This window comes from Streptomyces sp. NPDC048331 (genome assembly GCF_043201215.1).
Lineage (GTDB): Bacteria > Actinomycetota > Actinomycetes > Streptomycetales > Streptomycetaceae > Streptomyces.
Map to the genome: position 1 here is coordinate 398340 of NZ_JBICYT010000002.1, position 56372 is coordinate 454711.

At 71.9% G+C, this 56372-nt stretch carries 50 protein-coding genes and 4 pseudogenes (2 of these 54 cut by a window edge); 38 read left to right on the top strand and 16 right to left on the bottom strand.

Translation table 11 applies throughout. The features are described 5' to 3' along the window. Positions 1–73: the 5' portion of an NUDIX domain-containing protein gene (locus ACGFYY_RS05350; protein WP_393707315.1), read on the bottom strand. Its footprint begins 182 nt before the window's first position; only the first 73 of its 255 coding nucleotides appear in the window; it begins with the start codon at positions 71–73; its stop codon lies beyond the left edge, outside the window. A gap of 624 nt (positions 74–697) precedes the next feature. Here ACGFYY_RS05350 and ACGFYY_RS05355 point away from each other — a divergent pair. The 6 genes from ACGFYY_RS05355 (at position 698) to ACGFYY_RS05380 (ending at position 10397) form a co-directional block, all read left to right on the top strand. Continuing rightward, positions 698–2587, top strand: a complete 1890-nt coding sequence (locus ACGFYY_RS05355) for an ABC transporter ATP-binding protein (RefSeq protein ID WP_393707196.1) — start codon at positions 698–700, stop codon at positions 2585–2587. A gap of 127 nt (positions 2588–2714) precedes the next feature. Then, positions 2715–3632: a phosphotransferase enzyme family protein gene (locus tag ACGFYY_RS05360; RefSeq protein WP_393707197.1), complete on the top strand. Its 918-nt coding sequence runs from the start codon at positions 2715–2717 to the stop codon at positions 3630–3632. Beyond that, positions 3629–4399, top strand: a complete 771-nt coding sequence (locus ACGFYY_RS05365) for an MFS transporter (RefSeq protein ID WP_393707198.1) — start codon at positions 3629–3631, stop codon at positions 4397–4399. The genes ACGFYY_RS05360 and ACGFYY_RS05365 overlap by 4 nt, the downstream gene beginning before the upstream one ends. Positions 4400–5945: 1546 nt before the next feature. After that, positions 5946–7724 carry a hypothetical protein gene (locus ACGFYY_RS05370; RefSeq protein ID WP_393707199.1) on the top strand — a complete coding sequence of 593 codons (1779 nt, stop codon included), beginning with the start codon at positions 5946–5948 and terminating at the stop codon, positions 7722–7724. Continuing rightward, positions 7721–9898, top strand: a complete 2178-nt coding sequence (locus ACGFYY_RS05375; RefSeq protein WP_393707200.1) for a site-specific integrase — start codon at positions 7721–7723, stop codon at positions 9896–9898. Before ACGFYY_RS05370 ends, ACGFYY_RS05375 begins: the two co-directional genes overlap by 4 nt. A 1-nt stretch (position 9899) precedes the next feature. Then, entirely contained in the window at positions 9900–10397 is a 498-nt protein-coding gene (locus ACGFYY_RS05380) for a hypothetical protein (protein ID WP_393638780.1), read from the top strand. Here the strand turns inward: ACGFYY_RS05380 and ACGFYY_RS05385 are convergent. Next, a complete protein-coding gene (locus ACGFYY_RS05385; RefSeq protein WP_393707201.1) occupies positions 10379–10801 on the bottom strand; it encodes a hypothetical protein in 423 nt (140 codons plus the stop codon). The genes ACGFYY_RS05380 and ACGFYY_RS05385 overlap by 19 nt on opposite strands. 87 nt (positions 10802–10888) lie before the next feature. Here ACGFYY_RS05385 and ACGFYY_RS05390 point away from each other — a divergent pair, with 87 nt between their 5' ends. Both ACGFYY_RS05390 and ACGFYY_RS05395 read left to right on the top strand, forming a co-directional pair. Continuing rightward, positions 10889–11329 (top strand): heavy metal-responsive transcriptional regulator, encoded by a 441-nt coding sequence (locus ACGFYY_RS05390; RefSeq protein WP_393707202.1) that lies wholly within the window; start codon positions 10889–10891, stop codon positions 11327–11329. Positions 11330–11353: 24 nt separating this feature from the next. Then, positions 11354–11599 carry a DUF427 domain-containing protein gene (locus ACGFYY_RS05395; RefSeq protein WP_393707203.1) on the top strand — a complete coding sequence of 82 codons (246 nt, stop codon included), beginning with the start codon at positions 11354–11356 and terminating at the stop codon, positions 11597–11599. A 151-nt stretch (positions 11600–11750) separates the two neighbouring features. Here the strand turns inward: ACGFYY_RS05395 and ACGFYY_RS05400 are convergent, their stop codons facing one another. Next, positions 11751–12188 (bottom strand): PRC-barrel domain-containing protein, encoded by a 438-nt coding sequence (locus tag ACGFYY_RS05400; RefSeq protein ID WP_393707204.1) that lies wholly within the window; start codon positions 12186–12188, stop codon positions 11751–11753. Further along, positions 12185–12748 (bottom strand): PRC-barrel domain-containing protein, encoded by a 564-nt coding sequence (locus tag ACGFYY_RS05405; RefSeq protein ID WP_393707205.1) that lies wholly within the window; start codon positions 12746–12748, stop codon positions 12185–12187. The genes ACGFYY_RS05400 and ACGFYY_RS05405 overlap by 4 nt, the downstream gene beginning before the upstream one ends. Positions 12749–13009: 261 nt before the next feature. Between ACGFYY_RS05405 and ACGFYY_RS05410 the strand changes: the two are divergent. After that, positions 13010–14855: pseudogene (locus tag ACGFYY_RS05410) on the top strand (glycoside hydrolase family 15 protein). 36 nt (positions 14856–14891) lie between these two features. Here the strand turns inward: ACGFYY_RS05410 and ACGFYY_RS05415 are convergent. Together ACGFYY_RS05415 and ACGFYY_RS05420 are read right to left on the bottom strand one after the other, a co-directional pair. Continuing rightward, on the bottom strand, positions 14892–15785 hold the full coding sequence (locus ACGFYY_RS05415; protein ID WP_393707206.1) for a universal stress protein: 894 nt from the start codon (positions 15783–15785) through the stop codon (positions 14892–14894). A gap of 20 nt (positions 15786–15805) precedes the next feature. Continuing rightward, on the bottom strand, positions 15806–15976 hold the full coding sequence (locus ACGFYY_RS05420; protein ID WP_393707207.1) for a hypothetical protein: 171 nt from the start codon (positions 15974–15976) through the stop codon (positions 15806–15808). A 240-nt stretch (positions 15977–16216) separates the two neighbouring features. Between ACGFYY_RS05420 and ACGFYY_RS05425 the strand changes: the two genes are divergently transcribed. The 4 genes from ACGFYY_RS05425 to nhaA all read left to right on the top strand — a co-directional run bounded on the left by ACGFYY_RS05425 (position 16217) and on the right by nhaA (position 19697). Further along, the gene (locus ACGFYY_RS05425; RefSeq protein WP_393707208.1) at positions 16217–17158 is read left to right on the top strand and encodes a slipin family protein; all 942 of its coding nucleotides are present in this window, start codon (positions 16217–16219) and stop codon (positions 17156–17158) included. A 5-nt stretch (positions 17159–17163) separates the two neighbouring features. Then, positions 17164–17505, top strand: a complete 342-nt coding sequence (locus ACGFYY_RS05430) for a DUF3040 domain-containing protein (RefSeq protein ID WP_393707209.1) — start codon at positions 17164–17166, stop codon at positions 17503–17505. A 436-nt stretch (positions 17506–17941) separates the two neighbouring features. Next, positions 17942–18271: a DUF3040 domain-containing protein gene (locus tag ACGFYY_RS05435; protein ID WP_393707210.1), complete on the top strand. Its 330-nt coding sequence runs from the start codon at positions 17942–17944 to the stop codon at positions 18269–18271. 115 nt (positions 18272–18386) lie between these two features. Continuing rightward, positions 18387–19697 carry a Na+/H+ antiporter NhaA gene (gene nhaA / locus ACGFYY_RS05440; protein ID WP_393707211.1) on the top strand — a complete coding sequence of 437 codons (1311 nt, stop codon included), beginning with the start codon at positions 18387–18389 and terminating at the stop codon, positions 19695–19697. Between the two features lie 53 nt (positions 19698–19750). Here the strand turns inward: nhaA and ACGFYY_RS05445 are convergent, their stop codons facing one another. Beyond that, entirely contained in the window at positions 19751–20536 is a 786-nt protein-coding gene (locus tag ACGFYY_RS05445; protein ID WP_393707212.1) for a DUF2180 family protein, read from the bottom strand. A gap of 28 nt (positions 20537–20564) precedes the next feature. Beyond that, positions 20565–20768 (bottom strand): hypothetical protein, encoded by a 204-nt coding sequence (locus tag ACGFYY_RS05450; protein WP_393707213.1) that lies wholly within the window; start codon positions 20766–20768, stop codon positions 20565–20567. Positions 20769–21100: 332 nt separating this feature from the next. On the opposite strand from ACGFYY_RS05450, the gene ACGFYY_RS05455 reads away from it, so the two are divergent. Together ACGFYY_RS05455 and ACGFYY_RS05460 are read left to right on the top strand one after the other, a co-directional pair. After that, entirely contained in the window at positions 21101–21376 is a 276-nt protein-coding gene (locus tag ACGFYY_RS05455) for an isoamylase early set domain-containing protein (RefSeq protein WP_393707214.1), read from the top strand. A 98-nt stretch (positions 21377–21474) separates the two neighbouring features. Continuing rightward, the gene (locus tag ACGFYY_RS05460) at positions 21475–21831 is read left to right on the top strand and encodes a hypothetical protein (protein ID WP_393707215.1); all 357 of its coding nucleotides are present in this window, start codon (positions 21475–21477) and stop codon (positions 21829–21831) included. Between the two features lie 485 nt (positions 21832–22316). Here the strand turns inward: ACGFYY_RS05460 and ACGFYY_RS05465 are convergent, their stop codons facing one another. Next, on the bottom strand, positions 22317–22997 hold the full coding sequence (locus ACGFYY_RS05465) for a CDP-alcohol phosphatidyltransferase family protein (protein WP_393707216.1): 681 nt from the start codon (positions 22995–22997) through the stop codon (positions 22317–22319). Between the two features lie 181 nt (positions 22998–23178). On the opposite strand from ACGFYY_RS05465, the gene ACGFYY_RS05470 reads away from it, so the two are divergent. Beyond that, complete coding sequence (locus ACGFYY_RS05470) at positions 23179–23730, top strand: SRPBCC family protein (protein ID WP_393707217.1); 552 nt, start codon at positions 23179–23181, stop codon at positions 23728–23730. Between the two features lie 785 nt (positions 23731–24515). Here the strand turns inward: ACGFYY_RS05470 and ACGFYY_RS05475 are convergent. Further along, positions 24516–25580, bottom strand: a pseudogene (locus ACGFYY_RS05475) (DUF3179 domain-containing protein). A gap of 112 nt (positions 25581–25692) precedes the next feature. Here ACGFYY_RS05475 and ACGFYY_RS05480 point away from each other — a divergent pair. From ACGFYY_RS05480 to ACGFYY_RS05510, 7 genes are all read left to right on the top strand, one after another. Then, the gene (locus tag ACGFYY_RS05480) at positions 25693–26148 is read left to right on the top strand and encodes a MauE/DoxX family redox-associated membrane protein (protein WP_393707218.1); all 456 of its coding nucleotides are present in this window, start codon (positions 25693–25695) and stop codon (positions 26146–26148) included. Next, on the top strand, positions 26132–28021 hold the full coding sequence (locus tag ACGFYY_RS05485; RefSeq protein WP_393707219.1) for a radical SAM protein: 1890 nt from the start codon (positions 26132–26134) through the stop codon (positions 28019–28021). Before ACGFYY_RS05480 ends, ACGFYY_RS05485 begins: the two co-directional genes overlap by 17 nt. Positions 28022–28036: 15 nt before the next feature. After that, positions 28037–28828: a class I SAM-dependent methyltransferase gene (locus ACGFYY_RS05490; protein WP_393707220.1), complete on the top strand. Its 792-nt coding sequence runs from the start codon at positions 28037–28039 to the stop codon at positions 28826–28828. Between the two features lie 116 nt (positions 28829–28944). Continuing rightward, positions 28945–29427 (top strand): hypothetical protein, encoded by a 483-nt coding sequence (locus tag ACGFYY_RS05495; RefSeq protein WP_393707221.1) that lies wholly within the window; start codon positions 28945–28947, stop codon positions 29425–29427. Positions 29428–29441: 14 nt separating this feature from the next. Beyond that, complete coding sequence (locus tag ACGFYY_RS05500; RefSeq protein WP_393707222.1) at positions 29442–30332, top strand: Crp/Fnr family transcriptional regulator; 891 nt, start codon at positions 29442–29444, stop codon at positions 30330–30332. 99 nt (positions 30333–30431) lie between these two features. Next, a complete protein-coding gene (locus tag ACGFYY_RS05505; RefSeq protein WP_393707223.1) occupies positions 30432–31022 on the top strand; it encodes a redoxin domain-containing protein in 591 nt (196 codons plus the stop codon). A 6-nt stretch (positions 31023–31028) separates the two neighbouring features. After that, positions 31029–31922 carry a cytochrome c biogenesis CcdA family protein gene (locus ACGFYY_RS05510; RefSeq protein ID WP_393707224.1) on the top strand — a complete coding sequence of 298 codons (894 nt, stop codon included), beginning with the start codon at positions 31029–31031 and terminating at the stop codon, positions 31920–31922. A gap of 58 nt (positions 31923–31980) precedes the next feature. On the opposite strand, the pseudogene ACGFYY_RS05515 reads toward ACGFYY_RS05510, so the two are convergent. Further along, positions 31981–32514, bottom strand: a pseudogene (locus tag ACGFYY_RS05515) (flavoprotein); the annotation flags it as partial. 463 nt (positions 32515–32977) lie between these two features. Here ACGFYY_RS05515 and ACGFYY_RS05520 point away from each other — a divergent pair. The 7 genes and pseudogenes from ACGFYY_RS05520 to ACGFYY_RS05550 all read left to right on the top strand — a co-directional run. Further along, positions 32978–34288: an efflux RND transporter periplasmic adaptor subunit gene (locus ACGFYY_RS05520; RefSeq protein ID WP_393707225.1), complete on the top strand. Its 1311-nt coding sequence runs from the start codon at positions 32978–32980 to the stop codon at positions 34286–34288. Between the two features lie 68 nt (positions 34289–34356). After that, positions 34357–35091, top strand: a complete 735-nt coding sequence (locus tag ACGFYY_RS05525; RefSeq protein ID WP_393707226.1) for an ABC transporter ATP-binding protein — start codon at positions 34357–34359, stop codon at positions 35089–35091. Next, the gene (locus ACGFYY_RS05530) at positions 35088–36290 is read left to right on the top strand and encodes an ABC transporter permease (protein ID WP_393707227.1); all 1203 of its coding nucleotides are present in this window, start codon (positions 35088–35090) and stop codon (positions 36288–36290) included. Before ACGFYY_RS05525 ends, ACGFYY_RS05530 begins: the two co-directional genes overlap by 4 nt. Before the next feature lie 73 nt (positions 36291–36363). Further along, the gene (locus tag ACGFYY_RS05535; RefSeq protein ID WP_393707228.1) at positions 36364–36975 is read left to right on the top strand and encodes a DUF5666 domain-containing protein; all 612 of its coding nucleotides are present in this window, start codon (positions 36364–36366) and stop codon (positions 36973–36975) included. Further along, positions 36972–37700, top strand: coding sequence for a response regulator transcription factor (locus tag ACGFYY_RS05540; RefSeq protein WP_393707229.1), 729 nt, complete (start codon positions 36972–36974; stop codon positions 37698–37700). Before ACGFYY_RS05535 ends, ACGFYY_RS05540 begins: the two co-directional genes overlap by 4 nt. A gap of 82 nt (positions 37701–37782) precedes the next feature. Next, entirely contained in the window at positions 37783–39228 is a 1446-nt protein-coding gene (locus ACGFYY_RS05545; RefSeq protein WP_393707230.1) for a sensor histidine kinase, read from the top strand. Between the two features lie 743 nt (positions 39229–39971). After that, a pseudogene (locus ACGFYY_RS05550) lies at positions 39972–40382 on the top strand (DUF6207 family protein); the annotation flags it as partial. Positions 40383–40597: 215 nt separating this feature from the next. On the opposite strand, the gene ACGFYY_RS05555 reads toward ACGFYY_RS05550, so the two are convergent. Further along, positions 40598–41491: a DUF4437 domain-containing protein gene (locus tag ACGFYY_RS05555; RefSeq protein ID WP_393707231.1), complete on the bottom strand. Its 894-nt coding sequence runs from the start codon at positions 41489–41491 to the stop codon at positions 40598–40600. Positions 41492–41569: 78 nt separating this feature from the next. Here ACGFYY_RS05555 and ACGFYY_RS05560 point away from each other — a divergent pair, with 78 nt between their 5' ends. Next, complete coding sequence (locus tag ACGFYY_RS05560) at positions 41570–42139, top strand: TetR/AcrR family transcriptional regulator (protein ID WP_393707232.1); 570 nt, start codon at positions 41570–41572, stop codon at positions 42137–42139. A gap of 61 nt (positions 42140–42200) precedes the next feature. Here ACGFYY_RS05560 and ACGFYY_RS05565 read toward each other — a convergent pair whose 3' ends face one another. The 3 genes from ACGFYY_RS05565 to ACGFYY_RS05575 form a co-directional block, all read right to left on the bottom strand. Beyond that, on the bottom strand, positions 42201–43205 hold the full coding sequence (locus tag ACGFYY_RS05565; protein ID WP_393707233.1) for an alpha/beta hydrolase: 1005 nt from the start codon (positions 43203–43205) through the stop codon (positions 42201–42203). A 269-nt stretch (positions 43206–43474) separates the two neighbouring features. Beyond that, positions 43475–44161: a TetR/AcrR family transcriptional regulator gene (locus ACGFYY_RS05570; RefSeq protein ID WP_393707234.1), complete on the bottom strand. Its 687-nt coding sequence runs from the start codon at positions 44159–44161 to the stop codon at positions 43475–43477. A 103-nt stretch (positions 44162–44264) separates the two neighbouring features. Continuing rightward, positions 44265–45710 carry a dihydroorotase family protein gene (locus ACGFYY_RS05575; RefSeq protein ID WP_393707235.1) on the bottom strand — a complete coding sequence of 482 codons (1446 nt, stop codon included), beginning with the start codon at positions 45708–45710 and terminating at the stop codon, positions 44265–44267. A 197-nt stretch (positions 45711–45907) separates the two neighbouring features. Between ACGFYY_RS05575 and ACGFYY_RS05580 the strand changes: the two genes are divergently transcribed. The 3 genes from ACGFYY_RS05580 to ACGFYY_RS05590 are packed head-to-tail and all read left to right on the top strand — an operon-like array spanning position 45908 to position 49521. After that, positions 45908–47137, top strand: coding sequence for a CaiB/BaiF CoA transferase family protein (locus ACGFYY_RS05580; protein ID WP_393707236.1), 1230 nt, complete (start codon positions 45908–45910; stop codon positions 47135–47137). Positions 47138–47194: 57 nt separating this feature from the next. Next, complete coding sequence (locus ACGFYY_RS05585; protein ID WP_393707237.1) at positions 47195–48052, top strand: cyclase family protein; 858 nt, start codon at positions 47195–47197, stop codon at positions 48050–48052. Continuing rightward, complete coding sequence (locus ACGFYY_RS05590) at positions 48049–49521, top strand: MmgE/PrpD family protein (RefSeq protein WP_393707238.1); 1473 nt, start codon at positions 48049–48051, stop codon at positions 49519–49521. The genes ACGFYY_RS05585 and ACGFYY_RS05590 overlap by 4 nt, the downstream gene beginning before the upstream one ends. A gap of 30 nt (positions 49522–49551) precedes the next feature. Here the strand turns inward: ACGFYY_RS05590 and ACGFYY_RS05595 are convergent, their stop codons facing one another. Continuing rightward, complete coding sequence (locus tag ACGFYY_RS05595) at positions 49552–50460, bottom strand: HpcH/HpaI aldolase/citrate lyase family protein (RefSeq protein WP_393707239.1); 909 nt, start codon at positions 50458–50460, stop codon at positions 49552–49554. A gap of 362 nt (positions 50461–50822) precedes the next feature. Between ACGFYY_RS05595 and ACGFYY_RS05600 the strand changes: the two genes are divergently transcribed. The 4 genes from ACGFYY_RS05600 to ACGFYY_RS05615 all read left to right on the top strand — a co-directional run. Beyond that, positions 50823–52433 (top strand): hypothetical protein, encoded by a 1611-nt coding sequence (locus ACGFYY_RS05600; protein ID WP_393707240.1) that lies wholly within the window; start codon positions 50823–50825, stop codon positions 52431–52433. Positions 52434–52512: 79 nt separating this feature from the next. Beyond that, the gene (locus ACGFYY_RS05605) at positions 52513–53535 is read left to right on the top strand and encodes a WxL protein peptidoglycan domain-containing protein (protein ID WP_393707241.1); all 1023 of its coding nucleotides are present in this window, start codon (positions 52513–52515) and stop codon (positions 53533–53535) included. Continuing rightward, positions 53532–54605 (top strand): hypothetical protein, encoded by a 1074-nt coding sequence (locus ACGFYY_RS05610; RefSeq protein WP_393707242.1) that lies wholly within the window; start codon positions 53532–53534, stop codon positions 54603–54605. Before ACGFYY_RS05605 ends, ACGFYY_RS05610 begins: the two co-directional genes overlap by 4 nt. A gap of 1731 nt (positions 54606–56336) precedes the next feature. Then, on the top strand, positions 56337–56372 hold the 5' end (the start) of the coding sequence (locus ACGFYY_RS05615) for a hypothetical protein (protein WP_393707243.1). 306 nt of this gene lie beyond the right edge of the window; the window shows 36 of its 342 coding nt (coding positions 1–36); the start codon lies at positions 56337–56339; the stop codon falls past the right edge of the window.

The window sequence follows — 56372 nt, forward strand, 5'->3', positions numbered from 1 at the left end:
CCGAGAGGGGGACGACCAGCTCGGGGTCGATTCCGGTCTCCTCGGAGAGCTCCCGCAGGGCGGCTCCGAGCAGCGTGGTGTCGCTTCGAGATGCCCACCTGGCTGCAAAGTGATCCCGTACGAGCGGTGTTCGATCAGCAAGACCTCGCCGCCGTTCCGTACCAGCAGGGCTCCGACGGTCACGTGCATCGGGAAGGTTCGACGCGAGGCGAACCCTTGACCTTCGGTCAGGAGACGCAGCGACTCGGCCAGCTGTCCGGCCTCGTGAGGGTAGCGCTCCAGGTAGGCGGTGAGCACGCCCGCGATATCGGAATCAGTGATCGCCACAGCTACTCACCCCCATGTCGCCGCCAATGGGGATTCCGCCGAGACCGGCCGCTCGAAGGCGGCCAACGGGCACGTGCACAGTCTGCTCCACAGGGGTCCGTGGGGTACGAGAAGCCTCGAACTCTACAAGCGCGCCCTGCCCGAACGACCCCAACGCGCCCGCGCCCTTGCGGCGCCTGAAACCCTCGGCGATTCGGCCAACCCTCCTTAGTGGCACTGGCGTTGCGCGGTGCGGGTCGGTGTAGCTCCCACGATCCGACAGTCGCTCCATTCCGGGATTTCATGGCCGACCGAAACACGTGTGTTCGAAAAATCAGCGGCTGTCGTTGGAGCTTCCGACAGCGTCCGACCGGCGATCCAGGGGGACCCGATGACCACGTCCGAAGCACACAGCAAACCGGCTGGTGCTCCGCCTCCGCCGCCTCCGGCGGAGATCACTTACAGCGGGCAGTACTCCGTCAATCCGCTCGCCGAGGTCTCGTTCCGGAAGATGTGCGCCACGCTTCCGTCGGTCCTGGCCCGGATCGGCCGTCTGTCGTGGCAGACCGACCGGCAGGCCGTCCGGCTCTTGATCGGGTGCCAGGTCGTCACGGGCGTATCCGCCGCGGTGCTGCTGGCCGCCACGGCCCGCGCGATGGGTCCCGTACTCGGTGCCGGAAGTGCCGGTGACCGTCTTCACGGGGCATTGCCCGCGCTGCTCGTGGTCGCGCTCGCCGCCACGATGAACCGCGTCGCGGGGGCCGTGGCCACGTACGCCGGACGGCGGATCACCCCACTGCTTACCTCGGAGACCGACAGCGCCCTGGTCGAGGCAGTCTGCCGGGTCGAGGCCGCGGCCTACGCGGGAGACGGCTTCTCCGACCGGCAGGAGGCGGCCGAGATGGGGGTGGTCCGCACCCACGTAATGGTCACCGACGCCCAGCGCTTCATGTCCTCGCTGATCCGTCTGGTCACCGCCGGCAGCGTCCTGTCCCTGCTGAACGTCGTGATGCTGCCCCTGCTGCTCCTCGCTGTACTCCCGGCCGGTATCGGCGCCGTCCTGACCGCCCGCGTCGACTACGAGATCCACTACTCCAACATCTCCGACAGGAACGTGCGGGGAATGATGCGCTGGTGGGCCACCGCGTCCCAGTACGGCGACGAAGTCCGCGCCAACTCGATGACCGACTACCTCGTCTACTGGTACCGGGCCTTGTCCGACCGGTGCGACCAGCGGAACCTGGCCGCGGCTCCACGGACGCTGCGGATTTCCCTGCTCTCCGCGCTGGCCGGCGGCGTCTTCCTCCTCGCGACCTGGGGAGCGCTCGCCTGGCTCGCCGTGACCGGCCGGATCGAACCCGCCATCGCCGCCACGGCCGTCATCGCCGTCCAGACCGCGCTCGCCGCCCTTTCCCAGGTCGTCATCAACGGCGCCGCGATCTTCCACACCAGCCTGTACCTCACTGACATGCAGTCCTTCCTCGACGAGGCCGCCGCCCTTACTCCCCAGCGCGGACCGCGCGAGATCACCGGCCCAGTCGAACAGATCCGGCTCGAAGAGGTCTCCTACCAGTACCCGGGCAAGGACAAGCCCGCGGTCGACGGCGTCTCCCTCACCCTGGAGCGCGGCCAGATCCTCGCGATCGTCGGATCGAACGGCTCCGGGAAGTCGACCTTGACGCGCTTGATCACCGGGATCTACCTCAGCGACAAGGGCAGGGTCACCTGGAACGGTAGCGGCCTCGCCGACACCGACCCGGCCACCGTCTGGCGTCGCACCGGCCTGGTGCCGCAGGACTTCGCCAAGTGGCCCCTGCGAGTGCGCGAGAACATCACCCTCGGCCAGCCCCGCACCCACGACGACGGACCCGTGTGGGAGGCCATCGACGCGGTCGGCCTGCGCGAAGCCGTCGAAGAGCTCCCCCACGGCCTCGACAGCCTCCAGGCCCGCGACATCTGGGGAGGCGTCGAGTTCTCCGGCGGACAGTGGCAGCGCGAAGCCTGCGCCCGGGCCCTATACCGCAAGCCCGATCTGTTGATCTTGGATGAGCCGACATCTCAGATGGACCCGCGCGGTGAGCACCTGGTCTTCGAACGGATCAAGGCCATCGCCGCCGACCGGATCACCATCATGGTCACGCACCGCCTGGAGAACACCCAGATCGCGGACCACATCATCGTGCTGGAAGACGGCCGGATCTCCGAACAGGGCCGCTATGACGATCTTGTCCACGCCGGTGGGACCTTCGCTGAACTCCTCGCGCTCTCCCAGGACCGCTGACCGGCTTCACCTCGCCCAACATGGCCCCCGAGAACACCTGGAGAACCGTGGTCCCCCACCTCACCTCATCCGATGACCACATGCCCTGCAGTGCGGGGGCCTGCCGGCGGGGCAGGAGGTCCGCCGAATGAGGCAGCCAAAGCCGCTGCCAGCGGCGGTACGGGCCTGGGCGGAGCAGCGGACCGGCCCTGTCGTCTCCGTGCGGGACGCCTCCCACGGCTGGGACCGCTCCCGCGTATGGGAACTGGAGGGCTCGGACGGGGTCCACCGCTATCTGAAGATCTCGCCCTCGGTGAAGTTCTTCAGCCGCGAGAGCCGGGCCTACCGCCACATCGTCCCCGCCCTCGGGCACAGCCGAGCGCCGCAGCTCATCGACAGCCGCGCGCAGGATCTTGCCCTGCTGCTCACCGCGGTCCCCGGCGCCCCTGCCAAGGAGCTCGGCCTGGACGACGCCGGATGGCGCTCGGTACACCAGCAGGCCGGAGCGCTGTGTGCGCGCCTCCACGAAGCCGGCGAACTCCACCCGGCCGACCGGGTGGAGGCCGAAGCGTCCCTGGCAGCCGCCGCGGACGGGGCGGAGAAGTACTTGACCCGTGCCGGGGATCGGCTCACCGCGGCCGAGCAGCAGCTGGTCCGCGACCATGCCGCCCGGCTCCGCCGTATCGGACCGCTGCCGGTCTGCTATATCCATGGTGACAACCAGCCGAGGAACTGGATGGTCTCCGGATCCGGGTCTGGATTCGCGCTCCTGGACTTCGAGCGGACCCGGCCGGCCGCCCGCGTCCAAGACCTCGTCATCCTCACAGTCACCCACTGGGCGGATCACCCGGACCGCAAGACCGCGTTTCTCAGGGCGTACGGGCGTCGCCTCACCGATGCCGAGGAGCACGCACTGCGCTGTCTGACCGCGATGGACGCGGTCAACTGCCTGGTCTGGGGCCCAGACAACGAGGATGCCGAGGTCACCGCCAGGGGCCGGCGGACCTTGGACCGGCTGATGAGGGAGGCCGCGCCGCAACGGACGGATGGGGGCAGGCCTTCATGACGGCCTTCGCCCAGGCCGCGAAGCCCACCTCGTGGTCGAGGCCCGCCTTCCGATTCCTGCTCGGCAGCGAGGCCGTGAGCTACTCGGGGTCATCGGTGAGCACCGTGGCCCTGCCCGCGCTGGCCGTGCTGGAGCTGCGCGCCTCCACCACCGAGGTTGCCGTCCTCGCATTCCTCGGACAGCTCCCCAACGCCCTCGCGCTATGGGCGGGGGCCCTGTCCGACCGGCATCCCAAGCGGCCCCAGCTGATCGCCTCGGACCTGGTGGCGGCCGGAGCGCTGCTGACCGTCCCGGCCGCCGCCCTCGCCGGGGCGCTCGGCGTCGGGCAGTTGTACGCGGTCGCGATCGTGCTCGGGGCGGCCAAGGTGGTGCACGACGCCGCGGCGGTCAGCCTCCTGCCCGCCCTCGTCGATCCGGACCAGCTCCACGACGCGAACGCGAAGCTCGGCGCCGCATGCTCGGTGGCCGACAGCGCCGGAACCACCACTGGGGCCGCCTTGGTCGGCGCCGTCGGCGCCGCCCGCTCCGTCCTCGTCGACGCCCTGTCCTTCCTCGTCTCCGCGGTGCTCGTCTGGCGCATGCGCGTCCCCGAGAGCGCCATCGCGCCGCGTGCTCGCACCGGCCTGGTGCGCGACATCGCCGACGGCGTGCGCTACGTGACCCAGCAACCCACGATCCGCACCGTGATTGCCGCCCTGTCCACCCTCGCCTTCGGCCTGGCGATCATGAACACGTACTGGGCCTACTACCTCCTTGTTCCCGCTTAACGACAGTGTTGCTTTCTGCCCAACACCCCACCTGACCTGCTTGTTTGCCTGTTGCAGTCCGCCGGGTTGCATTGATACTCATCGGCCATGCACCAATCGACGTACTCATCAGCGGGCTGGGAGTCCTGGGGGCTCGCGTTCAGGCCGGCGATCCCGGAGGGGATGCCGTTGCTGTTCGACGACGACCTCCTCTTCGAAGACAGCAACGGCGCCCGCCCCACCACCGTGATCAACTGCTGGGCCTGCGAGCTGCCAGCGAATGGATGCCCATCGCCGAACTCGTGGCCCTACTACGTGCGTACGGTGCGTGAGTGGCTGGAGTTCATATCCGGGCGCGGGGTCGACCTTTTCGACACGCGGCGTCGCCTGAAGGCAGCATTGAGCGCGTACTCCGTGTATCGGGCCCAGGGCCCCATCAAGCACCGCTTCGAAGCGTCCACGTGGAACCAGAACATGGGGATTCTGGCCGGGTTCTACAAGTGGGCGAAGGACGAGGAGTACGCGGACTCCGAGCCGTTTACCTACCGGCAGGCGGTCTGGGCTTTCAAGGGGCAAGTCCATCGCGGGCGGGTCAACCAGTCACGGCGGCGCCAGGCGAAGCCTCATGTGACGATCAAGTATCTCGACGACGACTTCACGGACATCTTCCTCAAGGCGTTGGCGGGGTTGGATCCTGACGGGGAGCGGGATCCGAGTTACCGGGGGCGGGAGTTGGCCCGGAACTCAGCGGTCGGCCGGTTGATCGTCTCCAGCGGTCTGCGAAGCCAGGAGTACACGTACCTGCTGGCCTGCGAAGTGCCGCTGCTCCCCTCGCGACGGACTGCGGTGCCTGTGTCGTTCCCGGTCCCGTCCGGTATCACCAAGGGAAGCAAGTACCGCGAGTCGTGGATCGATTACGACTCGCTGGCTGAAGTGCACTCCTACATCGCCCTCGACCGGGCAGCGGCGACGTTCGGATCGTCGTGGCGTCCGCCAGCCCGCTGGGGAGAGCCGCTGTTCGTGACGGAGGCCGACGAGCGCGGCGGACGCATTAACGGGGTCCGTGTGCGGTGGGGCTCGCTCGGCCCTGACGAGCGGCGGCGTCTGGTCGCCCCGGAGGGAGGCTCGATGCTGCTGTCGGTGTGGGGCCAAGGACGCCCGTTCACCGGATGGTCCACGGTCTTCGCCAGGGCCTCCGACCGCATCCGCGAGCGGTACGAGCCGCGCTTCCCGCATGTCAGCCCGCACCGGTTGCGTCACACCATGGCGATGGCGACCATGGCGCGATTGATGCGCGGCTGGTACGAGCAGGCCGCTCGGCAGGTCCGCGACACCGATGACGATGCCGCCCTGGCGCACTACCTGCGTACGCAGGAGCCGCTGCTGATTCTGCGCGATCTACTCGGACATACCAGCTCGCTGACCACGGAATCCTACCTGCACCGCCTGGACGTACTGCGCCTGTTCACTTCCCTGTACCGGCAGGTCGGCAAGAGTACGGGCTGCTGGACGAGGACGTCGAGCTGGAGCTCGGGACCGAGTTCGACGACGAGCCGGCGGTGCTCTGATGCCGGCCACCGTCACCCTGGACCCGCTGGGTGTGCACTGCATCTTCGGCGACGGGTCGGAGTATCGCCGTCGCCTGCGCGTGCTGCGGCCAGTGGAGCTCCCGGAGCTGTCGCGCACCCTGCTGGAGGGTGCTACGGATCTTGTACATCCGCACGGGCAGGTCGACAGCGCGGGCGGCTTCGACCTGTACCTCACGGCCGTCCGCGGCTTCACCGACTGGCTGGTCGCGTTCGGGTTCTCCGGCGGGGCTTGCGACCTGACGCGCGCGCTCCTCGCCCGGTACTGGCGGCAGGGGGTGCGGTCCTCCCAGGAGAGCGCGCTGCGGGCGATGTTGCGCTGCGCGGATGACCAGGATCAGATTCTGGCGCCGGATGTGCGCGCGTTCGTCGATGGCCGGCTGTTCAACACGGGCGAGCGGTACGGCTCACACCAGCCGTACAGCGAGGCCGAATGGGCTCGGCTCATCCGTACCTGCCGGGCCGAGGTCGAGGGCGCCTATCGCGCGTTCTGCGCGGCCCGTGAGCAGGCGTCGTCGGCTGAGGGGCCAGGGGCTTCGCTACGTGAGCGCACTGCCCATCACTGGCTGGTGGTTCACAACGGGCCCGACCCGCTGGTCAGCGAGATGGCAGAGCGCGGCTCGTTCCCCTTCCGGCAGAGATACGGCGCCGGACTTCGCGCGGTGCTGGATCCGCTGATCCCGACCCTGGATGTGATCATCGCCTATCAGCTGCTGTTCGGCGCCTACACCGGCATCGTGCCGGACGGGATCACGGACCTGGGACTTACCGACATCGAGTGGGCGGGTGACGAGAAGATCCTCCTCAGCTACGTCAAGGGCCGCACGGCGGCGGAGAGCGTTGCTCTGTCACGTCAGGCCACTCGCCTTCTGGAACAGTGGCTCGATCACTCCGCGGTGGCCCGCCGATTCGCGCCCGAGGGGTTGCGCCCCGAGCTCTGGGTGCGTTTCACGCCGAGCGGCACGTGGGCGGGAGAGCGATGGCTGGCCAAGCCGGCCACCCGCCTGTCCGTCGTCCGCTGGGTTGAGCGCCGCCAAGCCGTCGACGAGGACGGGCACCCCACGCAGATGACTGGTGACGACGGTCTCCCCCTGGCCCTTCACCGGCACCGCATCCGCACGACCCACGACGCGTTGAAAGACCGATCACACTGGCGCGGCAGCCGCCGGACCACGCTCGATCCGAATCGGTCCCCCGGCATCGAGGGGGACCACTACCTGACGAACACGACGCCGGCTCAGCGCGAGGCGGCGGAGGACATCATCGCCCAGGCACAGGAGGACCTGGTGCGCCGGGCGCTGCCGCCTTTGGTGCTGGCCACCGCCGATATGGCCGACCTGGTGGAGAACTATCCCGAGCAGATGAAGCGGCTCGGCCTGGACGACAACGCCTTGGCGCAGCTGCTGTCCGGACAACGCGACGTGTTCACCGCGGCGTGTGGGGATCAGCTGTCGGGACTTCACGGGCCGACGGGCAAGCCCTGTCCGGCACGCCCGTGGGTGTGCCTGTTGTGCCCGCTGGCCTTGTTCGCTCCCCGCCATCTGCCGAACCTGCTGCGGCTACGGGCGTTCTTCTCCCGCCAGTGGCAGCAGATGACCACCGCCGAGTTCATCCCCGTCTTCGGCCCGTACGCCCACCGTCTCGACGAGATCCTGACTCCCGGCCGGTACTTCTCCGAGCAGGCGCTGCGGGCAGCTGCTGTCGAGGTCACCGGCTCCGATGTGGAGCTTCCCCTGCGACCTGAGGAGCACACCGTATGACCACCCTGCCTGGGCCCGCGGGCCTCGCGGCTGCCTTTCCGCGTTCTGTCTTTCAAGGTGAGGACGTGTGCGCTGCGGCAGGTCTGCCGGTCTGCGGCGCGGGCCCGCGTCCTTGCTTCGATGACGCGGTCTGGGACTTCACCGGTGTCATCGGGCTGCCGCGGTACCTTGCGCGGTACGCACGGATCTTGTCCTTCACCGAGATTCTCAATCCCCAGTGGAGGGAACTCGCAAAAGAGTTCATCTTCGCCCGGCTCGCACCGGACCACCACGCTGTGCGGGAACTTGCCCACGCCTACCGCACACCCGTGCAGATAGCCACCGTGCACGGGCGGCTGACGGTGCTCACCGGCTGGCTCAACTGGCTCACCGAACAGGGCGTCGACCGTCTCGGGGAGGTAACCCAGCAGCACTGCGCCGCCTACCTGGAACTTCGCAAGAAGGTACGGGACAAGCACGGCGTCGTGATCCGCGACAGCAGTCCCGGCTACCGCATGGACGTCGTGGCGGTTATCCAGGAATTGGGCTACTACACCGAATTGTTCTCCACCGGCGGCTACGTGCCGGGCTTCCGTCCATGGGGGCGACGCACGGCGTACGCGGTTGCCGGGATGGTCCGCAGGACGGGCAACACAACGCCGCCGCTGAGCAACGACGCGTTCCAGCCGCTCGTAGCGGCGGCCCTGTACGTGGTGGAGGTGCTGGCGCCGCACGTCGTGGAACTCCAGCAACAGCTGCGGGAGATGACGCCGAACCGGCCGGGCCGCAACAGCGGGCGTCCGAGCTGGAAGGTCGAGGTCGTCCGGGCCATCGACCGCCACATCCGGGAGGGCGACCCGTTCGATGTCGCCCTCGATCACGTCGTGGCCGAGCGGCTGGCGGACGGCTGGGATCCGGACGATCCGCTGCTGCTGGTGAACCTGATCTCTCTCGCCCACGAGACCGGACGGCATGCCTTCCACTACACGTGGCTGCCCACACTGCGCGGCCACCTGGAGAAGGCCGTCAGGGAAGTCGGCCTGTCCAAACGCTGGGGCCGGACGGCCGCCCTGGTCGAACGCGCGGACGGACGGGGCAGTGTCCCGTGGACTTTGCCGATGAGCACCACCGAGGCCCGACTGCAGCTCTCCCGGGCCCGCACAGCCTGCCTCATCGCGCTCGCCGCACTGACCGGAATGCGCAAGAGCGAACTGGCTGAGCTGACCCACGACTGCCGCCTGCCTCCCGAACAGCTCGGCGAGGGCCGCGTCCGCTACCGCCTGAAGGGCAAGGTCATCAAGGGCAGGAGACTGGGTGGTGAACACGATCAGTGGGTGACCATCAAGCAGGCGTACGACACCGCCGACGTAGCCGCCTCGCTCGCCGATCCGGTGAAGAACGACGGTCACCTGTTCAAGTCGCTCTCTTTGTTCACCCCGTACGAATGGTTCCTGACCTGGGTCAATGGCCCAGACGGCCGTCGCCTTGGGCTGGCTCCGATCCCCGAGGTGCCGGTCAGTCTGCGGATGCTTCGCAGAACCCTGGCGGTGGAAATGGCGCACCGTCCAGGTGGTCTGCTGGCCGCCAAGATCCATCTCAAGCACATCTCGGTGGTCACGACCGAGGGCTACGCGGACCGCCCCGGTGGGGCCCAGTCGGTGCTGATGGCCGAGTTCGGCCAAGAGGAGCGCGAGCATAAGATGCGCGTCGCCCTCGACGCATTCCACGACTACCAGAATGGTATCCGGCCCTCGGGGCCTGGTGCCGGAGATCTCCTGGACTTCTTCGCGTTCGTCGACGAGCAGCTGGATTTCCCTGGGGCGCCGAACGTCAAGCGCAGCGACCAGGAGGTGAGGAATCTCCTCGCCAAGCGAGCCAAGTCCCTGCATCTGGGGCCGGCGAACTACTGCTGGTTCCTCGATCCGTCCAAGGCGCTGTGCCTCAAGCTCGCAGGGGCCCGCGCCCGCGGGGCGAAAGAGCCTTTGATCGGCATGTGCGATTCCGCGCGGTGCCCCCAGGCCACCCACCATGCCGGGCACCGCCCGGTATGGGCGGCCAGCGCCGAGAGCAAGAAGGTCTTCATCGCCACCATCGGACGCGCACAGCGGACGGAGAAGGCCCGGCTGAGGGCGGAACTCGCCCGCGATGAACGGGTGCTGGCCGAGATCGACGCCCACTGCGGAACGGGGGCCTGACATGGCCCGCATCAGCGACGAGACCCGGCGGAGCAACGAGAGGGCCATTCGGCAGGTCATGGAACGGCTGCTTGCCGGTGACGTTCCCCCGGGCGGCAAGTGCGACATCAAGACCCTCGCGACCCAGGCCGGGGTCGCCCGCACCGGCTTCTATCCCAAGAGGAACCGCGACGGCTCGCCGCGGCCCGGTCCGTACCAGCACCTGGCCGAGGAGTTCGAGCGCCGCCTGGCCGCACTGCGCGAGGCCGGCGCCATGACCGACCCACGAGCCGCCCAGGTCGAAAGCCTCAAGAGTCAGGTAGCCGGGTTGAAGGACCGGCTCGCCGAGCGGCAGGAGCAACTCGCCGAGCTCGGTGAGTTCAAGCAGCGAGCGCTGTCCCAAATCGCCGCGCAGCAGATGGAGATTCAACGGCTTCGGGAGGCCCTGGCCGCACCGTCGAATCTGCGGGCACTTCCCCGGGCTCAGAGAGGATCTGCCCCCTACGGGTCATGTAGCTGAACTCCGGGCCATATGCGCGGATCCCGGTCATTGCGATGGGCCATATGCCCGGTGTGCCGGGGCTGCGATCTGGGCAGGACACCGCTCTCAGTCAGGACTCGGTGCAGGTCCGCAGTGGCCGGTGCACCCTCGGTCGTGCCGTCGGCATGGCGGTAGAGCCGGCAGGACAGGCCCGGCTGGAGTCCCTGCGCTGCGAACGGGTCGGCTCCGTCCAGCAGGAGGGTGGGCGAGCCCGACATCCCCAGCCTGACAGCCTCGTCCGCGTCATGGACCTCGACCCATTCCACCGGCACGGCCCGGCCCTGGAGAGCTTCGGTGAGGCGCTCGCGGATGAGCGGGGCGTTCGGGCAGCCGGGCACGGTCAGCACCGTAAGGCGCGACGTCTCAGTCTCGGAGTGGTTCATGGCGGACCCCTTCCTGGCGAGGTTCTTCCTGGTGTGTGGACGGTAGACCTTCCAGTGCGCTGGAAGGTCAAGGGCTAGCCTGGAGGGATGCGCATCGGTGACCTTGCTGCCGTCGGCGGGGTGACGGCGAAGACGCTCCGGTTCTACGAGCAGGCCGGGCTGCTGCCCGCCCCGCCCCGTACAGCGGGCGGCTATCGCGACTATCCGCAGCAGACGGTGCAGCGGCTGGCGTTCATCCTTGACGCCCAGGGCGCGGGGCTGAGCCTGGCGGAGATCCGCTCCGTACTCGCTCTGCGTGATGCCGGCGCCTCTCCCTGCGCCCATGTCACGGCGCTGGTCGAGGCGCATCTTCAGGACATCGACCGGCGCCTGGCCGAGCTGCGCGCCACCAGGGCGGTGCTGCGGGTGCTTGCGGAGCGGGCCTCCGCGACCGATCCGGCCGACTGCACCGACGTCGAGGTGTGCCGCATCCTCACCAGGGCGGGCACAGCTCTCGCGGACGGTGAGCACCGTCACGGAAGGGGCTGACCGGGCGCGCCTAGCGTGAACGTCATGGGGCGCACGGGTGCCCGGTTCACGGTGAGGAGCAAGACCATGCTGCGTGCGGTGTGGAACGCAACGGTGCTCGCGCGGGCCCAGCGCACGGTGATCGTCGAGGGCAACCACTACTTCCCGCCCGAGTCGCTGCACCAGCGGTACCTCACGGCGAGCAGGACTCGGTCCCTGTGCTTGTGGAAGGGGGTGGCCCGCTACTACAGCATCACCGCGGATGGCCGGACGTATCAGGATGCCGCCTGATACTACCCGCGTCCGAGCCCGCTGGCCCGCCGGATCAAGAACCATGTCGCGTTCTATCCGGGGGTCCGGAGCGAAGGGGAGGCCGATCCCCCGTCATGACGCCGGCATGGGGGCCGGCGCGCACTCGGTCGCGGCCGGGGGTGTCGGCGGTTCAGGGGGCGGCGACGATGACGGCGTAGCTGCCGGCACCGAGGAGGCGTTCGCCTGCGATGTCCTGGCCGGCGAGGATGAGGCGCTGGATGTGCCCGGTGGTGGCGTCGAACTCGATGTCCTGCAGGGTGCCGATGTCCTGTCCGGTCTCGGTCAGGACGCGCTTGCCGAGGGGGTCGTGCTGTTTGTCCGCCCGGGTCTTGGTGTCGTCCTCGCTCTGGATGTCGTCGGCTGAGCGGACGGTGATGGCGTCGGGTCCCAGTGCCTGGACGTGGTTCCAGGTGATGAGGGTGCCGGGATTCTTGGTCTTCACGCGGAGGGCGGCGATGCGGGCGGGTGAGGCGGCGACGGCGAGCCCGGTGACGGTGGCAAGGGTTTCGGCGGTGGACAGGCCGACGACGCCGCGGCCCTGGGTCTGGCTGAACAGCGGCATCGTCATGTCTCCCCTTCGAGGCGGGTGCGCAGCCCGCGGGCTGCCTCGGGGAACCCGGCCAGGTCTCCGGCGGTGAATTCGCCGGTGGCGTCGGGGACGAGAACCATCTCACCGGAAACGGCGACGGGCTTGACCACGGGCACCAGAACCCGCTGGCGGCCGCGTCCGGCGGCCTCGAGCTCGTAGCCGGCCACGGCCGGTGTGCGGCCGGCCTCGATGATGACATCGACGATCTTGCCGAGGTCGGTGCCGCCGTCGGTCATCGCCCGGGCACCGAGGACGTTGCCTCCGCCGGACGCGGTGAAGTCCTTGCTGGTCTGGTCGTCCTCTGCAAGGGCGTTCTCGTCCCGGATCATGACCGCGTCCGGGCCGAGCGCGTGGACCTTGCTCCACGGCAGATCCTGCTTGAGGGGGCCGGAGAGCAGCCCGCGCCCGCTGAGGGTGAAACAGCGCACGGTGCCGCGGGCGGTGTCGAAGACGATGTCCTTGACCTGGGCCACGTCCTCGCCGCCGAGGGTCACCACCGGCAGCTTGGCGATCTCGCTCGCCCGCACGTACCCGGTCATGACCCCGTCCTGTCTGTACCGCCGCGGGGCGGGCGCTTGCCCGCGATGACCCCGCCGCCGCGCCTGAATGCCCAGCGCCGAGACGGCACACACCGCCACGACCGCCAAGGCGATGACCAGCCAGATCCACCACTCCATCGCGCCGACCTCCCGCACCCGCGGTCCTGAATTCAGTATCCGCCGTCACTGACGGCTCTGCACCTGCCACGCTTGCCGGGCACTGCGGGTGACGCGTGCGGCCCAAGGGCGCGATCATGGGGTATGGACGTGCCGCGCCCGCTGCAGTGGCGTCAGGGCTACCTGCCGATCGCCGACCACGGGCTGGTCGGCGACGGGAAGGGCTGCGCACTGATCGGACGGGACGGCGCCGTGGCCTTCATGTGCGTGCCCCGCTTCGATGCCGCCCCGCTGTTCGCCGCCCTGCTGGACCGGCACCGCGGCGGCACGCTCCTGCTCGCTCCGGTGGAAACACGGTGTAGCAGGCAGTGGTACGAGCCGGGCACCGGGGTGCTGGTGACCGAGATGACCGGGCCGGAGGGGACCGTGGAGGTCACCGACGCCTTCGTCCTGAAGCCGGGCGCCCGTCTGGAGGACGACGTTCCGGCCGGCACGGGACGGCTGGTGCGCCAGGCCCGCGTGATCCGCGGCCGGGTGACGCTTCGTTGCGCCGTCTGCCCGCGCCCTCCCGCCGCGGCACGGTGGGGACCGCACGGATGGGAGCTTGTCTGCCCGGACCAGAACGTCACGGTCCGGATCGGGTCCACGCACCCTCTGCCCGCTGTGGACACCACGGTGAGGCTGCGGGAGGGCGAGACGTTCACGCTCTGCCTGGACTGGAGCGGCGGCCCGGCGCGGGCGCATGAGGAAGCTGCCCAGGGCTTGGATGCGACCGTGCGGGCATGGCGGCGGTGGGCCGGCCAGGTACCGTCCGATCTTCCCCGGCCACAGCTGGTCCTGCGCTCCGCGATCACGCTCAAGCTCCTCGACCACATCGAGAACGGCGCCATCCTCGCCGCCCCCACCTCCTCGCTGCCCGAGCACATCGGCGGAACCCGCAACTGGGACTACCGCTACGCCTGGATCCGGGATGCGGCGTACGCGGTGTTCGCGCTGCGGCGTATCGGGCTGCCGAGCGAGGCGGAGGGATTCCTGCGCTGGGTACTGGACGCCGTCGGCCGGGGCCCGCGTCCCCTGGTCCTCTATGACCTCGACGGTCTGCCCCCGCCCGGCGAGGTGATCGACACCACCCTGGAGGGCTACCGCGGCTCGGCCCCGGTGCGCTGGGGCAACGCGGCGGCCGACCAGGTCCAGCACGACCTGTACGGGGAGATCCTGGACTGCGCCTTCCAGTGGGCGGCCACCGGAGGGCAGACTACCCGACAGACTGTGGCATCAGCTCACCGGCCTGGTCCAGGCAGCCCGCACCGCCTGGCGACGTCCGGACCACGGCATCTGGGAGGTCCGCACGCCCGGCCGCCCGTTCACCTACTCCGCCGCGATGTGCCAGGTCGCCCTCGACCGCGCGGCCCGGCTGGCACGCCGGCTGAACCTGCCCGGCGACGCGGCCGGCTGGGCCGCCGACGCACACGCGCTCACCGAGCGGATCCTCACCGAAGCCTGGAACGACGAGGCGGGGGCCCTGGCCGCCCAGATGGGCGGCCGGGGAGAACTGGACGCCTCCCTCCTCGCCCTGCCGCTGCGCCGCGTCCTACCGGCCGACCATCCACGCATGGTCGCGACCGCGCAGATCATAGGTGAGCGCCTCGACGCCGGTGGCGGTCTGCTGTTCCGCTACCTGCCCCAGGCCACCCCCGACGGGATCGACGAGCCGGAGGGAGCGTTCCTGCTGTGCAGCTTCTGGATGGCCGACAACCTCGCAGGCCAAGGCCGGACCGATGAAGCCGGCGCGGTGTTCGAGCACCTGTGCTCCTACGCCAGCCCGCTCGGCCTGCTGCCCGAGCAGATCGACCCCGTGGACGGCTCGTTCCTCGGCAACTTCCCCCAGGGGCTCAGTCATGTCGGGCTGCTGTCCAGCGCGGTGGTCCTCGCCCGCACCCAGCGCGGCATCCGGCCCGAACTGTCGACGGAAGCCTGGTTCAGGCACTGACCGGCCCCGCCCTGCGGTGCCTGCGGCTGCCGGAGGTCAGGGCCCGTCCGGGTGTTCCTCGCCTTCCACGGCGCACGGTATGACGGCGACCGGGCAGTGGGCGTGGTGGAGGACTTCGCCGCTGACCGAGCCGAGCATGAGGCGCCTGAGCCCGCTGCGGCCCCGGGTGCCGGCCACCAGCAGCACCGCCGAACGCGATGCCTCGACCAGGACGTTCGCGGGCCGCCCCTCGCTCACGTGCAGCCGCAGCCGGGGCCACTGCTTCCGGTAGGCGGCGAGTTCGCGCTCCAGTGCCTTCGCCGCGCTGTCGCTCAGGGCCTGCTGATCGGTGAGCACGGGCCCGGTGGTGCCTGCCCTCGCGAGCACCGGGGGCGCCACCGCGTGGATCACGTCCAGGTCCGCCTCACGGCGGACCGCCGCCGCCACGGCGAAGTCCATCACCTCTGCCGGCACAGCGCTGGCCTCCGCCCCGACCACGACACGCGGGCGCTGCGGAGGGGGATCCTGCTCTTCACCCGGGCGGATCACGAGGACGGGGCACGCGGCATGCGTGGCGACCTGCAGGGCGACCGATCCCAGCGGAAGCCGGGGAAATCCGCCCGAACCCCGGTGCCCCACCACCACGAGGGTCGCCTCGTGCGAGCGGCGCAAGAGTGCCGGGGCGGGCGAACCCGAGAAGATGTCCGGAACAGCCCGGACCTGCGGGAACTCCTTCGCCACCAGCTCAACGAAGGGAGCGATCACCCGCTCCGCCCGCTGCACATGGCCCAGCCCCTCCGCCGAGCCGGGCGGCAGCGGCCACTCCACCGCGTGCAGGACCCGCAGGACACCACCATGGGCCAGTGCCTCCCAGGCGGCCGCCCGCACCACCGGCACCAGTTCCTCGGCATCGACGACACCGACCACCACACCCCCGGGAACCTCACCCATGACATCTCCCGTCCGCCCGGCTACCTCACGCGGCGGCGTCGAGCGGTGGTGGACCAGAGCCTGGCGGCGATGAGCATGCCGACGACCAGGACCACGACACCGACCGCGACCAGGAACCCCAGCCCGTCGACCGCCGCTCCCACGATCCCGAGAACGAAGGCCACCGCCACCAGAACGAAGAAGAACACCACGGCCAACACCTCCCTACCGTCACCAGCGCGCGACGCGCATAGCCAGACCAAGCCGGCGGCATCAGCGCTCTCACCTGCGGCTCCTGCCCTCCGCACCCGGTTTCACACGCGCACGCACCGCCGTCCTCGGTCCACCGGCCAGCACCCGCACACCGCCGGGCCCCACCCACACGGGTACTCCACCACGCAACGGGAAGAATGCCAAAAAGAGGTAAAGCTCCATGATTGTTGGTGAATGTCATGCTGCAAGGACTGCTGACCGGTCTGGTCGTGACGGGCATCGCCGCAGCGCTGTACCTGGCGGCTGCCGCCCGGGTGATCAGGCAGTACGAACGGGGAGTCGTGCTGCGCTTCGGCCGCTTGATGGGTTCCGTCCGCGGGCCGGGGTTCACCATGGTCGTCCCCGTGGTCGACCGGATGCACAAAGTGAACATGCAGATCGTCACGATGCCGGTGCCGGCCCAGGACGGCATCACCAGGGACAACGTGACCGTACGGGTGGACGCGGTGATCTACTTCAAGGTCGTCGACCCCGTGGACGCGATCATCCGCGTGGAGGACTACCGATTCGCCGTATCGCAGATGGCGCAGACTTCGTTGCGCTCGATCCTGGGCAAGAGCGACCTCGACGAACTGCTGTCCAACCGGGAGAAGCTGAATCAGGGCCTGGAAGTGATGATGGACAGTCCGGCCGTGGAGTGGGGCGTGACCATCGACCGGGTCGAGATCAAGGACGTTTCCCTGCCCGAGGGCATGAAGCGCTCCATGGCCCGTCAGGCCGAGGCCGACCGGGAGCGCCGCTCCCGCCTGATCAACGCCGACGCCGAACTCCAGGCCTCCCGGAAACTCGCGCAGGCGGCGGCCGTCATGTCCGAACAGCCGGCCGCCCTGCAGCTGCGGCTTCTGCAAACCGTCGTGGCCGTGGCCGCCGAGAAGAACTCCACCCTGGTCCTGCCCTTCCCCGTCGAACTCCTGCGCTTCCTCGAACGCGCCGGCGATCATCACGCGGAGCAGGCGCCGCGCCGGCCCGAGCCGGTATCCGACAAGCCCGCTGACAGCCGGCCCCTGGGACGATGGGCCAGGTCCGCCGTCGGCGGCCCCCAGCCGGGCGATGCTGTGCAACCGGCCGGTGTGCGGGAGGGCCCGCAGGCCGACTTCCCCCTGGATGCGAAGCGGGGGTGATGACGATGGTTCACGGCCCTGGACTCTCGTCCCACGAACGCAGGATCCTCGCGGAGATCGAGCAGGCACTGTCGTCCGGGGACGGCGAGCTCGCGCGCCGCCTGCCCCCAGAGCACACGCACACGCAGCGAGCCACAGCCGCGCGCTATCCCACCGCGGGTGGCATCTGCGCACTGGCCGGCCTGTCGCTCGTGCTGCTCGCGGCCGCTGCCGCGACAGCCTGGCCGCTTCTGATGTGGTGCTTCACCCTTGTGTGGGCTTCCATGCTGGCCGCCACCGCGCTCCACATACGGGGCTGGTGCGATGAGCAACGCCCGTCGAGCGGCGGACCGCCCGGCCGGCAGTGACCTGCGCCATCGGGGAAACACTGCCCAAACTCCCGGCTCGCCTCGAGGACGACCTCGCAGCCGGCAGGGTCCGCGGACCAGCGGTGCTGCCGACCCCCAGCCCATGGCCCGCTCGATCTCTTCTCCTGAGCGCGAACGGAGGCCGACAACCACGCGGATGTGGCAGGCGAGGGACCAGCTCGGCGCGCATGGCAGGAGCCGCCGTGCTGCGGACGCCGGCGCGGCTGGACGCCGTCGTCGCCTGACTGCAGGCCCTGCCCGCCCACCCCGCTCCGCCACGTGAGCCACCTGAACCTGAAGCTGACGGGCCCGCTGCCGTATCCCGCCCCGCGCGGGCCTACGCCCGGGCCGGGCGGTGTTCGCGCGGACGAACCTGCTGAGGCGGGCGAAAATGAGAGCATGCCCGGCACCTCGCACACAGCGGAGGTGGGATGGAATGGATGAGGGACCCGCGCTGCCACCTCACGAACGCAAGATCCTCGCGGACATCGAGCAGAGCCTCCAAGCCGACGTCGAGTGCCAGCGCACGCTGCGCTCCCGGCGACGCGCCATCGCACCGCGGCCCCTCGCGGCGGGAATCCTCTGCACACTGGCCGTACTCTGCCTCGGCCTGCTGGTGGCCGCCGCGGCGACGTCGTCACCCGTACTGATCTGGTGTTTCGCACTCGCCTGGATATCGCTGCTCGTCACCGGCACGGTGTACCTGCGGGGCCGGTACCGCAACCGAAGAGCACACGGCCCAGCCAAGCCTCCCGATCGGCCATAGCGGCCGGCTTCCCCTGCGGCGGCGCTGCTGTGCTCGGCGAGCGGACGATGGCCCGCGCTGACGGTGCACGTCAAAGCGCCCGTCGTGGCGGCCGACACCCGGAAGGCGCTGGGCCATGACCAGGAACGGGAAGGATGCCGGACCGCCGCCGTTCCTGGGACTGCTGCCAGGTTCCGAGCGCCGCTCCCTCGCCGAAATCCTGCGCGCGGAGACGTTCGGCGGGCTGGCCCTGCTGGCCGCGGCCCTCATCGCGCTGGTGTGGGCGAACAGCCCCCTCAGCGACACGTACGAGCACGTCAAGGAGTTCCACTTCGGTCCGTCCGCCCTCGGTCTCCACCTGTCCGTCGCGCACTGGACCGCCGACGGCCTGCTCGCTATCTTCTTCCTCGTCGCGGGCATCGAGCTCAAACGGGAACTGGTCCGCGGCGAGCTGAGCACCCCGGCCACCGCCGCGCTGCCCATCGTGGCCGCGCTCTGCGGCATGGCCGTCCCTGCCGGCCTGTACGTCTTCGTTGCCGCAGCGGGTGGCGGAAGCCTGGACGGCTGGGCCGTGCCCATGGCGACCGACATCGCCTTCGCACTCGCCGTCCTTGCCGTGATCAACACCCACCTGCCCGCCTCACTGCGCGCCTTCCTCCTCACCCTGGCCGTCGTCGACGACCTCGGCGCCATCGTGATCATCGCCCTGTTCTTCACCGACCACCTCAACGCCGCCCTCCTCCTTTGTGCGCTCGCCGGCCTCGCGGTCTTCTTCCTCCTCCAGCACTTCCGGGTCCGGGGATGGTGGTGGTACCTGCCGCTCGGACTCACCATCTGGGCCCTTACCTACAACAGCGGCGTACACGCCACCGTCGCCGGCGTCGCGATGGGACTGCTCCTGCGCGCCACACCCTTCGAAGGCGAGAAGTCCTCCGTCGGCGACCGCACCGCCCACCTGCTGCGCCCGGTCTCGGCGGCGATCGCCGTACCGCTGTTCGCCCTCTTCGCTGCGGGCGTGCCGGTATCCGGCGAGGCGCTCGCCCGCGTGTTCACGACCCCCGAGCCGCTCGGAGTCGTCGCCGGCCTGGTCGCGGGCAAGGTGATCGGTGTGTTCGGCGGCGCCTGGCTCGCCGCCCGCTTCACCCACGCGCGGCTCAATCCCGAGCTTTCCTGGGCCGACGTCCTCGGGCTCGCCGGGCTGGCTGGCATCGGCTTCACCATCGCCCTGCTCTTCGGTGAACTCGCCTTCCCCGACGGAGCCAACGCGCAGTCCGTCACGGCCGCAGTGCTGGTCGCCTCGCTCATCTCAGCCTCGGTCGCCGGCGCCGTGCTCCGGCGCCGCAACGCCGTCTACCGCCACCTGTCCGACCAAGAGGATGCTTCAGGCAACGGCAACGGCAACGGCGACGCGGGCCCAGGTGCCGCCGCGGATCGCGACGGATGCTGACCACGGTTCGCCTCAGGCACTGCCCCCGAGTGGCCCGGGATGGTCCGTGCCGGTCAGATGGGACCCGGCACGGTCGCCTCGGCGGACGCACACACCGGGCAGACCATTCTGCGGGCCGGCAGGTCGGTCGTGCTCTTGCCCATCCCGGCCGGGCGATGCATCTCCACCGTCTCGATGTGCAGGTGCTCGGTACACAGGCCCGCTCCGCACTCCCGGCAGACCCCGACAGCCGCGCGAACCGGCACAGCACCCACCACACATTCGTAGCAGTTCACCGTGCTTCCCTTTCCACAGGCTGACGACATGGCCGCCCTTAAAGAACAAGGTGCCGGTGTCGACAGTGTGAAGCAGTACCTCCCCAAGATCCGTCTCGCCGCGCGGGCCTCATCTGGGCAGGAGCGGTGAGCGCGCCGGTCGGGCCCGCGCCGGGGAGTGAGGGCCAGGCCGCTGGTGCGACTGACCCGGTCCGAGGCGTCGCCTTCATCCGGCTCGGGACGAGCCGGATGAAGGCGACGAGGTCGTGGCCCGCCCCGTACGCCCGTCCTGGCGCAAACGCGGCCGGCCTGTATCCGATGGGGACGTTGCGGGTAGCCGGGCAGGCGGCAATGCTCTCCTCCCGGCACCCCGGTTCGGGGCGGACAGCGACCAGCGGGTCGCTGTCCGCCCCGCGCGCGTGTGTCTGGCCTACGCCACTGCACAATTCCGCCCGGACCGACACCCGTACGCCATCCACTCCGGGCAAATACGGTCGGGGGTTCCCCAGGGGGAGCTCGTGCGCGGCATGCACTGCGCAGCCGTCGGCGCACTTCCGCGGACGGGGCGGACGTGCCGTCCACCATCCCGGCTCGTGCCTCCGGCTTGCGGGGTTCAGACGGGCCGGGGGCGACCGAGAAGCAGCATGTCGTCGGCCCCGAACCGCGCGAAGCCGCCCTCCTCCCAAGCCACGATCACCGACGGCCCTCCAAGCGCGGTGGATTCCTTCGTGGACGCCCGTACCCGGCGCCACTGCCCCTCGTAACCGATCACGTCACCGCGCACGAGAAGGGCGGCTCGCTTCGTCGGCACGCTCATGACGGCGACTCTACGGCCGCAGCCCGGTTGCGGGCGGGAACAACCGCTTCCAGCGGCTCAAAGAGGCGGGGTGCGCGATATCGTGCCGCGCGGGGATCGGGGTGTGGCAGGGCCCGGCCGGGAGTGTGTACTCGGGGCCGACCGGGCCCTGCGTCCTCGGGCGGGCTGTCCGGTCAGAATTCGTCGTCCCGCAGGTCGTCCTCGTCGTCCGTCATGCCGTTCTCTCGGCGTGAGGTTCTCCCCGAAGGTGGGGCGCGTCGGACCGGAAGCCGCGCCCTGGGAGACAGGATGGGTGGTACTCATCGCTGGTTCGCCGACAGGAGTCTCCCGCCGTGCTGGAACGCAGAGCCCGCAAGGAACGCACCGAGGTCACCTTCGTCCTGCCCGCTGAACCCCCGCCCGGGCCCGTCAGCGTGGTCGGCGACTTCAACAACTGGCAGCCGGGCACCCACACCCTCCAGGCCCGCGGCGACGGCATGCGCGCGGTGACGGTGACGCTGCCCGGCAAGAGCGCGCACTCCTTCCGCTACCTGGCCGCCGGCGACTACTGGTTCGACGACGAGCAGGCCGACAGTCACGACGGCATCAACAGCCGCATCAACACGTGATATCGCCGTCCTTCCTTCCCGATGGTTCAGTCGGCCGGCAGGAAGGGCATGGGCAGAAAGGGCGGTGCGGCGTTCTCGGCATGCCGCGGAAGGGGAACGTGATGCTTGCTCACATTTTCGACCAGGACGTGCTGGTCATCTGCTGCCCGTCCGGGATCAGTGTCGGCGACCGGGCAGTGGCAGCCGTTCAAGCCGAGGACCTGATCAGCGGCCACCCCGTCCGCCACGTCGTGGTTGAAATCCTGCCGGGCGCGGTGACGCCGGTCGTGGTGAGCCTGGTGGCACGCATCCACCGCCTGTGCCGGGCCTCAGGGATCACGCTGGCGGTGGCCGCCGACTCGCCCGAGGCCCGGCGGCCGATGACAGCGAACGCCGCGGGCTGCGCCCCGCCCCTCTTTGCCACCCGCGCCGAAGCCGTCCGGCAAGCCCGGGAAGGCCACAAGCTCGCCTCCTGAACGCCTCGGCATGCAAGCGGCCGGCACGGCCGAGGCACCTCCACACGCGGCCCCGGCCCCATGCCTGTGTGGCAGGTGACGGCTTCGAAGGCTGGCCCGCCTGCTTGAGGTCGCGGCCCTGCTCCGGACCTGTCCTGGCCCGGTCTGCCGGGGTGCGGCTGGCCGGGTGTGTCACATGCGGTCGTGGAGAGTGGCGGAGGAGTTGTGGGACCGAGTCCGGGCAGGGGACTCGGAGGGCGTCGCCGGGCTGGTAGCGAAGGGGAACAGCACGGCGAGGGCGCCGGCCTGAGCGGTCGGCGTCCTCGTCGGACGTCTCCGGAGGGGATCGGGCGTCGGGACGTGCTGCGGCCCCGGGGGCCGGGGTGCGGGACCCGGGGCCGCCGGCCTGCACGAGTCCCGTGGGGGTGTGAAGGACCCGTGCACGCGCCACCGCGTTCAACGCCCACCGGAGCCGGCAGGACACGGTCTTCTTCTCAAGGGCGGCGTCACGCTCTGCGGCAGCGTACGGCTGTCTGGGGGTGGGTGAGGTGTCTGAGGGCGATGACGACCTGGAGGGCGGCGGCCGGGCGCAGCAGGACCGGGTGGGGCGGGTCGGTCATCCGGCCGCGGCGGATGGCGGCTGTCGTGAGGGTGGCGACCGGCAACAGCCATGCGGCGGCCGCCGCGGCCCGGGCGGGGCGGCTGGGTTCGTGGCGCAGGGTGAACCAGGTCCAGAAGGCGGCGTCGGCAAAGGTGTCGGCGTACTGCCCGAACGGGGAGGCGGTTCCCTGCCGGCGGGCGAGGTGTCCGTCGGCGATGTCGAGGCCGGGCGCCACCATCCCGCTGGCTCTGCTGTTTCCGCCGGGCAGGGCGGGGAGGTTGGCTCGTGTCAGCGTCAGCAGGTCGGCGGCGGACAGGCGGGTGCGGTGCTCCAGCAGTCCCAGGTGCGCGGCGGCCAGGGCCCAGCTCGCGGTCACCCAGCCGCGTCCCGGGCGCCGGCCGCGGGCCGCCACGTACAGCGCTGCGTGCAGGGCGGTGAGCTCGGCCAGCGCCCGAGGACGCCGGGCAGCCTGGGCCAGCGACCGCCGTGCAGCGTGAGCGAGGAAGCGCACGACGGCCCTCGGGGCCATGGTGCCTTCGCGTAGCTCGGACAACAGCGCATCGGTGGCGGCGCGGCTGTCGGACATCTCGGGGACAGACTCCACGTTCCCGCTCTCTGTGCCAGGTGGTGAGGTGCTCACGGTACGGGCATACGCGCCGCGCGGAGGGTGAGCGCGCTCACCGACTGCCCGACGTGCGGGCCTAACCTCGGCAGCACATGAGCGCACACGCGCGGAGAGGATCGGGGCGATGGTGCGGATCGGCGTTGTGGGAGCTGTGACGCTCGCCGGGGCGGGTGCGGCGGCCGGGTACCTGGGCCTGGTGACCGGTGCGCTGCCGGTGGATCTGGGGGTGGGGCGGCGCACCCGGCCGCTGGGGCCGCAGAACATCAGCATCGGGGCGCCGCGCGAGGTGGTGTTCGACGTGATCGCCCAGCCGTACCTGGGCCGGGCCACCAGGGCGATGCGGGAGAAGGTGGAGGTCCTCGAGCGGGGCTCGGACATGGTGCTCGCCGCGCACCGCACTCCCCTCGCGGGCGGGCGGCTGACGGCGACCACGGTGGAGACGGTCAGGTTCACTCGCCCGGGGCGGGTCGGCTTCCGCCTGGTGCGCGGGCCGGTGCCCGTGGTGACCGAGTCGTTCACCCTCACCGAGCAGGACTCCGGTACGCGGCTGGTGTACGAGGGGGAGCTGGCGACGGACCTGTGGTGGGCCGGGCAGTGGTGGGGCGGCCTGGTCGCATCACGCTGGGAGGCGACCGTGGCCGCCTCTTTGGACGCGATCCGCCAGGAGGCCGAGCGCCGCGCGCCGGCGCGGTGAGCGTTCGGTGCCCCTGCCACCCGGTGGGCTGGCAGCCGTCGGCCGGGAGGCCGCTTGCGCAGTCCGGCGGCACGCGAGACGCCGGTCATGTCGTACCGGGGGTGGGCGGGGTGGTCTGCTGGGCTTCGTCGCCGGCATCTGGCGGGGGGTGGGTGGGCTGCCCGGGCCGGTCGGTGCGCGATGTTCCCCATACGAGGGTGCTTGTCAGCAGGACCAGGGTGAGCGGGTAGAAGACCGGTCGGAGCGGGATCAGGACCGGGAGGAGGGCTGCTGCGGTGCTCGCGCCGAGGAGCAGGAGGAAGGTGGGGACGCAGCAGGCGAAGCCGAGGAGGAAGGCGGGGAGTACGCCCAGCAGGCGGGCGTAGCGGGTGCGCCGGCAGGCGGCGGCCTGGCGGGCGGCGTGGGCGGCGACGGCGATGTTGCAGCCGACGAGCGCTGCGAGGACGGCGCCGAGGAGCAGGTTGACCGGGCTGAGGAATACCGCCAGGTGGCTGGTGGGGTGCCAGGCGAGGACCGGTTCGAACAGGTACAGCCCCGGGCCTCGAACAGCCGGTCCGGGGCGGCCCGCAGGAGGGGTGCGCCGGTGAAGCGGCCCGAGCCGGATGTCGCGAGATCCCCGATGGCGAGCAGGTACACGGTCAGGGTGACGGTCCCGGCGATCAGTGCGGCCCTGCGGTGGCGCCGCACCCGGAGGGCGGCCCTCACCCGGCGGGGCGTGGCGGCGGTCGCGGCGACCGCGGTGTCCAGGGCGTCGCCGGTCCTGGCCAGTGCGGCCGGCAGCCGGTTCATGTCCGCACCTGCGTGGTGGGGTGGAAGGAGTACCAGGCGAACCACATGGCGTCGAGGAAGTCCGCGGGCTCCCAGCCTTCCCCGGCCTGCTGGAATACGCGGGCGGTGTCGATCCGGTCGTCCCAGCGGGCCTGGACCCGTGTGCCGGCGATGTCGGCCTGGACGGTCCCGGCCGTGCGGACCAGGTCCTTGTCGATGGCCAGCGTCTGCGTGCCGACGCGTACGCCGATCACGACGTGCTTGTCGGCGAGGCGGTCGCTGGAGGCAAGCACGGGCAAGATGGGCCGGCCGGTGGCGTAGTAGCCGCCGCGATCCGGGTAGGAGTCGTAGGTGCCGTAGGGGTCGGCGCCCTAGGAGCGCAGCGCGCCGGTGTCGGTGGACAGCACCTCGGTGCCGGGGTGTGCGGTCCACCACTGCTTCCATGTGGTCCACACCAGGAGGACGGTGTCCAGCTTCGTGCCCTTCAGCGGGCCGCTGACGGCGGTGCCGGTCAGCTGGGGCCACTGGGATCCGGTCTGCCGGTCGTACATCAGCAGGTTGGAGTTGACCAGCTTGCCCGTGGTCCCGAAGGTCAGGTCCTGGACGCCCGACGGGGCGGTGAACCCGATGACCGTGCCGGTCAGGGGGCAGTAGGTGACCATCAGCGGCTCGCCGCCGATGGTGTCGTTGACGATCTCGTGCCACACCAGCACCATCTGCGGGTACGCCCTCACCTCACCCCGGGACTCCAGCCCGAAGACCGGATCACCGTCGGAGAGGAAGCCCGCCTGGCTCGCGGTGACGAAGCGCGGCCGGTCGATGGACGGGATGCCCTCCTTGCCCGGGCCGCCGGACACGGCCGCAGCGGCGAGTGCCTCAAGGGACGGATCCTGCCCCGGCTGCACGGCCGTCACCCGTTCGGCCGGCCGGTCCGAGAAGGTCTGCCAGCCGATCACGCCGCCGCCGACGAGCACTACGGTGGCCACACCGATCGCGCCGGCGCCCTTGAGGGCCTGCCGCCTGCGCCGGTGGGGAGAGTACCGGCCGTTCACCTTGCACCTCCCGAAGCGGTCCGGGACCACGGCCCCCGCCGCAGCGGGGACCGCCGGCTACCACGATCGTGCCAGGACGCGGCGGGCGGTTCGGTGAGCGCGCTTACAGTTCTCCCCGCCCCCGGGCACCTAACGTCGGGGCATGGTGCTCAGGATCGTGCTCGGGACGCTGTACACGGCGATGGCCATCGGCCAGCTCGCCTCCTTCGAGCACATGCCCGGGATTCTGGCCGCGTACGGGCTGGTGTCCGGCAGTGCCGCGACCGGGCTGGCCGCGGCGCTGATCGCGGGCGAGCTGACGGCGGGCGTCTGGTTCCTGGCCCTTCCCCGTTCGAAGGCCCTGGCGCCGGTGTGGGTGTACACGGTCGTCGCGGTGGTGTGGACGGCGCTGGCCGTGCAGGCGTACGCGCGGGGCCTGGCGGTGGACAACTGCGGCTGCTTCGGCCTCTACCTCACGCAGCGGCTGACCTGGTTCGTGCTACTCCAGGACGCGGCGACCCTGCTGTACGCCGGCCTGCTGTTCCGCTCCGCCCGCCGGGCCCCCGTCCCCTCGCCCGCCGGCCGGGAGGAGGCGAGCGGTGATGTCCGCATCCCGTGAACGGTCCGGGCTCGGCGGCAAAGTCGCGGTCGTGGGTGCCGGGCTGGTGATGGTGGTGTGCTGCGCGGGCCCGCTGCTCGTGGCCGCCGGAGCACTCGGCGCCATGGGCGGGGCGCTGGCCCATCCCTGGCCGATCACCGTCGGTGCGGTCGTGCTGCTCGCCGGCACCGGCTACGCCCCGCGCTGCCGGGCCCGTCGACGCCGGGGCGCCGAACGGACTGCTGCCCGGTCGTCCCAGCCGAACCCCAGCCACACCAACAAGTCGATCCGGGCGGCGAAGTCCGCTGAACGCAAGCCCCCATGGAAGAGGAGTTCTTCGATGACCCAGGCGCCGGCGCCGAGGCGCAAGGTGGACCGTGACGAGGTGTTCGTGGAGTTCACCAAGTCCATCTGCCCGCTGTGCAAGACACCCATCGACGCACAGGTCAACATCCGCGACAACAAGGTCTACCTGCGTAAACGCTGCCGCGACCACGGGGAGTTCGAGGCGCTGGTGTACGGGGACGCGGAGGAGTACCTGGCGTCGGCGCGCTTCAACAAGCCCGGCACGATCCCCCTGACGTTCCAGACCGAGGTGAAGGACGGCTGCCCCTCGGACTGCGGGCTGTGCCCGGAACACAAGCAGCACGCCTGCCTCGGGATCATCGAGGTCAACACCAGCTGCAACCTGGACTGCCCGATCTGCTTCGCCGACTCCGGCCACCAGAGCGACGGCTACTCCATCACCCATGAGCAGTGCGCGACCATGCTCGACGCCTTCGTCGCCTCCGAGGGCGAGGCAGAGGTGGTGATGTTCTCCGGCGGAGAGCCCACCATCCACCAACACATCCTCGACTTCATCGACCTCGCCCAGGCCCGCCCGATCAAGAACGTCAACCTCAACACCAACGGCATCCGCCTGGCCACCGACAAGAACTTCGTCACCGAACTCGGCAAACGCAACCAGGTGCCGGGCAAGTCGGTGAACGTCTACCTGCAGTTCGACGGCTTCGACGAGCGCACCCACCTGGAGATCCGCGGCCGGGACCTTCGTACGTTCAAGCAGCGGGCCCTGGACAACTGCGCCGAGGCCGGCCTGACCGTCACCCTCGTCGCCGCCGTGGAGCGCGGCCTGAACGAGCACGAGCTCGGGGCGATCATCGAGTACGGCATCGACCACCCCGCCGTCCGCTCGGTGGCCTTCCAGCCCGTCACCCACTCCGGTCGGCACGTCGCCTTCGACCCGCTTCAGCGGCTCACCAACCCCGACGTCATCCGGCTGATCAACGCACAGCGGCCGGGCTGGTTCCAGAAGGGCGACTTCTTCCCCGTGCCGTGCTGCTTCCCGACGTGCCGCTCCATCACCTACCTCCTGGTGGACGGCGAACCGGGCAACCGCACCGTCGTGCCCATCCCGCGCCTGCTGAACGTCGAGGACTACCTCGACTACGTCACCAACCGGGTCATGCCCGACGCCGGGATCCGCGAGGCGCTGGAGAGACTGTGGTCCGCCTCCGCGTTCATGGGGACCGAGACGACCGAGGAAAAGCTGCGCACAACGGCCGAGGCGCTGGATTGCGCGGACGCCTGCGGCATCGACCTGCCCGAAGCGGTCAAGCAGCTGAACGACAAGGCGTTCATGATCGTCGTGCAGGACTTCCAGGACCCCTACACCCTCAACGTCAAGCAGCTGATGAAGTGCTGCGTCGAGGAGATCACCCCCGACGGGCGGCTCATCCCCTTCTGCGCCTACAACTCCGTCGGCTACCGCGAACAGGTCCGCGCGCAGATGTCCGGCGTCCCCGTCGCCCCCGTCGCCCCGAACGCCCTGCCCCTCGCCGACCGGCTGACGACAACCCCGTACGGCTCGAAGACCACCCGCACCGAGACCTGAAGGAGCGCGCCGGCCGTGAACCACGAGGAGATCAAGTCCTGCTGCGCGGACGCCTACTCGAAGGACATCGTCGCGATGTTGCTCGGGGACTCCTACCACCCCGGCGGCACCGCCCTGACCCGCCGCCTCGCCGACCGTCTCGCGCTCGCCCCCGGCGCGCGGGTCCTCGACGTCGCCTCCGGCCGCGGCACCACCGCACTCCTGCTCGCCGACGCCTACGGGGTGTGGGCGGACGGCGTCGACTACGCCCCGGCCAACACCGCCCTCGCCCAGGGAGCCGCCGAAGCCGTAGGGCTCGCCGGCCGGACAGCCTTCACCACCGGCGACGCCGAGCATCTCCCGTATGACGACGGCATCTTCGACGCGGTGGTGTCCGAGTGCGCGCTGTGCACCTTCCCCGACAAACCCAGGGCCGCAGCCGAAGTCGCCCGCGTCCTGAAACCCGGCGGCCGCCTCGGCTTCACCGACGTCACCGCAGACCCCGACCGCCTCCCGCCCGAGCTGCGCGGACTGAGTGCCCGCATCGCCTGCATCGCCGACGCCCGCCCGCTCGACGACTACGCCAAGCTCCTCGCCACGGCCGGGCTGCGCACCCTCACCACGGAACGGCACGACCAGGCGATGATCCGCATGATCGACCAGATCCAGGCCCGCCTGGACCTGCTGCGCATCACCGCCCCGGACCGCCTCGCCGACGCCGGCGTCGACCTGGACGCAGCCCCGGCCGTCCTGGACGCGGCCCGCACCGCTGTCACCGACGGTGTCCTCGGCTATGCCCTGCTGACCGCAGTGAAGTCATCACCCTGACGGCCCCGCCGATCTACCACCGGGTACGTAAGCGCCCTCACATACCTGCCCATGCCCGGCGTCCTAGCGTCAGCGGCGAGAACGCAAAGACCAGCGCAAAAGGGAGGACGATCACCATGGCCACCACCGTGCAGGCATCCCCCAAGACAGCCGCGATCCCCGTGTACGCGGTCTGGGGCGCCGCGGCCGGACTGGTCGGCGGCATCGGGATGGGCATCTGGATGTCGGTGTCCCGCCCCGTCATGGACACCGCAATGATCACCATGGTCGCCGGTCTCCTCGGCTCCACCAACGCCTTCGCCGGCTGGCTGATCCACCTCGCGATCGCCACCTTCGCCGGCATCACCTTCGGCGTGGTGCTCGGACAGTTCGCCCAGCGCCTCGCCCCCGCGATCGTCCTGGGCCTCGCCTACGGCGCGGTGTGGTGGACCGTCGGCGCGCTGTGGATCATGCCCGCCAACATGGGCATGCCCGTCTTCACCTGGAACGACGTCACCGCCTCCAGCCTCGGCGCCCACCTCGTCTTCGGCATCCTCGCCGGAGCCACCTTCGCGTCCCTCGCCCAGGCCATGGGCAAGCGCACCGGCCCCGCCCGATGAACCATGAGGCTCCCGTGTCGACCGCCGGACCCACCACCCGCTCGGTGGGCACGGTGGCGCGCCGCAACGGCCACGCCGAGGGCACGGTGTCCTACTGTCTGGCCAGCAGCGCCGAGGCGCTGGCACGCCCGGCGTGGGGCGCCGCACCCCCACCCTGGGCCCCGGGACGACGCGAGGAGACACCCCACATGAACCACGCCGTATCGGACGACGACACGGAGAGGACCTGGTGCCTGGCCGAGGTCGACATCTTCTGCGACCTCTCCGAGCCGGAGATGGAAGCCATCGCCGCCGCGGCACCGATGAAGACCTACCACGCGGGCGAGATCCTCTACTCGCCCACCCAGCCCTCCGAGGTGCTGTTCATCCTCAAAAGGGGCCGGGTCCGCGTCTTCCGGGTCTCCACCGACGGAAGGGCACTGACCACCGCGATCATTTCTCCGGGCACCATCTTCGGCGAGATGGTCCTGCTCGGACAGCACATGTACGACAACTACGCCGAAGCCCTCGACGACACCGTCGTGTGCGTCATGAGCCGCGCGGACGTACACAAGTTCCTGCTCTCGGACGCCCGGATCGCCGCCCGGATCACCGCGATCCTCGGCCGACGCCTGTCCGACCTCGAGCAGCGTCTGTCCGACAGCGTCTTCAAGACCGTCGCCCAGCGCATCGCCACCACCCTGACCACCCTCACCAGCGCCCAGCCCCCGGCCGGCCCTCTGCGGCCGGTCGGACGCCACCCGCAGATCGCCCTCACCCACGAACAGCTCGCAGCCCTCGCCGGCACCTCCCGCGAAACCTGCACCAAAGTGCTGCGCGAGATGGAGGATCGTGGACTCCTCCGGCTCGCCCGCGGCCGCATCACCGTGCTCGACCGCGAACGGCTCCAGGACGCGGCGGGCTGACCCGGGCAAGCGTCACCGAACCGTAAGGCCACCACCACGCCCGCGACCCGAGGAAGCGATCTAGTCTCGCCTCCGGTCCCCAACACACAGGAGTCATCCATGCGCGCCCGCACCGTCCTTCCGGCCACCGTCGCCGCCGCCCTGCTCGCCCTCACCGGGTGCGGTGCGAGCAGCTCCGACGCCGCCGACGACGCGGGCGCGGTCTCCCCGTCAACGGCGTCGTCCCCCGCCCAGCCGCCCGCCGGCTCCGACGGAAGCGGCACCGGGGCGGACGGAACCAAGGTGCCCGGAGCAGTCGACTTCACGGCCACCACCGTGGACGGCAAGCCGTTCGACGCGAAGACCCTCGCGGGCAAGCCCACGGTGCTGTGGTTCTGGGCCCCCTGGTGCCCCAAGTGCAAGGCCCAGGCCGCCGAGACCGCCAAGGTCGCCGCCGACCAGCAAGGCAAGGTGAACGTGGTCGGCGTCGCCGGCCTGGACACCAACGCCGCGATGAAGGACTTCGTCTCCGACACCGCCACCGGCGCCTTCCCGCACCTGTCCGACGAGAAGGGCGAGGTGTGGAAGCGGTTCAAGGTCACCGAGCAGAGCCGCTACGTCATCCTCGACAAGAACGGCACCACCGTCTTCGAAGGCGTGCTGCCGGGAGGCAAGGGCCTGGCCGACAAGGTCGCCGGCCTGACCGGCTGAACCCTCATGTCCGACCTGCCCCTCGCCCTCGCCCTCGGCGCCGGAATCCTCGCCGCCGTCAACCCCTGCGGCTTCGCCCTCCTCCCCGCCTACCTCTCGCTCCTCGTCCTCGGCGACGACACCCCCAGCCGCACCGTCGCCATCAGCCGGGCCCTCGCCGCGACTGCCGCGATCACTCTCGGATTCGCCGCGCTCTTCGGCGTGTTCGGCCTGGCGATCCAACCGGTCGCCGGGCAGGTGCAGCAGCACCTGCCCTGGTTCACCATCGCCTTCGGCCTCCTCATAGCCACCGCGGGCGGATGGCTCCTCGCCGGCCGCCAGCTGCCCACCCTCGCACCGAAGCTCCGGCGCGCACCGAAGGTCACCCGCTCCCTGCCCTCGATGGCCCTGTTCGGCATGGCCTACGCCACCGCCTCCCTCGGCTGCACCATCGCCCCCTTCCTCGCCATCGTCGTCTCCGCCTTCCGCACCGGCTCCACCGGCGAAGGCATCACCCTGTTCACGGCCTACGCCGCCGGAATGGGACTGATCGTCGGCGCCGCCTCCCTGACCGTCGCCCTCACCCGCACCACCGCCGTCACCCGCATCCGCCGGCTCGGCGCGATCGCCCCCCGCCTCGGCGGCGGCCTGCTCCTGGCCGTCGGCGCCTACGTCGCCTACTACGGCTGGTACGAGATCCGCGTCCAGCGCGACCCCGCCACCACCGATCCCGTCATCGACGCCGTCGGCACCGCCCAGCGGGCCATCGCCGACACCTTGGACACTGCGGGCCCCCTCGTCGCCACCGCCGTCTTCGTACTGCTGCTGCTCGCGGCCCTCGTGACCCGCGCAAGGCGACGCACACGCCGATCGGCTTCCCCGGAAGGATCAGCACCAGCGCGCCCCAGGGACTCGGCGTAGGCCCACGGAACCGGCCACGTAGGGGGGCCAACCGTCGAGCTGACCGTGCGCCCGCTCCACCGAGATGGCCGCGGCCTTCGAGGGGTAGCGCCGGGAGCGCCGCCGCCGAGGTGGAGCCCGAGACCCCACGCCGCAGGATCCACTCCCCTTCGTCCCCGTGCCGTCGCCGGACTTCGCGAGATCGGCGAGGGAGGCGAGCTCCGTGAAGACGGAGGTCCCGGAGACGATGACCGCGGTGCGGCGCCCCGCGTACCGGGCGTGAACAGCCGGGTTCTACAGGTCCGGACGCGGTAAGTGATCCGGTCCGCGACACCGTTCGCACCGAGGGCAGCAAGACCGCTGCTGCCAGCCGGGCTGGGCGTGGTCCAGGTGCCTGAGGCGTCGATAACAGCGCGGGCGAAGAGGCGCTCTTGGCCGCCATCGGTGTGGGTGACGTGCACGACGAGCGGCTGCTGCTCGCGGTCGGCGTCGACGATCCGGTCCTGGCCCGCCCTGGAGACGCCGGTGACGGTGGCGCAGCGAGCGGCTGAAGGTAGAGCTCGGCCCAGTCGCCGCCGAAGGAGTGGGCGGCCGGGTCGGGGCGGGTCCAGCCGGCAATGCCAGCTTCTCGGGTGGGCGGCGGCGGCCAGGCGCGCCGGGGCAGTGATGCGCAGCAGGTCCAGCCGGGCCTGGATCTGGTCGATCATGCGGATCATCGCCTCGCCTCTCTGTGACGCGGGTGCGGAGCCCGGCAGCGGCGAAGATCTCGGTGTATGCGTCGAGCGAGCGGGCGGGCGTCGGCGATGCGGGCGGTCAGTCCGCGCACTCGTCCGGGAGCCGGTCGGGGTCGGCGGTGACATCGGCGATATCGAGGCGTCCGCCGGGCTTCAAGACGCGGGCGAACTCGGTGGCGGCCCTGGGTTCGTCGGGAAGACGGGCCCAGCTCCCTTCTCCTGAACGGCAGATCTTCGGGGCTGCGAACCCGTTGATTCACAGCATGGGCATTTTGCTCATCTCCCAGGATTCTCCCAGGTTCCTCCCAGAGGTGGCTGAGGTGCGGCGTCCAGGCTCGCGGCATGAGATCACGTAAGCGCAGGACGTTCCTGGTGAACGCGAGCCTGGCGGTCGTGCTGGTGGCGGGTGGCGGGCTGTCGTATGCCTTCGTGGGTGACAGCGGTGCCACGGAGAGCACGGTTCGTACCGTCATGGTGGCGCGGGGCAGTGTGGAGCGCACCGTGTCGGCGTCGGGTTCGCTGGAGAGCACGCAGACCGATGAGCTGAGTTTCGGGGCGTCGGGCAAGGTGACGAAGATCGATGTCAAGGTCGGTGACACGGTGAAGGCCGGTCAGGTCCTGGCGACGATCGACGCGACGACGAGCCGCTCCCAGCTGACAGCGGCCGAGGCGCAGGCCAGTGCGGCGGAGAGCGGACTGTCCGCGGCGACGTCGAATCTGACGGCCGCGCAGGAGCGTCTCGCGCAGGCGGCCTCCGCCGTGCCGGCGGGCGAGGGGCAGGGCGGGGGGCCCGCGGAGGTGAAGGCGGGTTCGGTGGCTGCGGCGCAGGCGGATGTGGAGTCCGCGCGGGCTCAGGTCGCCAACGCGCAGGCGCAGCGTTCCTCGGCGCGGGCCGGGGTGACGGCCGCTGAGGAGGCGGTGGCGAACACGTCGCTGAAGGCGCCGCGGGCGGGCACGGTGGTGCAGGTGAACGGTGCTGTCGGGCAGTCGGTGGGGCAGAGTTCGGCCGCTTCGGGGTCGTCGTCGGCATCGGTGTCGGGTGGCAAGGGCTCGTCCACGGGTGGCGGCTCGGACCCGGCGGCGTCGGGTACGGCGGAGAGTGCGGCGATGGCCGGTGGGTTCATCGTGGTGAGCGATCTCGGGCACTTCCAGCTCGCCGCGCAGGTGAACGAGGCCGACGCGGCCCTGGTCGAGGCGGGGCAGGCGGCCGAGATCACGGTGAGCGCCGACCAGAGCCTGGTGGAGGGGAAGGTCGCGACGGTCGATCTGGTGCCGACGGACGCGGGAGGTGCGAAGCAGTACGGCGTGCGGGTGTCGATGGACACCACGCCGAAGGATCTGCGGCCCGGGCAGAGCGCGTCGGTGAAGATCTCGGTGGCGAGCGTTCACGACGTGCTCGCCGTCCCGGCCGCGGCGGTGCGCGGCACCGGGTCGACGGCGTCGGTGACGGTCGAGCGGGACGGCCGGCAGGTGCCGGTCGAGGTCGAGGTGGGCGTGCGCGGGGACGCCCAGACGGAGATCACCTCGGGGCTGAAGCAGGGTGACACCGTGGTGCTGCCGTCGGTGGCCACCGGTGGCGGTGCGGCTGAGGGCGGCGGCCGAGGTTCCGGCGGCGGTGGCGGTCGTGGCGGCGCGGGCGGAGGCCGCGGATGAGCCCGCGTCATGCGACTGGTCGGCCCGAACCGCGGGAGCCTGGCCTGCTGCCGCGTCCCGTCCTGGATGTGCGGTGGCTGACGAAGTCCTACGGCAGTGGCACCGCTCAGGTGCGGGCGCTGCGGGAGGTGTCGCTGGAGGTGGAGGCGGGCGACTTCGTCGCCATCATGGGATCGTCCGGTTCGGGGAAGTCCACGCTGATGAACATCCTCGGCTGTCTCGACGTGCCGACCGGCGGGAGGTATCTGCTGGACAGGACGGACGTGAGCCGTCTCGACGAGCGGCAGCTGTCGCTGGTGCGCAACCGGAAGATCGGGTTCGTGTTCCAGTCGTTCAATCTGATTCCCAGGACGCCGGCGCTGGCCAATGTCGAGCTGCCGATGGCGTACGCGGGCGTGGGCCGGACCGAGCGGCGGTCGAGGGCGCTGGCGGCGCTGGAGGTGGTGGGCCTGGCCGAGCGTGCCGCCCACCGGCCCAACGAACTGTCCGGCGGCCAGCAACAGCGGGTCGCGGTGGCTCGTGCCCTGGTGACCTCGCCGGCACTGATTCTGGCCGATGAGCCCACAGGCAATCTGGACAGCCGCAGCACGAACGACGTGCTGGAGGTGTTCTCGCAGCTCAACGATCTGGGTCGCACGATCGTGCTGATCACCCACGAGGACGAGGTCGCCGCCCGGGCCCGGCGGGTCATCCGTCTGGTCGACGGCGAGATCGTCCAGGACGACCGGGTGGCTCCGGCTGTGTCGGTGGCGCACGGGCACGTCCCGGCGGCGTCCGACATGGGCCGGGAGGTCGTGCGATGAACGCGTGGGAGGTCGTGCGGTACGCCGTCGGCGGGATCGCGGTGAACAAGCTGCGCTCCGCCTTGACGATGCTGGGCATCCTCATCGGGGTGGCCTCGGTCATCCTGCTGGTCGGTGTCGGCAACGGCGCCTCGAAGCAGGTACAGGACAGCCTGCAGGCCCTGGGCACCAACACGCTGACCGTCTCCCCGGCGCGCGGCGGCGGGGGTACGGCGGGGGCGAGGCCGCTGACGACGCAGGACGCCGAAGCGCTGGCGGACGCGGCCGCACTCCCCGACGTCGCCGCCGTCGCGCCGCTGGTCCAGGCGTCCGGTACGGCGACGGCCGGCGGGGCGAGCCACGAGATAGCTCAGATCGTGGGAACACATCCGCAGTGGTTCTCCATCACCAACAGCGCTGTCGCCCAAGGCCGCGCGTTCACCGAGGACGAGCTGGCTCAAGGACGCAAGGTCGTGGTCCTGGGCCGCAGCGCGGTGAGCGAGCTGTTCCCCGGAGTGGACCCGGTAGGGCGGCAGATCGTCGTCCAGGGGACGCCTCTGGAGGTGATCGGCATCCTGAAACCGAAGGGGACAGCCGGTGCGCAGGACGCCGACGACACGGCGATCGCACCGCTGACCACCGTCCAGGCCACCCTCACAGGCTACGGCGAGGTCAGCCAGATCGTGGTGCAGGCCCGGTCGGCCGACCTGCTGGGGACGGCGCAGGCCCAGGTGAGCGCCGTCCTGAACGCCCGGCACCACATCACAGATCCCTCGCAGGCGGACTACCGGATCCTGAACCAGGCGCAGCTGCTGGAGACCCGTACCGAGACCACCCGTACCTTCACCGTCCTGCTCGGCGCGGTCGCGGCGATCTCCCTGCTCGTGGGCGGGATCGGGATCACCAACATCATGCTCGTGACGGTGACCGAGCGGATTCGGGAGATCGGCATCCGCAAGGCGATCGGGGCGCCCAGGGGCGTCATCCTGAGCCAGTTCCTCGTCGAGGCCACACTGCTGAGCGTCGGCGGCGGACTGCTCGGGGTGACAGCGGCGCTGGTCGCCTCGCGGTTCACCCTGGCCGGCGTCGAACCGGTCCTGACCGCAGAACCGATCGCGCTCGCCTTCGGCGTCTCCGTCCTGATCGGTCTGGTCTTCGGCAGCCTGCCCGCGAGCCGCGCGGCCGGACTGCGCCCCATCGAGGCCCTGCGGCACGAGTAGACCGCCTGCCCTGGCAGCCGTCGCCTCGGCCGTCCCTCCCCTCTCTCTGCTTCTTCTTCTGGAGTTGATCATCATGTCCCGTCACGACCAGTCCTCCGCCCCGAAGGGGTCCCACCGCCGGAGCCAGGCCGGGCTGCCCGACGAGCTGCTGACCGCGCCACGGCACCAGGACGACCTGGACGAGCAGCTTGCGGAGGGCCGCCGCGGGCCGGGGAAGCTCACGCTCGCGCTCGGCGCGGCGATCCTGGTCGTCTGCGGCATCGCGGGCGGCATCGCGATCGAGAAGGCCATGGCTCCTGAGCAGACCGCCCGCTCGCAGGCCGGCACCCGCGCCGCAGGCACGGGCGAGACGGCGGGACAGCGCGGCAGCGGTGAGGGCGGCCGTGCGGGCAGCGGGGGCGGGGGCGCGGTGATCGGCACGGTGGAGCGGATCGAGGGCGGCACGGTGTACGTGAAAACGGGCGACGGGCAGACCGTTAAGGTGAAGACGACCGGCGACACGCGCGTGCAGGTCACCAAGGAAGGCAGCGCCGAGGATCTCGCCTCCGGCCAGACCGTGGCCGTCAGCGGAGAGCGGGCCGAGGACGGCTCCCTGTCCGCCACCGTCATCAGCCAGGGCACCTCTCCCCGGGGCTCAGGCCGCGGCGGGCCCGCCAAGAACGAAACCCAGGAAGACCCCTCGTGACGCATCCCACATCAGTCCGGCGGCCCGCCGGACCCGAAGCGCGGCTGCTCGTCATCGAGGCCGAACCCAACATCCTGGAACTGCTCGCGAGTAGCCTGCGCTTCGCCGGCTTCCACGTCACCGAGGCGGCCAGCGGCAACGAGGGTCTGCGCAGCCTCCAGGCCGCCCCGCCGGACCTGGTCATCCTCGACGTGGCCCTGCCCGACATGGACGGCTTCACCGTCATCCGCCGGCTCCGCGGCGCAGGCCACCAGGTGCCAGTGATCTTCCTCACCGCCCGGGACGCCACCGCCGACAAGATCAGCGGCCTGGCCCTGGGCGGGGACGACTACATCACCAAGCCGTTCAGCCTCGAAGAGACCGTGCAGCGCATCCGCGCCGTTCTGCGACGCACCGCCGCCCACACCGGCATCGAGATCACGGCGCTGCGCTACGACACCCTGGAACTCGATGCGGCGGCGCATCTCGTGCACCGCGACGGCCATCGCGTGGACCTGTCCGCGACCGAGTTCCGGCTCCTGCGCTACCTCATGCTCAACCAGGAACACGTCGTGTCCAAGGCCCAGATCCTCGACAACGTCTGGGAGGACGGGTTCACCGGCGACCCCTCCATCATCGAGTCCTACATCTCCTACCTGCGCAGAAAGCTCGAACCCCACGGCCCCCGCCTGATCCACACCGTCCGGGGCGTCGGATACGTCCTCCGGCTCGACCGGACGTCCTGACATGCGCCCCAGCCCTGCCCGCCCACCCGAGAAGCGGCATGCGGAGGGGATGCGCGGCGCCCTGTCGCGTATCCCCCTGCGGGTGCACCTGGTCACTGTGGTGACTGTGCTGCTCACCCTGGCGCTGGCCGGCGCAGGGTGGGCGGCCACGGAGGTCATGAGCAGCCACCTCACCGACCAGGTCGACACCAAGCTGGAACAGAACGCGAAACGGGTCGCCGCCCGCGCCGAATCCTCCGGGACTTTGCGGGCGCTGCCCGAGCCCGGCGCCGAACCCGGCCGAGGCCCCCTCGTATCGACCACGTCACTGGTCCAGATACGGGATGGCCAGGGTGCGGTCCTCGCGCAGACACCGGACCCCGGCGACGACTCCGCCCTTGTTCTTCCCTCCCTCGCGCCCGGCACGACCGACGGCGAGCCGTTCACCGTCCCTGGAACGCCTCAGCAGGGCCATGCCTGGCGGGTCATCGTGCGTGACATGGACGGAACCGGCCAGTCCGTCCTCGTGGCCGTCAGCCTCGAAGACGTCGAGGCCACGCTTGCCCGGCTGGAGAGCGCCGTCCGGCAGATCGGCCTCGCCACCGTCGGCCTGCTCACCGTCGTCGCCTACCTGATCATCCGGTTCTCCCTGCGTCCCCTGCAACGGATGGAAGCCACCGCCGAGGCCATCGCCGCCGGAGACCTCTCAGCCCGCGTGCCCGAGGCCGGACCCCGCACCGAGGTCGGCCGGCTCGGCAATGCCCTCAACGGCATGCTCGGCCAGATCGAAATAGCTTTCCAGGCACGGCAGACCTCTGAGGCCGCCGCCCGCGAAGCCGAGAGCCGCATGCGCCGCTTCGTCGCCGACGCCAGCCACGAACTGCGCACCCCCCTCACCTCCACCCGCGGCTACGCCGAGCTCTACCGTCAGGGCGCCATCCGCGACCGGGAGCACCTGGACCGGATCATGCGCCGCGTCGAGGACGAGTCCGTCCGCATGGCCGCACTCGTCGACGACCTGCTGCTCCTCGCCCGGCTCGACCGCGAACCCGAACAGGAACACACAGCCGTCGACCTGTACCCCCTCCTCATCGACGCCGTGCAGGACGCACGGGCGGTTCAGCGGGACCGCACCATCCGCCTCATCCTGCCTCACGGCCCCCGGTCGGCAGGTCGGTACGCCGGCACCACCGTCCGCGGGAACGAGGCACGCCTGCGGCAGGTCCTCGCCAACCTGCTCACCAACGCCCTCCACCACACCCCGCCCGGCACGGCCGTCGACGTCCGCCTGGAACACCAGGCCACCGACTCGGGGCACTGGGCCGTCATCGACGTGGCCGACAACGGCCCCGGCATGCAGCCCGACCAACTCTCCCGTGTCTTCGAACGCTTCTACCGCGCCGACCCCGCCAGGAGCCGCGAGAGCGGCGGCGCGGGACTCGGGCTGTCCATCGTCCAGGCGATCGTGACCCAGCACCAAGGCCATGTACACGCACGCTCCGCGCCCGGGCAGGGCACCGTCTTCCGCGTCCGCTTCCCCCTGACCTGACCAGGCGGCAAGGTTTACCCGCCTCCCAGACGCCTCCCAGCAACACCCCTGACTCCGTTCAGGGCAGGGCGATTCGATCAGTCCACCCTGACACCTGGCCTGTGGAGTTTCCGTGCGCGCCCTGGACACCTCGCCCATCATCCGCCCTGAGCGCCGAACCCTGGCGGTAGTGCGGCGCTGCCTGCCCGCACTCATGGCGGTCGCCTCACTCACGGCCTGCGCGGGTGAAGGTGAACCGGAATCCGACCGCCCGGGCCCGCCCGCCGAGTCCGGCGCCGCGGACAGCCCGAGAGCAGGCTGGCGCGCCTGCATGGCGGAACAGGGAAGCTTCGCCATCTTGATTCTGGCTGGTCAGGGACTCTGGTGTGATGGCGGGTGAGGCTGCTCGGGCTGGTGGTGGGGCAGTGTCCAGCATGTAGATCGTCGGGCAGGGCGGTTCGCCTGTTCCGGTCCGCCGCCTCGTTCTCCTCCCTACGATCCGGCGCATGATGGATCCCGAGGTGCAGGAGCGGATCGCGTTACGCCGCGCGGAGTTGGACGATCTGAAAGAACAGCTGGTCAAGCAGTTGGCCGAGGTACGGGCCGAACGCGAGGACCTGGCGGCGGTGGAGCGGGTCCTGGCCTGGATGGGCGAGCAGGTCGCCGCCGAGCGGGCCGCGACGGCGCCGGCTGTCGCGCAGGTGGGCGGGAAGGGGGTGCTGCTCTCGTCGGCGACGATCCCGCCCGCCGGCCCGTCGGCGGCGATGACGCCCTCCCAGACCTCAAGGTCACAGCAAATACGAGAAGCGCAGTGCCCCGCCCTCTTCTCGGTAGCGGCCCCGGCCGCGCTTGCCGCAGGGGTTGGGGAGCATCTGGCTGGCCACCTTGTGAGGGGTGAGGGCGTTGGTGACCACTCAGAAGTGTCCACTGTTCGGAGTAAAGCCCACCGGCCACGAACCCCCTACCTGTGCGGAGCGTCCGGAGGGGCATGGAAACAGATTGACCCGATCCACGTCAGCGAGCCCGGCCTGCTGGTCCTGGACATCACCGGCCAGGACGAGACCACCGTTCAAGCGGCGGCCGAGGAGCTGGGGCGCAGGTGGGGCACCTCCGGCACGCCGAGCATCCGGCGTGTGCCGGGAGAGCCCGGGGTGACTGCGCGGCTGTACGCCGATCTGAGGCACTCTCCCGATCCGATCACAAGTCACATCCAGCGGTCGCCAGCATCGCTTGGCCCAATCCATGAAGCGCCATCAGGGGGACAAAAGCTGTGGCTGTGGCCGTCCTGGGCCTCCGTGCTCTCTTCCCGGGATATGCCCTCAAGCAAGTCCATCAGGCACGTAGACCTGCACCCTCACCAAGACCTGGGAGCACGGCGCGGGGAGGCTTCTCACTGGTACGAGGGGTCCTCCCACGGGCCGATGCTGCGGGAGCGCACCGGTTCGATGAAGCGCGGTGGGACGCTGTGCGGATGGTCGGGGCCCCAGTTGGTGGCCGTGCCCTCCATGACGACGCGGGCGTCGGAGGTGTACCAGTCCACGAGGTCGCTGTCGGAGCGCACGATCCAGGTGCAGCCGAGTTCCGGGTCGGCGGTGAAGTCTCCGTGCCGGATGAGGGCGGGGCGCCAGAAGTACGTGCCGGGCCACATCTTGCCGTAGTTGTAGGTGAAGGCGCCCTCGAGGCAGTACGCCTCCTCGGTGCAGGGGTGGTGGGCGAGCGGCTCCTCGCGCCAGCCGGGCTTCGCCTTGATCAGCCTGCTGTAGAAGCCGGTCTTCTCGTCACGGTGCAGCATCTTGATGTAGAGGCCGGGTACGGGTGTTCCGCCGAGGTCGAAGCGCATCGGGCTGCCGTCGTGGACGTCGATCCAGGGCAGTTCCGAGGTCTGGAGCACCACCAGCGTCTGGTCGGGGCGCAGGCCCTCCCGGTCGGCGTCCGCGAGGTCGAAGCGCCAGTCGCCGGCCTCGCGGAACAGCAGGATCTCGGTTCCCGCTGTGGCCGTGACGGCGGGGGTGCGGACTCCGGCCGGAGCCGTCCAGAAGCCGTCGGGGCCGAGCACGGTCTCTCCGACGGTGACCTGCCCGCGCAGGACGTACCACTCGGTGGCGGCGTGGTGGACGCCGGCCGGCCGCGACCAGTCGGTGGTGAAGCGGACCTTCAGGGATGCCGAGCCGTCCTCCTCGTCGTAGCTGAGGTTGCGCTGTTCCGCTGTTCCTTGCACGTGTTCGAACTCCCCCGTGTGCCAGATCAGATCGCGCTCGTCCACAAGCTCCACGTGCGGTCGCATGGCGGCTCCTCCCGGGTTGGTTTCCGATGCAGAATGTAGCGATAACATGAATGCGATACAAGATGTATCGTTAACCAGGTGTCGCAGCCCGGACGCCCGAAGGGGCCCACACCCGCAACCGAGACCGTCGTCCTGACCGCAGCCCTGGAGCTGTTGCTGAGCGAGGGGGCGGAGGCCCTCTCCGCGCAGCGGCTGCACGTGGCGACGGGGGTCGCACGCTCGACGATCTACCGGCACTGGCCCACGCCCCGCGCCGTGCTGGCGGCGCTGATCGAGGTGGCTCCGCGGCGCACGTCCTCCCCCACGGGAGAGGTCCGGGCCGATCTGCACACCGAGGTGGACGCGTTGTGTGACCGGCTGCGCGACAAGCCGGTCAGCGGCTTTCTGCACGCCATCGTCGCGGCGGCGGCCGGGGACGACGAGGTGGCGATGCTTCGGCGCCGGTACGTGGAGGACCTCTTGGCGCCTTTCCGTACGGCGCTGGCCCCCGCCGGTCTCCCCGATGGCGCACGGGAGGACGCGGTCTCCGCGATCGTCTCGCCCCTGCTGCTCGACTCGCTCCTGCTGGACCGGCCGGCGGCGCGCGGGCGTGCCCACCGGATGGTCGATGCGATCCTCGAAGGGGGCGTACCCGGGCAGGCGCCTTAGGCCGGCCGGGCCCGCCCCCCGGTCGGCGCCGGGGGGCGGGCCCGGCCGGAGCCGGACGCGGTCAGGAGCCGCTGAGCGTCTGGATGGTGCCGGCCGTGCGCAGGGATTCGTACCGGCTGCCGCCGGGGCGGTGGGTGGCGGTGACCGTTCCGTTCACGTCGTCGGCGGCCCAGACGGTGGCGAACTCCTGCAGTACGGCGACGTTGGATGCCTGGGGAGCGCCGTTGGGCAGGGTGCAGAGCGTGTCGGTGCTGGCGCCCTCGGCGTCGCAGTGCGAGCCGGTGCTGAGCCGGATCCCGAGGAAGTCCCGGTGGACGTCGGTGGTCAGCTCCTTGGTGCCGGAGGCCTGGCCGTTGGCGAGGTAGGGCGGCGAGGAGATGGCGTGCATGGGCAGGTTCGTCGTGTTCAGGCCGTTGAGGGCGTTGGCCATGTTGAGTCCGGTGAAGGAGTTGACGGGGTCGAGGAGGACGAGCCCGGACAGGCGGGCGAAGGCCGCCGGGTACTGGGTGCGGAGCCGGTTGGCGACGTAGCTGACGGCCTCTCCGCCGGCGGAGTGGCCGGAGAAGACGAATTTCGCGGGCAGTTGGAGGCCTGGGCGGCCAGCCTTGGCCGCGGCGTCGGCGAAGCTGCGGCCGAGCTTGTCGCTCGGGTCGGCGGACTTGCCGAACAGGTCGGCCACGTTGTTGAGGAAGGCGGTGTTGTTGCCGAGGTTCGAGACCGTGCAGCCGAACATGTCGGAGGACGGCAGGGTGGGGGCGAAGACGACGAAGCCGGCGGCGGCGTAGCGGCGGGCGAGGTCCTCGAGGTGGTCGTTGGCCCGGCTGAAGCCGTGCTGGAGCCAGACGGTGCCCTTGGGGGCGCCGGCCGGGAAGTACCAGTCCCCGGCGCGCTTGTAGACCAGGAAGGCGCAGCGGACTTCGACGGTGTTGGAGACCTTCACCACGTCGGCGGGGGTCTGCTCCGCGGCCGTGGCGGGCGAGAGGGCGGTGAGTATCGCGGCAGCCGCCAGGGCGGTGGCGAAGAGGGTGCGCGGGAGGGAGGTTCGTCTGTGCGGGGTGGCGCGCATGGGGACTCCCAAGGGGGATGGCCGCGTGGCGTCGCGGCGGGGGGGGATGGCCGCGTGGCGTCGCGGCGTCGCCTGACCTGCCCCAAGAGGGCGGGCGTTTCCACTGTCGTAACTTTGTTTCGCCAGCGGTCCCATTGGGCCCGAGCGGGGTCACGGCGTCAAGCGGTGCGGCGCTGATTGTTTCGGCGCGCTCCGCACGGGCTCAGGGCATGCCGAAGGCCCCGGCACTGGCGACGCGGTGACGGGGTGGCAGGGCGGATCCACGCTGATCAGCCGGGTGCGTTTGCGGGCCGGAAGCCGGCCAGGACGGGGTGCACGAGCCGCCCGATCGCGGTGATGCGGGCGGCCCGGTCCCCCCGCGGGAGGACGACGGGGCCGGCGACGGCGGGGAAGAAGGGGGCGAGGGCGGTGTGGGGCAGCAGCAGGAGCAGGAGGGAGAGCAGCGCGTCGACGTCGGCGTCGGCGCGCAACTCGCCCGCGGCGACCGCCTTCTCGACGAGCGGGCGCAGCCCCGCGAGGTAGAGGTGCAGGACGGGTTCGAGGACGGCCTGGCGGACGACGGGGTCGATCTCCATGTTGGTGGCCGCGGTCACGCCCCGCTCTAGGGGGTGCGTCTCGAAGTAGGAGACCCAGGCGTCGATGGCGTCGACCAGGTACGCGGGGAAGTCCTGGGTGGCACTGTCCCCGTCGGCGCGCGGTCCACCGCCGGGGTAGCCGTCGAGCCAGGGGCTCATGGCCTCGAAGATGCGAAGGGAGGTCTGCTCGGCGACGTAGGTGAACAGGTCGAGCTTCCCGGCGAAGTACTGGAAGAGGGATCCCTTGGCGACGCCGGCCTGCCGGGCGATGACGTTGAGGCTGCCGGTGGAGTAGCCGTGGGTGCCGAACTCGTCCATCGCGGCGATCAGGATCCGCTCGCGCCGGTCAGGCGGCAGGTGCGTCCAGGTGGTGGTGGGCATGCTCGCTCCCCGACGGCGTGACCGGGCGGCCATGTGACCGCCCGGTCATGGTCGGGGGCGCACGGCTGCCCTGTCAACGCGCGGGCCGCCGGGCGTTGCCCGTTCAGCGGGCCAGGTAGCGGCCCGCGGGGGCGGCGGTGACCGTCCCGTCCCGGTAGGCGACGCGGCCGCCGACGACGGTGACCGTGGGCCAGCCGCGCAGCTCCTGGCCCTCGAAGGGGCAGTGGTCCTGCCCGGAGAGCAGCAGCTCGGCGGTGACCGTGCGCACGGCGTCCAGGTCGGCTATGACCAGGTCGGCGTCGGCGCCCACCATCAGCGAGCCCTTGCCGGTGAGGCCGTACGCGGCCGCCGGATTGGCGGAGAGAAGTTCCGCAACGCGGCGCAGCGGCAGGCCGCGCTTGTGGTGGCCTTCGGAGAGGAGGATCGGGTAGAGCAGGGCGGTGCCGCCGAAGCCGGGCAGGGCGGGCCACAGGGCGTCGCCCTTGGACTCCTCCATGCAGCAGGCGTGGTCGGAGGCGATCCAGTCCACCGTCCCGTCGAGCACGCCCTCCCACAGTGCGTCGTTGTCCGCGCGGGTGCGGATCGGCGGGTTGACCTTGGCGCCGAGGCCGCGGCCGGTGGCGTCCAAACTCTCGTGGTCCAGGCACAGGTGGTGCAGGGTCACCTCGGTCCGCAGGTCCAGGCCGGGCGAGGCGGCACGCGCGGCGCGGGCGCCGGCGAGGGCGGCTGCGCTGGAGAGGTGCAGCAGGTTGACCGGGCAGCCGGTGGCCCGGGCCAGGGTGGCCGCTTCCCCGATGGCGACCTCTTCGGTCAGCGGCGGTCGGCCGTCGTGGTAGGCGCGCAGGCTCTGGGGGTCGCCCGCGCGGCGCACCCGGTCGATGAACAGCCTCATCAGTTCGGACTGTTCGCAGTGCAGGGACAGCGAGACGCGGCCGGCGGGGCGGGCGGCTCCGGCGGCGGCGACCGCCTCCATCAGCTGGTAGAGGTGGCCGAGGTCGTATTCCTCGCCGTCCGCGGCCATGCGGAAGCCCTGGGCGTCCCGGGAGTCGGCAGCGAGGTTGAACCCCTTGTAGAACATGTAGTACTTGAAGGAGCTGACCCCGTGTTTCGCGACGAGGTCGGGTATCTCGCGCACCTGGGCGGTGTCCATCGGGGCGAGGTGGAAGCCGTAGTCGGTGTGGCTGCGGCCGTCGACCGCCGCGAGGACCTCCGGGAAGATGTCGCCGTAGGCGCCGGTCCGGTTGAGGTAGTGCTCGCCCGTACGGAAGTAGGACAGCACGCTCGTCGCGCCGCCGACCAGGGAGGACCGGGTCTCCTCCGCCGCGTCCTGCTCCAGGGAGCGGTAGATGCCGAGGTGGAAGTGGGCGTCGACCGCGCCGGGGAGGACCACCCGCCCCGCGGCGTCGATGACCTCGGCCGCCTCGGCGGCATCGATGCGGTCGGCCAGGGCCGCCACCTTGCCGTCGCGCACGGCGAGGTCCGCGGTGATCTCGCCGAGGCGGGGCTGGACGAGCGTGCCGTTCTTGATGAGCAGGTCGTAACGAGACATGACAGGCCGGGCAGCCGCCGACTCAGGCGCGGTCGCCCGTACCTCCCTTCCGCTTCCGGAGGCGCAGGGAAACACTGTTTCTCTTCTGCGTGACGGAGAGTCATGCTAGCTTTCCGAAACAGCGTTCCACAAGGAGAAACAGCGAGGCATACAGCGCGACCCCTTGCATCCGTGCATCCCGAAGGTGTTGAGCCCTGATGGAGACCCCTCTTCCGCCCACGGCCCCGCCCGCCGCCGCGGCTCCGCTGCGCGGCGTCACCGTGCTGGACTGCGCCACCCTGTTCGCGGGGCCGCTCGCCGCGACGGTCCTCGGCGACTTCGGCGCCGACGTCGTCAAGGTGGAGCACCCCACCCGCCCCGACCCGGCCCGCACCCACGGCCCGTCCAAGGACGGCGAGGGGCTGTGGTGGAAGATGCTGGGCCGCAACAAGCACACCGTCACCCTCGACCTGAGCCGTCCCGCCGGCGCCGAGCTGCTGCTCCGGCTCGCCGGGCAGGCGGACGTGCTGATCGAGAACTTCCGGCCGGGGACCCTGGAGCGCTGGGGGCTGGGCCCCGAGGAGCTGCACCGCGCCAACCCGCGGCTGGTCATCGCCCGGGTGACCGGCTTCGGCCAGTACGGCCCCTACGCCCGCAGGCCCGGCTTCGGCACCCTCGCCGAGTCCATGAGCGGCTTCGCGGCGCTGACCGGCGAGCCGGACGGCCCGCCGACGCTGCCGCCCTTCGGGCTGGCCGACGGGGTGGCCGCGCTGGTCGCCGCCTCGGCCGTACAGACCGCCCTGTACCACCGCGACATGCACGGCGGGCCGGGCCAGGTCGTCGACCTCGCGATCATCGAACCGCTGCTGACCCTGCTGGGCCCGCAGCCCACCGCCTACGACCAGCTCGGGACCGTGCCGCCGCGCACGGGCAACCGGTCGGTGAACAACGCGCCGCGCAACATCTACCCCACACGGGACGGAGCCTGGGTGGCCGTCAGCACCTCGGCGCAGTCCGTGGCCGAGCGGGTCATGAAGCTGGTCGGGCACCCGGAGGTGACCGCCGAGCCCTGGTTCGCCGGGGGCGCAGGCCGCGCCGCGCACGCGGACCTGCTCGACGCCCACGTCGGGTCGTGGATCGCGGCCCGCGACCGGGACGAGGTGATCGCCGCCTTCGAGGAGGCAGAAGCCGCCGTCTCCCCGGTGTACGGAATCGCGGACATCTTCCAGGACCCGCAGTACCGGGCTCTGGACTCGCTGACGACGGTGGAGGATCCGGTGCTGGGACCGCTCCGGATGCAGAACGTCCTGTTCCGGCTGTCGGCCACGCCCGGAGCCATCCGCTGGACCGGACGTGCGCACGGCCACGACACGCGCGCCGTCCTCTCCGAGCGGCTCGGCCTGTCGCGGCGCGAGCTGGACGGACTCGCCGCGGACCGCACCATCTGACCCGTCCGACCACACCATCCCCTCCGGCCGCGTGGCCGCCTTCCTCCTGGAGGTTCCATGAACAGCGTCCACGGGTACCGCGGCGGCCCGGTGCCTCTGGCCGGCGCTCGGGTGCTCGACCTCGCCCAGCCGATGCGCCGCGGCATGCCGCAGTCGCCCAACCACCCGCCCTTCCGGATGCTGCTGGAGCGCCGCCACGGCGACCACGTACGCGCCGACGGCGGATCCGCGGCCAACGAACTCATCGTCACCGGGGGCCACGTCGGAACGCACGTCGACGCCCTCGCCCACGTCTCGCAGGCCGGGCTGCTGCACGGGGACGTCCCGGCCGGCTCGGTCCAGAGCCACGAGGGCTTTTCCCGGCACGGCATCGAGGAGTTCCCCCCGTACGTGGGCCGGGCGGTCCTGCTGGACGTCGCGGCCGCGCACGGCGTCTGGGTCCTGCCCGCCGGGTACGAGATCACCGTCGCCGACCTGGAGAAGGCTCGGGACGCGGCCGGCGTGGACGTCGGGCCGGGCGAGGCGCTGCTGCTGGGGACGGGGTGGTCCCGGCACTGGGCGGACCCGGGGGTCTTCACCGGCCAGGAGGGCGGGGCACCTGGCCCCGGGCCCGCCGCCGGGGCCTGGATCGCAGAGCGGGGGGTGCGGGTGACCGGCGGCGAGACTATCGCCTATGAGCACATCCCGGCGGGGCGCGGACACGCCGAACTGCCCGTGCACCGACAGCTGCTGGTGGAGGCGGGCATCCACATCGTCGAGACGATGCGGCTCACCGGGCTCGCCGAGGCCGCCGCGCGCCGGCGGCGGGCCGACTTCCTGCTGGTGCTGGCGCCGCTGCCGGTGGTCGGCGCCACCGGCTCCCCCGTACGCCCACTCGCCGTCCTGTTCGACCACGACGCGCAGGGCCGGGCATGAGCGGGGACGGCGAGGGGTACGCGGCGCGGCTGGCGGCCTTCGCGGCGGCCTGCCGGGCCGACGGGATCCCGCGGGAGATCGCGGCGGACGCGGCCGCGCGGACGCTGGACTGCCTCGGCAACAGCCTGGGGGCGCTCGGGCCCCACACTGGGGAGGCCGCGGGCGCCTCACCCCAGTCGGTGGCGCTGGCCCTGGCGCGCGCCTCCGGCGGGGCCGGGGAGGCCACCGCCCTGGGCAGCGGGGTGCGGCTGCCGGCCGACCGAGCCGCCCTCGTCAACGGCACCCTGGCGCACGCCCTCGACTTCGACGACACCCACCTGCCGTCCGTCCTGCACCCCACGGCCGCCGTGCTGCCCGCGGCGCTCGCCGCCGCCGAGGCCACCGGGGCCGACGGGGCCGCGCTCCTGGCCGCGCTCGCGGCGGGCGGTGAGGTGTGCTGCCGCCTCGGGATGGCCTCGTACGACCCGCAGCTGCGCAACTCGGTGTTCTTCGAGAAGGGCCTGCACGCCACGTCGATCTGCGGGACCGTCGGCGCAGCCGTCGCCGCGGGCCTGCTGTACGGGCTGAGCCCGGCCGAGCTGGCGCACGCCATCGGCATCGCCTGCTCGATGGGCGCCGGGGTGATCGAGGCGAACCGGACAGGCGGCAGCGTCAAACGGCTGCACTGCGGGTGGGCCGCCCACTCCGGGGTGTGCGCCGCCCAGTTCGCGGCGGGCGGGGTCACCGGGCCGCCCACCGCGCTCGAAGGGCGCTTCGGCTTCCTGACGGCGTTCCTGGACGAGCGGTGGACGGCGGGGCCGCTGCTGGCCGGCCTGGAGGAGATGGGCGCGGCCGGGAACTGGCAGTACGCGCGGACCGTGTTCAAGCCGTACCCGTCCAACCACTTCACCCACCCCGGGATCGACTGCGCGCTGGCCCTGCGCCGGGCGGGGCTGCGGGCCGAGGACGTGCTGAGCGCGCAGCTCGGGGTGGCCGCCGCGCCCCGGCGCACGATCGGCGAGCCGCACGCCGACAAGGTGCGCCCCCGTACGCCGTACCACGCCAAGTTCTCCGGCCCGTACACCGTCGCTGCGGCGCTGATGTCGGAGGCGGGTGACACAGCCGGGCCGGGGCTGGGGCACGCGGACTTCTCGCCGGCGGCGTTCACCGAGCCGCGCCGGCTCGCGCTGGCGCAGCGGGTGGAGGTGGTGGCCGACGAGCAGTGCGACGCGGAGTTCCCGCACGCATTCAGCGCGGTGCTGCGGGTCCGCACGCGCGGCGGGCAGGTGCTGCGGGAGCGGGTGGCCGGGTCGCTGGGCGGGCCCGGTACGCCGCTGTCGCGGGAGCAGTTGGCGGGGAAGTTCCGGCTGAACGCGGAGCCCGTACTGGGCGCGCTCCGTACGGCCGGTCTGATCGAGGCGGTACGGGCGCTGCGGGCGGCGCCGCGCGGGGCGGTCGGGGCGCTGCTGGCGCTGACGCGGATCGGGTGACGGGTCTGGTGGCTTCGGGGGCCCGGCCGGTCAGCGGCGGGTGGAGAGCACCCGGCGGGCGGCGCGTACGACGGCCTCGTCCACCATGCGGCCGTCGGGGCCGGTGATGACGCCGGAGCCGTCCCTCGTGGCCTCGGCGAAGCGGTCCAGCAGCGCCTGGGCGGCGGCGACCTCCTCCGGGCCGGGGGTGAAGACGGCGTTCACCGTGGCGAGTTGGCGGGGGTGGACGCAGGCCCGCGAGCGGTAGCCGAGCCCGCGCAGGGCACGGGTGCCGCGGGCGAGCGCGTCGAGGTCGGTGAAGTCGGTGCTGACCGGGCCGACCGGCGCCAGCAGCCCGGCGGCGGCGGAGGCGAGGAGGACGTGGGTACGAATGGCGGCGAGGGCCGCGCCGCCCGGCCCGTCGAGTGCCTCCGGTGCCGCGATGCCCAACTCGGCGCACAGGTCGGCCTCGCCGAGGTGCAGATGCCGTACACGCGATGCCTGCGCGATCGGCCGTACGTCGAGCACGGCCGAGGCGGTCTCCAGCAGCGGCGCGAGGGCGACGGCGCCGGGGGCGAGCCCGAGGCGTTCCTCGGCAGCGGTCAGGACGGCGTCCTGGGCGGCGATGCCGTCGACGCCGGAGCATTTGGCGAGGCAGAAGCCGGTGACCGCGGGCCCGGCGAGCAGGGCGCTCTCCGCGCACCCCCGCTCCCCCGGGTTGACGCGGATCCAGATCTCCGGCGTTCGCCCGGGTGCGGCCGCCCCGGCTGCGGCCGCCTCGACCAGCCAGGCGCGTACGAGCGACCGGGCCCGGTCCTTGCCCGAGGCGGGGACGGCGTCCTCGAGGTCGACGATCAGGGCGTCGGCGCCCCGGGCGGTCGCCTTGGCGAGCATCTCGGGGCGGTCGCCCGGGACGTAGAGGTAGGAGCGGGGCACGGGGGCGGTCCGGTCGGCGGTCATAGCGCGGCACTCCGATTCGTGGTGGACACAGCTTCTTGCTGGACACGGCTTCGCGGTGGCACGGCTTCGCGGTGGACACGGCGCTGGGTGCGGGGACCGTACGCGGAGGCTACGCGCGTGTCGGGGAGGAGTGTTGGGCGGCCGCCCCACCCTAGGAGCGCGGACCGCGCCGGTCAATGGGTGCGTTTCGCTGGGGCATCCACCGTTTCACGCCGGATGCACGTCTCGGAAACGCAGCTTTTACCCGGGCGGGTGTCCGGACCCTTGACACCTCGAGCGCACGGCAGGCTGTATGGGGGACTAAGAGAAACAAAGTTCCGTATAGGGAAACTCATGGCTCCCTTCGAGAGGAACCCACGCTCATGCACCCACGACCCACCAGATCCGCCCGGACCAGGGGTAGTGCCTCGCTCGCCGCCCTGGTGGTGGCAGCGGCCGGCTCGCTGGTCCTCGCCGGATCGCCCGCCCACGCCGGCAGCGGCTCCGTGACCTACGACTGCGTCTTCAGCTCCTCCCACTCGGTCTTCACCACCACCGCCACCCTCACCGCCCCCGCCACCGCGGCCGCCGGCGAGAGCGTGGACGTCAAGCTCAGCCTCGCCAGCAAGGGCCCCGCCAACGGCCCCGTCGCGCTGCCCGCGGCCAGCGTCGTCCCCTCGGCGAAGATCCTCGTCTCCGGACAGGCGCCGCTCACGCTCACCGCTCCGGCCTCGAACCCGCCCGTCCCCGCCAAGGGCGAGATCCCTATCCCCGACCTGACCGGCAGGCTCACCGTGGCGCAGCCCGGCACGGTGACGCTGACTCCGGACCAGCTGACCCTGGACATCCCGAATTACGGACTGTCCCTCAGCTGCACCCTCCAGGGCGCGGCCCCGGCCCTGCACACCATGACCGTCACCCCGGCGGCCGGCAGCACCACCGCGGCCGTCACCGGCATCTCGGGCCGCCCGGCCTCGAACACCACCGGGGCCCGCCCGGGCGACGTCCTGACCCTGGCCGGAACGGGCTGGCAGGCCGGCGCCCCGATCGGCGCGGTCGAGCTGTGTTCCCTGGCCGGCACGGGCTGTTCCGGCTCCGACCTCACACCCGACCTGCGCGTCGGCGCCGACGGGAAGCTGGCCGGTACGGTGACGGTCGGCGCGGGCGCCGCCCCCGGGCCGCACCGCCTGAAGATCACCCAGGGGTCGGCCTCCGTCTCCCTGGTCCTCGGGGTCCTGGGCGCCCGTACGCTCCAGGTCACGCCCGGGGGCGGCGGGCCGGGTACGAGCGCCACCGTCAGCGGCGCCAGTTTCGACCCCGGCGACGAGGTCAGCGTCACCACCCTCGACAAGGACGGCAACCCGGTCGGCGGAGCGGGCCTCACCGCGCCCGTCGACGCCCGGGGCAACTTCTCCGCGACGCTCGTCCCGGCCGTGGGGACCGTGAGGATCGTGGCGAGGGAGAAGGACGGCGGGGACACCGCCGAGACCCCGTGGTCGGGCAGCGCCAACGGCGGCGGCTCCGACCAGACGCTGAAGGTGCTCGTCAGCGGCGGCGCGCTCACCATGTCGGCCGAGCCGGGCGAAGTGGTCCTCTCCCCCGTCACCGTGGACGGCACCGCGCACGACTCCACCGGCAGCCTGCGCGCCCTGGAGGTCAAGGACTTCCGCGGCACCACTGAGGGCTGGTCGCTGGTCGGCACGGTCACCGACTTCCGGAACGCCGCCGGAGCCGCGATCCCCGCGAACCGGCTGTCCTGGACCCCGCGGTGCGCGGTCCACCCGGGGTCGGCCGCGGCCTCCGCCGTCGTCCCCGGCAGTTCCGGGCCGCTCAGCCAGACCACCGCGGCCGCGCTGTGCACCCAGGCCGCGAGTGCCGACCCGGCCTCCGTCACGGGCGGCCACTTCGACGCGGGCGCGGCGCTGAACCTGCGCGTCCCGGAGATCGTCCAGGGCGGCGAGTACGCGGCCGTCCTGCGGCTGACCCTGTCCTGACCCCTCCTCACGGCAGCGTGCCGGCGGCGAGCCCCTGGGCCCGCCGCCGGGCACCGGCAAGAGCGGAACCATGACACCTGTGCGCAGTGACCGCCCGCCCGGGCGGGCTCCCGGAACAGCCCGCGCCGTAGCGGCCGCGCTGCTCGCCGTCCTGATGACCGCCCTGCTCGCCGGGGCACCGCCGGCGGCCGGGGCCGCCCGGACCGGCACCGACGGCGTCGGTTCCTGGTCGGTGAGGCCGGCCGGGACCGCCGACCGGGCCGCCTTCGTCATGGACTCCGCGCCCGGCGCGGTCGTCAAGGACGCGGTCCGGGTCAGCAACCTGTCCGACGCGCCGCTCTCCTTCCAGGTCTACGGCTCGGACGCCTACAACACCCCGCGCGACGGCGCGCTCGCCTACCGGCAGGCCGGCGAGGCGCAGACCGGGCTGGGCGGCTGGCTCTCCCTGGCCACGAACGCCCTGGTCATCCCGCCGGGCCGGGCCGCCGACATCCCCTTCACGCTGAACGTGCCCGCCGACGCCACCCCCGGCAGCCACGTCGGCGGGATCGTCGCCCTCAACAACGCCGTCGAGCAGGCGGGCGAAGCCGCCGGGGTCGACGTGGGTGTCCAACGGGCCATCGCGGTCCGGATCCAGCTCACCGTGGAGGGGCCGGTGACCCCGGGGCTCGCCGTCCGCTCGGTGCGCGTGCACCACCGCCCGGGGGGTGCGCCCTTCGCCGGCGCCCGCGTGACCCTCACGTACACGGTGGTCAACACCGGCAACGCCGCCCTGCGGCCCACCGTCTCGCCGCGCGTCAGCGGGTTGTTCGGGCTGCGGCACAGCGCCTTCGCCGACCGCACGCTCCCCCTGCTGCTCCCTGGGCAGAGCGCCGACATCAGCGCCGACTGGCCGGACGCCCCCGGCGTGGACCACCTCACCGCGTCCGTGCGCGTCACCGCGCCCGGCCTGCCCGCGACCACCGCGCAGATCAGCCGGGTCGCCGTGTCCTGGCCCACGCTGGGAGTCGGGGCCGCGCTGCTCGCTGTCCTCGCGGTCGCGCTGGGCCGGCTCCGCCGGAACCGGTCCGGTGCTAACTACCGTGTGGGGAGCGCATCATGACGCTCCGCCAGGCTTTCGCCGCCCTGCTGCTGTCGGCCGCGGCGGCGCTGTCCCTCACGGCCGGTGCCGGCCCGGCTGTCGCCTCGGCCGGGCCGGACGTCACCGTGGACGACGCCCGGGCCACCCCCGGCCGGCCGGTCAAGGCCGTTGGCGCGGGCTGGCAGCCGGGCACGACCGTCCAGGTCGAGATCTGCGGGGGCGGGGCGCTGCGCGGCAGCGCCGACTGCGACACGCTGCGCGCCGCGGTCGCCCTGGTCGCCGTGGACGGCACCTTCCGCCTGACGCTCATCGCGGGTACGCCGCCAGCCGCCTGTCCCTGCGTCCTGCGGGCAGTGGCCGTGCAGGGCGGGGCCAGGGCCCAGACCCCCCTCGCCGTCGCCGGGGCGGCCGACGCACCGGCGGCTCCTGCCCCCGCACCGGCCGTACGGGTCGACGTGGTCGCGGCAAGCCTGTCCGGCGGGCCGCGGTTCGCCGAGCTGTTCGGCGCCCCCGCGCACCGGACCCTGACGGTGACCCTGCGCAACCCGGGGGACCGGCCGCTGGGGCGGGCGCCGCTGCTCGTGACGTGGGGGCCGGGGGCAAGCGCCGACCTTCCGGTGGGCGAGCCGGAGACGGCGGAGCTGCCCGCGCGGGCGGAGCGGACGTACCGGATCCCCGTACGGCTGCCGGCGGCGGCGTTCGGCCGCTACTCGGTGGGCGGGAGGTACGCGTCGGCCGAGTTCGCCGTCACCACCGACCTTTACCCGTGGGGGCTGTTGGGGGTCGCCTTCCTCTCGGTCCTCCTGACCGTCTTCACGGTCTCGGTGGCCGCGCGCCGGGGCACCGAGCGGCGCCGTGAGCGGTGGGCGGGGCGGGCGCCGGCGACCGTGGCGGAACTGCCCGCCTTCGTCGCGGCGGACCGGCTGGCCGGCGTCCTGTCCGCCGGGGCGGCGGACCGGGCTCGGCCCGAACTGGTCAGTACCCGTGCGGTGGTCCGGGCGCTGGCGGGCGAGGCGGCGCTCGTGGACGCGGTCGGACTGCGCGCACTGGCCGACGCCCTGCGGACGGCACCTCTGGAGAAGGAGCGGTGATGGCCTCCCTCGGCCCCGTTCTGATTCGTCAACGCTCGGACCTTGGCGCGGGCGCGGCCGTCGGGCTGGCCGGCGGGGTGTACCTCACCTCGGCCCCGCTGCTGGGCGGGCCCGTCGGGATGCCCGGGGAGGCCGTCCGCTACCTGCTGCTGACGGGCCTGCTGCTCGCCGGGGCCGTCGGAGCGGTACTGCGGTGGCGGTGGCAGTGGCGGCGGAGCCGGGGCCCGGGGCGGGCGGCAGCGGCGCGGCGGGCGGTGGCGGTGTGCGTGCTGGCCGGCGCCGCCCCCTTGCTGGCGCCGCTGTTCGGCTCGGCCATGGTGTTCGCGCTCTTGCTGGCCGTGGCGGCAGCCCTCGCGGGCGGCTCGCTCGTCCTCTACCGGCCGGAGCACTCCTGGCACGCGGCGTGCCTCGCGGGGGCGGCCGCGGCCGGCGGCGCGACGGTGCTGCTCGCGCAGCGCCCCCAGGTCGCGTGCGCGCTCGGGTGCGGGCTCGCCGCGGTGTTGCTGCTGCCGGCCTGCGCACGGGCCGAGCCGGACGACGGGCGCGGGGGGCACGCCGCCTGGTCGCGGTGGACGGCGGGCGCCGTGGGCGCGGCGGTGTTCGGCGCGGTGTTCGCCGAACAGAGTCTGGTCGTCTTCCGCTGGGAGCTCCTGGGCGGCGCGGGCGCCCGGCCGTTCGCCTACGCGGCCCTGCTGGCGGCGGCGTCGACCTGCGGGCTCGCCGTGGCCGGCGGGCGCCGGGCGGGGGCAGGCACCGGTGCGCGCGGGGCGCTGTTCGCGGCCGGGCTCACGGCAGCCGTGGCGGCGTGCGCGAGCGCCGCCCGGCCCTGGCAGCTCACGCTGGCGCTGGCGGCCGCTCTCACGTGCGGGGCCGCGGCGGCGGTACGCCCCGAGTCGCCCGAGTCGCCCGGGCCGCGGGCCTCCGGCTATGCGGTGGCCGCACTCCTGGGTGGAGCGGCCGCCATGACCGCGGTCGCCCTGTCCGGCCACCTGCTGGACGGCCCGGACACCCTGACCGGGGTGGGCCTGGCCCCCGCCCTGGTGGCGTCCGCCGCGCTGGTACTCCGCGGACACGCCCCGGCCCCGGATCCCCACCCCACCGCCGCCGACGCCGTTGGCTCCGCCGGTGCGGCCGGTGCGGGCGGTGGTGTCGGCAGTGCCTCTGACGGCGTCGGGACCGCTCTGCTGGACGTGCGGGGGTTCGGCGTGCGGGAGCCCGGGGCGCCGGCCGTGCGGCGGTTCGGGATCACGGTGGCGGCCGGTGAGATCGCGTATCTGACCGACACGCTGCCCGGCCGCCGGGCGGGGGCTGTCCTGGCCGTCCTCGGCGGGCTGCGGCGGGCCGATGCGGGGACCTGGCGGCTGCGTGGCCACGACGTGTCCCGCGTCGGTGAGCGGGGCCGGTGGGACCTGCGGATGTCGGCCCTCGTCGACCCTGCGGACACGGCCCGGTCGGGCGCACTGCCTCGGGGGCATCCGGTGGCGTGGGGGGGGGGGGGGGGGGGGGGCGCCCCCCCCCCCCCCCCCCCCCCCCCCCCGGGCGCGGGGGGGGGGGGGCGGGGGCGGCCCCCCCCCCCCCGGCCCCCCCCCGGGGGCGGCGCGCGGGGCGCCCCCCCCCCCCCCCGCCCGCCGGGGGGGGGGGGGCGCCGGGGGGGGGGGGGCGCGGGGGGGGGGGGGGGGGGCGGGGGCCGCCCCCCCCACCGCGCACCTGGGCCCCCGGCGGGCGGCCGAGTTGACGGCGGGCGCCCTCGAGGCCTTCCCGTTCCTC

Bases quoted from the DNA above. Each gene is read 5' to 3' on its own strand.
- ACGFYY_RS05600 (WP_393707240.1), top strand. From the start codon at position 50,823: ATGCACCCACGACCCACCAGATCCGCCCGGACCAGGGGTAGTGCCTCG.
- ACGFYY_RS05580 (WP_393707236.1), top strand. From the start codon at position 45,908: ATGGAGACCCCTCTTCCGCCCACGGCCCCGCCCGCCGCCGCGGCTCCG.
- ACGFYY_RS05610 (WP_393707242.1), top strand. From the start codon at position 53,532: ATGACGCTCCGCCAGGCTTTCGCCGCCCTGCTGCTGTCGGCCGCGGCG.
- ACGFYY_RS05375 (WP_393707200.1), top strand. From the start codon at position 7,721: ATGACCACCCTGCCTGGGCCCGCGGGCCTCGCGGCTGCCTTTCCGCGT.
- ACGFYY_RS05510 (WP_393707224.1), top strand. From the start codon at position 31,029: ATGTCCGACCTGCCCCTCGCCCTCGCCCTCGGCGCCGGAATCCTCGCC.
- ACGFYY_RS05520 (WP_393707225.1), top strand. From the start codon at position 32,978: ATGAGATCACGTAAGCGCAGGACGTTCCTGGTGAACGCGAGCCTGGCG.
- ACGFYY_RS05555 (WP_393707231.1), bottom strand. From the start codon at position 41,491: ATGCGACCGCACGTGGAGCTTGTGGACGAGCGCGATCTGATCTGGCAC.
- ACGFYY_RS05465 (WP_393707216.1), bottom strand. From the start codon at position 22,997: ATGTCCGACAGCCGCGCCGCCACCGATGCGCTGTTGTCCGAGCTACGC.
- ACGFYY_RS05570 (WP_393707234.1), bottom strand. From the start codon at position 44,161: ATGCCCACCACCACCTGGACGCACCTGCCGCCTGACCGGCGCGAGCGG.
- ACGFYY_RS05450 (WP_393707213.1), bottom strand. From the start codon at position 20,768: ATGAGCGTGCCGACGAAGCGAGCCGCCCTTCTCGTGCGCGGTGACGTG.
- ACGFYY_RS05590 (WP_393707238.1), top strand. From the start codon at position 48,049: ATGAGCGGGGACGGCGAGGGGTACGCGGCGCGGCTGGCGGCCTTCGCG.
- ACGFYY_RS05355 (WP_393707196.1), top strand. From the start codon at position 698: ATGACCACGTCCGAAGCACACAGCAAACCGGCTGGTGCTCCGCCTCCG.
- ACGFYY_RS05385 (WP_393707201.1), bottom strand. From the start codon at position 10,801: ATGAACCACTCCGAGACTGAGACGTCGCGCCTTACGGTGCTGACCGTG.
- nhaA (WP_393707211.1), top strand. From the start codon at position 18,387: ATGACCAGGAACGGGAAGGATGCCGGACCGCCGCCGTTCCTGGGACTG.
- ACGFYY_RS05395 (WP_393707203.1), top strand. From the start codon at position 11,354: ATGGGGCGCACGGGTGCCCGGTTCACGGTGAGGAGCAAGACCATGCTG.
- ACGFYY_RS05380 (WP_393638780.1), top strand. From the start codon at position 9,900: ATGGCCCGCATCAGCGACGAGACCCGGCGGAGCAACGAGAGGGCCATT.
- ACGFYY_RS05425 (WP_393707208.1), top strand. From the start codon at position 16,217: ATGCTGCAAGGACTGCTGACCGGTCTGGTCGTGACGGGCATCGCCGCA.
- ACGFYY_RS05595 (WP_393707239.1), bottom strand. From the start codon at position 50,460: ATGACCGCCGACCGGACCGCCCCCGTGCCCCGCTCCTACCTCTACGTC.
- ACGFYY_RS05530 (WP_393707227.1), top strand. From the start codon at position 35,088: ATGAACGCGTGGGAGGTCGTGCGGTACGCCGTCGGCGGGATCGCGGTG.
- ACGFYY_RS05575 (WP_393707235.1), bottom strand. From the start codon at position 45,710: ATGTCTCGTTACGACCTGCTCATCAAGAACGGCACGCTCGTCCAGCCC.
- ACGFYY_RS05480 (WP_393707218.1), top strand. From the start codon at position 25,693: ATGGTGCTCAGGATCGTGCTCGGGACGCTGTACACGGCGATGGCCATC.
- ACGFYY_RS05430 (WP_393707209.1), top strand. From the start codon at position 17,164: ATGGTTCACGGCCCTGGACTCTCGTCCCACGAACGCAGGATCCTCGCG.
- ACGFYY_RS05535 (WP_393707228.1), top strand. From the start codon at position 36,364: ATGTCCCGTCACGACCAGTCCTCCGCCCCGAAGGGGTCCCACCGCCGG.
- ACGFYY_RS05565 (WP_393707233.1), bottom strand. From the start codon at position 43,205: ATGCGCGCCACCCCGCACAGACGAACCTCCCTCCCGCGCACCCTCTTC.
- ACGFYY_RS05435 (WP_393707210.1), top strand. From the start codon at position 17,942: ATGGATGAGGGACCCGCGCTGCCACCTCACGAACGCAAGATCCTCGCG.
- ACGFYY_RS05390 (WP_393707202.1), top strand. From the start codon at position 10,889: ATGCGCATCGGTGACCTTGCTGCCGTCGGCGGGGTGACGGCGAAGACG.
- ACGFYY_RS05365 (WP_393707198.1), top strand. From the start codon at position 3,629: ATGACGGCCTTCGCCCAGGCCGCGAAGCCCACCTCGTGGTCGAGGCCC.
- ACGFYY_RS05445 (WP_393707212.1), bottom strand. From the start codon at position 20,536: ATGGTGGACGGCACGTCCGCCCCGTCCGCGGAAGTGCGCCGACGGCTG.
- ACGFYY_RS05505 (WP_393707223.1), top strand. From the start codon at position 30,432: ATGCGCGCCCGCACCGTCCTTCCGGCCACCGTCGCCGCCGCCCTGCTC.
- ACGFYY_RS05485 (WP_393707219.1), top strand. From the start codon at position 26,132: ATGTCCGCATCCCGTGAACGGTCCGGGCTCGGCGGCAAAGTCGCGGTC.
- ACGFYY_RS05400 (WP_393707204.1), bottom strand. From the start codon at position 12,188: ATGACGATGCCGCTGTTCAGCCAGACCCAGGGCCGCGGCGTCGTCGGC.
- ACGFYY_RS05370 (WP_393707199.1), top strand. From the start codon at position 5,946: ATGCCGGCCACCGTCACCCTGGACCCGCTGGGTGTGCACTGCATCTTC.
- ACGFYY_RS05360 (WP_393707197.1), top strand. From the start codon at position 2,715: ATGAGGCAGCCAAAGCCGCTGCCAGCGGCGGTACGGGCCTGGGCGGAG.
- ACGFYY_RS05495 (WP_393707221.1), top strand. From the start codon at position 28,945: ATGGCCACCACCGTGCAGGCATCCCCCAAGACAGCCGCGATCCCCGTG.
- ACGFYY_RS05415 (WP_393707206.1), bottom strand. From the start codon at position 15,785: ATGGGTGAGGTTCCCGGGGGTGTGGTGGTCGGTGTCGTCGATGCCGAG.
- ACGFYY_RS05405 (WP_393707205.1), bottom strand. From the start codon at position 12,748: ATGACCGGGTACGTGCGGGCGAGCGAGATCGCCAAGCTGCCGGTGGTG.
- ACGFYY_RS05585 (WP_393707237.1), top strand. From the start codon at position 47,195: ATGAACAGCGTCCACGGGTACCGCGGCGGCCCGGTGCCTCTGGCCGGC.